Origin of the sequence: Winogradskyella marincola, assembly GCF_029624125.1 — a bacterium.
GTDB lineage: Bacteria > Bacteroidota > Bacteroidia > Flavobacteriales > Flavobacteriaceae > Winogradskyella > Winogradskyella marincola.
On the sequence record NZ_JARSBN010000002.1, the window covers coordinates 230687 to 288357 of the forward strand.

General features: G+C 33.1%; 60 protein-coding genes and 1 tRNA gene (2 of these 61 running past the window's edge). 40 read left to right on the plus strand and 21 right to left on the minus strand.

Annotated features, from left to right (window positions below; translation table 11 throughout):
• The 3 genes from P7122_RS04190 to P7122_RS04200 form a co-directional block, all read left to right on the plus strand.
• Nucleotides 1–60, plus strand: the end of a protein-coding gene (locus P7122_RS04190; protein ID WP_278004525.1) for a carboxymuconolactone decarboxylase family protein. The gene continues 489 nt to the left of window position 1, outside the view; 60 of the gene's 549 nt are visible here — the last part of the coding sequence; the start codon falls outside the window, past its left edge; the stop codon is at nt 58–60.
• A gap of 20 nt (nt 61–80) precedes the next feature.
• Nucleotides 81–470: a cupredoxin domain-containing protein gene (locus tag P7122_RS04195; protein WP_278004526.1), complete on the plus strand. Its 390-nt coding sequence runs from the start codon at nt 81–83 to the stop codon at nt 468–470.
• 69 nt (nt 471–539) lie between these two features.
• Nucleotides 540–1181, plus strand: a complete 642-nt coding sequence (locus P7122_RS04200; RefSeq protein WP_278004527.1) for a hypothetical protein — start codon at nt 540–542, stop codon at nt 1179–1181.
• 60 nt (nt 1182–1241) lie between these two features.
• Here the strand turns inward: P7122_RS04200 and P7122_RS04205 are convergent, their stop codons facing one another.
• Nucleotides 1242–1574: a single-stranded DNA-binding protein gene (locus P7122_RS04205; protein WP_278004528.1), complete on the minus strand. Its 333-nt coding sequence runs from the start codon at nt 1572–1574 to the stop codon at nt 1242–1244.
• A 241-nt stretch (nt 1575–1815) separates the two neighbouring features.
• Between P7122_RS04205 and P7122_RS04210 the strand changes: the two genes are divergently transcribed.
• The 15 genes from P7122_RS04210 to P7122_RS04280 all read left to right on the plus strand — a co-directional run bounded on the left by P7122_RS04210 (nt 1816) and on the right by P7122_RS04280 (nt 13495).
• Nucleotides 1816–2310, plus strand: a complete 495-nt coding sequence (locus tag P7122_RS04210; RefSeq protein ID WP_278004529.1) for a hypothetical protein — start codon at nt 1816–1818, stop codon at nt 2308–2310.
• Between the two features lie 166 nt (nt 2311–2476).
• Nucleotides 2477–3109, plus strand: a complete 633-nt coding sequence (locus tag P7122_RS04215; protein WP_278004530.1) for a hypothetical protein — start codon at nt 2477–2479, stop codon at nt 3107–3109.
• Between the two features lie 140 nt (nt 3110–3249).
• A complete protein-coding gene (locus P7122_RS04220; RefSeq protein ID WP_278004531.1) occupies nt 3250–3678 on the plus strand; it encodes a hypothetical protein in 429 nt (142 codons plus the stop codon).
• Between the two features lie 158 nt (nt 3679–3836).
• Nucleotides 3837–4274, plus strand: a complete 438-nt coding sequence (locus P7122_RS04225) for a GNAT family N-acetyltransferase (RefSeq protein WP_278004532.1) — start codon at nt 3837–3839, stop codon at nt 4272–4274.
• Nucleotides 4275–4352: 78 nt separating this feature from the next.
• On the plus strand, nt 4353–5306 hold the full coding sequence (locus P7122_RS04230; RefSeq protein ID WP_278004533.1) for a hypothetical protein: 954 nt from the start codon (nt 4353–4355) through the stop codon (nt 5304–5306).
• 124 nt (nt 5307–5430) lie between these two features.
• The gene (locus P7122_RS04235; protein WP_278004534.1) at nt 5431–6396 is read left to right on the plus strand and encodes an SRPBCC family protein; all 966 of its coding nucleotides are present in this window, start codon (nt 5431–5433) and stop codon (nt 6394–6396) included.
• Between the two features lie 120 nt (nt 6397–6516).
• The gene (locus P7122_RS04240) at nt 6517–7131 is read left to right on the plus strand and encodes a spermidine synthase (RefSeq protein WP_278004535.1); all 615 of its coding nucleotides are present in this window, start codon (nt 6517–6519) and stop codon (nt 7129–7131) included.
• A gap of 78 nt (nt 7132–7209) precedes the next feature.
• Nucleotides 7210–7671 carry a hypothetical protein gene (locus P7122_RS04245; RefSeq protein ID WP_278004536.1) on the plus strand — a complete coding sequence of 154 codons (462 nt, stop codon included), beginning with the start codon at nt 7210–7212 and terminating at the stop codon, nt 7669–7671.
• A 65-nt stretch (nt 7672–7736) separates the two neighbouring features.
• On the plus strand, nt 7737–8390 hold the full coding sequence (locus P7122_RS04250) for a hypothetical protein (protein ID WP_278004537.1): 654 nt from the start codon (nt 7737–7739) through the stop codon (nt 8388–8390).
• Between the two features lie 272 nt (nt 8391–8662).
• Nucleotides 8663–9199 (plus strand): hypothetical protein, encoded by a 537-nt coding sequence (locus P7122_RS04255; protein ID WP_278004538.1) that lies wholly within the window; start codon nt 8663–8665, stop codon nt 9197–9199.
• A gap of 49 nt (nt 9200–9248) precedes the next feature.
• Nucleotides 9249–9926, plus strand: a complete 678-nt coding sequence (locus tag P7122_RS04260) for a response regulator transcription factor (protein WP_278004539.1) — start codon at nt 9249–9251, stop codon at nt 9924–9926.
• On the plus strand, nt 9923–11209 hold the full coding sequence (locus tag P7122_RS04265; RefSeq protein WP_278004540.1) for a sensor histidine kinase: 1287 nt from the start codon (nt 9923–9925) through the stop codon (nt 11207–11209). The genes P7122_RS04260 and P7122_RS04265 overlap by 4 nt, the downstream gene beginning before the upstream one ends.
• A gap of 77 nt (nt 11210–11286) precedes the next feature.
• Nucleotides 11287–11733, plus strand: a complete 447-nt coding sequence (locus P7122_RS04270; RefSeq protein ID WP_278004541.1) for a PepSY-like domain-containing protein — start codon at nt 11287–11289, stop codon at nt 11731–11733.
• The gene (locus tag P7122_RS04275) at nt 11733–12911 is read left to right on the plus strand and encodes a porin (RefSeq protein WP_278004542.1); all 1179 of its coding nucleotides are present in this window, start codon (nt 11733–11735) and stop codon (nt 12909–12911) included. The genes P7122_RS04270 and P7122_RS04275 overlap by 1 nt, the downstream gene beginning before the upstream one ends.
• A 233-nt stretch (nt 12912–13144) precedes the next feature.
• Nucleotides 13145–13495, plus strand: coding sequence for a hypothetical protein (locus P7122_RS04280; protein WP_278004543.1), 351 nt, complete (start codon nt 13145–13147; stop codon nt 13493–13495).
• Here the strand turns inward: P7122_RS04280 and P7122_RS04285 are convergent.
• Nucleotides 13492–13974 carry a CBS domain-containing protein gene (locus tag P7122_RS04285; RefSeq protein ID WP_278004544.1) on the minus strand — a complete coding sequence of 161 codons (483 nt, stop codon included), beginning with the start codon at nt 13972–13974 and terminating at the stop codon, nt 13492–13494. The two genes, P7122_RS04280 and P7122_RS04285, sit on opposite strands and share 4 nt — an antisense overlap.
• Nucleotides 13975–14087: 113 nt before the next feature.
• On the opposite strand from P7122_RS04285, the gene P7122_RS04290 reads away from it, so the two are divergent.
• Nucleotides 14088–14897: an NAD(P)H-binding protein gene (locus tag P7122_RS04290; protein WP_278004545.1), complete on the plus strand. Its 810-nt coding sequence runs from the start codon at nt 14088–14090 to the stop codon at nt 14895–14897.
• A 70-nt stretch (nt 14898–14967) separates the two neighbouring features.
• Nucleotides 14968–15687, plus strand: coding sequence for a hypothetical protein (locus P7122_RS04295; RefSeq protein ID WP_278004546.1), 720 nt, complete (start codon nt 14968–14970; stop codon nt 15685–15687).
• A gap of 79 nt (nt 15688–15766) precedes the next feature.
• Here the strand turns inward: P7122_RS04295 and P7122_RS04300 are convergent, their stop codons facing one another.
• Nucleotides 15767–17833, minus strand: a complete 2067-nt coding sequence (locus P7122_RS04300) for a M13 family metallopeptidase (RefSeq protein ID WP_278004547.1) — start codon at nt 17831–17833, stop codon at nt 15767–15769.
• A gap of 190 nt (nt 17834–18023) precedes the next feature.
• Nucleotides 18024–18551: a hypothetical protein gene (locus P7122_RS04305; protein WP_278004548.1), complete on the minus strand. Its 528-nt coding sequence runs from the start codon at nt 18549–18551 to the stop codon at nt 18024–18026.
• Between the two features lie 166 nt (nt 18552–18717).
• Here P7122_RS04305 and P7122_RS04310 point away from each other — a divergent pair, with 166 nt between their 5' ends.
• Together P7122_RS04310 and P7122_RS04315 are read left to right on the plus strand one after the other, a co-directional pair.
• A complete protein-coding gene (locus P7122_RS04310; RefSeq protein ID WP_278004549.1) occupies nt 18718–19674 on the plus strand; it encodes an NAD-dependent epimerase/dehydratase family protein in 957 nt (318 codons plus the stop codon).
• 55 nt (nt 19675–19729) lie between these two features.
• Nucleotides 19730–21784, plus strand: a complete 2055-nt coding sequence (locus P7122_RS04315) for an ATP-binding protein (protein WP_278004550.1) — start codon at nt 19730–19732, stop codon at nt 21782–21784.
• Nucleotides 21785–22007: 223 nt separating this feature from the next.
• Here the strand turns inward: P7122_RS04315 and P7122_RS04320 are convergent.
• Both P7122_RS04320 and rseP read right to left on the minus strand, forming a co-directional pair.
• A tRNA-Asn gene (locus P7122_RS04320) sits at nt 22008–22081 on the minus strand.
• A 73-nt stretch (nt 22082–22154) separates the two neighbouring features.
• Nucleotides 22155–23498 (minus strand): RIP metalloprotease RseP, encoded by a 1344-nt coding sequence (rseP, locus tag P7122_RS04325; RefSeq protein WP_278004551.1) that lies wholly within the window; start codon nt 23496–23498, stop codon nt 22155–22157.
• 195 nt (nt 23499–23693) lie between these two features.
• Here rseP and P7122_RS04330 point away from each other — a divergent pair, with 195 nt between their 5' ends.
• From P7122_RS04330 to P7122_RS04350, 4 genes are all read left to right on the plus strand, one after another.
• The gene (locus tag P7122_RS04330) at nt 23694–24368 is read left to right on the plus strand and encodes an SCO family protein (RefSeq protein ID WP_278004552.1); all 675 of its coding nucleotides are present in this window, start codon (nt 23694–23696) and stop codon (nt 24366–24368) included.
• 79 nt (nt 24369–24447) lie between these two features.
• Nucleotides 24448–24675: a FeoA family protein gene (locus P7122_RS04335; RefSeq protein ID WP_278004553.1), complete on the plus strand. Its 228-nt coding sequence runs from the start codon at nt 24448–24450 to the stop codon at nt 24673–24675.
• Nucleotides 24668–26782 carry a ferrous iron transport protein B gene (gene feoB, locus P7122_RS04340; RefSeq protein WP_278004554.1) on the plus strand — a complete coding sequence of 705 codons (2115 nt, stop codon included), beginning with the start codon at nt 24668–24670 and terminating at the stop codon, nt 26780–26782. Before P7122_RS04335 ends, feoB begins: the two co-directional genes overlap by 8 nt.
• A 197-nt stretch (nt 26783–26979) precedes the next feature.
• Entirely contained in the window at nt 26980–27438 is a 459-nt protein-coding gene (locus P7122_RS04350; protein ID WP_278004556.1) for a hypothetical protein, read from the plus strand.
• Between the two features lies 1 nt (nt 27439).
• Here P7122_RS04350 and P7122_RS04355 read toward each other — a convergent pair whose 3' ends face one another.
• Both P7122_RS04355 and P7122_RS04360 read right to left on the minus strand, forming a co-directional pair.
• Nucleotides 27440–28264 carry a hypothetical protein gene (locus P7122_RS04355; protein ID WP_278004557.1) on the minus strand — a complete coding sequence of 275 codons (825 nt, stop codon included), beginning with the start codon at nt 28262–28264 and terminating at the stop codon, nt 27440–27442.
• Nucleotides 28265–28348: 84 nt separating this feature from the next.
• Nucleotides 28349–29005 carry a metal-dependent transcriptional regulator gene (locus P7122_RS04360; RefSeq protein ID WP_278004783.1) on the minus strand — a complete coding sequence of 219 codons (657 nt, stop codon included), beginning with the start codon at nt 29003–29005 and terminating at the stop codon, nt 28349–28351.
• Between the two features lie 99 nt (nt 29006–29104).
• Between P7122_RS04360 and P7122_RS04365 the strand changes: the two genes are divergently transcribed.
• The 6 genes from P7122_RS04365 (at nt 29105) to P7122_RS04390 (ending at nt 35848) form a co-directional block, all read left to right on the plus strand.
• Nucleotides 29105–31360 carry a TonB-dependent receptor gene (locus P7122_RS04365; RefSeq protein WP_278004558.1) on the plus strand — a complete coding sequence of 752 codons (2256 nt, stop codon included), beginning with the start codon at nt 29105–29107 and terminating at the stop codon, nt 31358–31360.
• 38 nt (nt 31361–31398) lie between these two features.
• Complete coding sequence (locus P7122_RS04370) at nt 31399–32310, plus strand: metal ABC transporter solute-binding protein, Zn/Mn family (RefSeq protein WP_278004559.1); 912 nt, start codon at nt 31399–31401, stop codon at nt 32308–32310.
• Nucleotides 32311–33045, plus strand: a complete 735-nt coding sequence (locus P7122_RS04375) for a metal ABC transporter ATP-binding protein (RefSeq protein ID WP_278004560.1) — start codon at nt 32311–32313, stop codon at nt 33043–33045.
• A 63-nt stretch (nt 33046–33108) separates the two neighbouring features.
• Nucleotides 33109–33498 carry a VOC family protein gene (locus tag P7122_RS04380; RefSeq protein WP_278004561.1) on the plus strand — a complete coding sequence of 130 codons (390 nt, stop codon included), beginning with the start codon at nt 33109–33111 and terminating at the stop codon, nt 33496–33498.
• Between the two features lie 69 nt (nt 33499–33567).
• The gene (locus tag P7122_RS04385) at nt 33568–34695 is read left to right on the plus strand and encodes a metal ABC transporter permease (RefSeq protein WP_278004784.1); all 1128 of its coding nucleotides are present in this window, start codon (nt 33568–33570) and stop codon (nt 34693–34695) included.
• Nucleotides 34688–35848, plus strand: coding sequence for a metal ABC transporter permease (locus tag P7122_RS04390; protein WP_278004562.1), 1161 nt, complete (start codon nt 34688–34690; stop codon nt 35846–35848). Before P7122_RS04385 ends, P7122_RS04390 begins: the two co-directional genes overlap by 8 nt.
• Nucleotides 35849–35851: 3 nt before the next feature.
• Here P7122_RS04390 and P7122_RS04395 read toward each other — a convergent pair whose 3' ends face one another.
• The 5 genes from P7122_RS04395 to P7122_RS04415 all read right to left on the minus strand — a co-directional run bounded on the left by P7122_RS04395 (nt 35852) and on the right by P7122_RS04415 (nt 40301).
• Entirely contained in the window at nt 35852–36460 is a 609-nt protein-coding gene (locus P7122_RS04395) for a hypothetical protein (RefSeq protein WP_278004563.1), read from the minus strand.
• An 11-nt stretch (nt 36461–36471) separates the two neighbouring features.
• A complete protein-coding gene (locus P7122_RS04400) occupies nt 36472–38472 on the minus strand; it encodes an energy transducer TonB (protein ID WP_278004564.1) in 2001 nt (666 codons plus the stop codon).
• 12 nt (nt 38473–38484) lie between these two features.
• The gene (locus P7122_RS04405; protein ID WP_278004565.1) at nt 38485–39027 is read right to left on the minus strand and encodes an RNA polymerase sigma factor; all 543 of its coding nucleotides are present in this window, start codon (nt 39025–39027) and stop codon (nt 38485–38487) included.
• Nucleotides 39028–39077: 50 nt separating this feature from the next.
• Entirely contained in the window at nt 39078–39257 is a 180-nt protein-coding gene (locus tag P7122_RS04410) for a hypothetical protein (RefSeq protein ID WP_278004566.1), read from the minus strand.
• 249 nt (nt 39258–39506) lie between these two features.
• Nucleotides 39507–40301 (minus strand): TerB family tellurite resistance protein, encoded by a 795-nt coding sequence (locus P7122_RS04415; RefSeq protein ID WP_278004567.1) that lies wholly within the window; start codon nt 40299–40301, stop codon nt 39507–39509.
• A 119-nt stretch (nt 40302–40420) separates the two neighbouring features.
• Between P7122_RS04415 and P7122_RS04420 the strand changes: the two genes are divergently transcribed.
• The 3 genes from P7122_RS04420 (at nt 40421) to P7122_RS04430 (ending at nt 42304) form a co-directional block, all read left to right on the plus strand.
• Nucleotides 40421–40831, plus strand: coding sequence for a BrxA/BrxB family bacilliredoxin (locus P7122_RS04420; protein ID WP_278004568.1), 411 nt, complete (start codon nt 40421–40423; stop codon nt 40829–40831).
• Nucleotides 40832–40913: 82 nt separating this feature from the next.
• On the plus strand, nt 40914–41648 hold the full coding sequence (locus P7122_RS04425) for a lysophospholipid acyltransferase family protein (protein WP_278004569.1): 735 nt from the start codon (nt 40914–40916) through the stop codon (nt 41646–41648).
• The gene (locus tag P7122_RS04430; RefSeq protein ID WP_278004570.1) at nt 41648–42304 is read left to right on the plus strand and encodes an HD domain-containing protein; all 657 of its coding nucleotides are present in this window, start codon (nt 41648–41650) and stop codon (nt 42302–42304) included. Before P7122_RS04425 ends, P7122_RS04430 begins: the two co-directional genes overlap by 1 nt.
• 7 nt (nt 42305–42311) lie before the next feature.
• On the opposite strand, the gene P7122_RS04435 is transcribed toward P7122_RS04430, so the two are convergent.
• Nucleotides 42312–43184: an AraC family transcriptional regulator gene (locus tag P7122_RS04435; RefSeq protein ID WP_278004571.1), complete on the minus strand. Its 873-nt coding sequence runs from the start codon at nt 43182–43184 to the stop codon at nt 42312–42314.
• Nucleotides 43185–43396: 212 nt separating this feature from the next.
• On the opposite strand from P7122_RS04435, the gene P7122_RS04440 reads away from it, so the two are divergent.
• On the plus strand, nt 43397–43954 hold the full coding sequence (locus tag P7122_RS04440; protein WP_278004572.1) for a T9SS type A sorting domain-containing protein: 558 nt from the start codon (nt 43397–43399) through the stop codon (nt 43952–43954).
• 67 nt (nt 43955–44021) lie between these two features.
• Here P7122_RS04440 and P7122_RS04445 read toward each other — a convergent pair whose 3' ends face one another.
• The 5 genes from P7122_RS04445 to hemH form a co-directional block, all read right to left on the minus strand.
• Nucleotides 44022–45095 carry a PA0069 family radical SAM protein gene (locus tag P7122_RS04445; RefSeq protein WP_278004573.1) on the minus strand — a complete coding sequence of 358 codons (1074 nt, stop codon included), beginning with the start codon at nt 45093–45095 and terminating at the stop codon, nt 44022–44024.
• 140 nt (nt 45096–45235) lie between these two features.
• On the minus strand, nt 45236–46018 hold the full coding sequence (locus P7122_RS04450; RefSeq protein WP_278004574.1) for an enoyl-CoA hydratase/isomerase family protein: 783 nt from the start codon (nt 46016–46018) through the stop codon (nt 45236–45238).
• Nucleotides 46019–46074: 56 nt separating this feature from the next.
• Nucleotides 46075–47526, minus strand: coding sequence for a sensor histidine kinase (locus P7122_RS04455; protein WP_278004575.1), 1452 nt, complete (start codon nt 47524–47526; stop codon nt 46075–46077).
• A gap of 40 nt (nt 47527–47566) precedes the next feature.
• On the minus strand, nt 47567–48112 hold the full coding sequence (locus P7122_RS04460) for a CopD family protein (protein ID WP_278004576.1): 546 nt from the start codon (nt 48110–48112) through the stop codon (nt 47567–47569).
• A gap of 9 nt (nt 48113–48121) precedes the next feature.
• Nucleotides 48122–49165, minus strand: coding sequence for a ferrochelatase (hemH, locus tag P7122_RS04465; protein ID WP_278004577.1), 1044 nt, complete (start codon nt 49163–49165; stop codon nt 48122–48124).
• A 225-nt stretch (nt 49166–49390) separates the two neighbouring features.
• Here hemH and P7122_RS04470 point away from each other — a divergent pair, with 225 nt between their 5' ends.
• Complete coding sequence (locus tag P7122_RS04470) at nt 49391–52921, plus strand: TraB/GumN family protein (protein ID WP_278004578.1); 3531 nt, start codon at nt 49391–49393, stop codon at nt 52919–52921.
• Complete coding sequence (locus tag P7122_RS04475; protein ID WP_278004579.1) at nt 52911–53408, plus strand: hypothetical protein; 498 nt, start codon at nt 52911–52913, stop codon at nt 53406–53408. The genes P7122_RS04470 and P7122_RS04475 overlap by 11 nt, the downstream gene beginning before the upstream one ends.
• A gap of 21 nt (nt 53409–53429) precedes the next feature.
• Here P7122_RS04475 and P7122_RS04480 read toward each other — a convergent pair whose 3' ends face one another.
• The gene (locus P7122_RS04480; RefSeq protein WP_278004580.1) at nt 53430–54008 is read right to left on the minus strand and encodes a tetratricopeptide repeat protein; all 579 of its coding nucleotides are present in this window, start codon (nt 54006–54008) and stop codon (nt 53430–53432) included.
• A 7-nt stretch (nt 54009–54015) separates the two neighbouring features.
• On the minus strand, nt 54016–54915 hold the full coding sequence (locus tag P7122_RS04485) for a helix-turn-helix transcriptional regulator (protein ID WP_278004581.1): 900 nt from the start codon (nt 54913–54915) through the stop codon (nt 54016–54018).
• Between the two features lie 200 nt (nt 54916–55115).
• On the opposite strand from P7122_RS04485, the gene hemA reads away from it, so the two are divergent.
• Together hemA and hemC are read left to right on the plus strand one after the other, a co-directional pair.
• Nucleotides 55116–56369 (plus strand): glutamyl-tRNA reductase, encoded by a 1254-nt coding sequence (gene hemA, locus P7122_RS04490; RefSeq protein ID WP_278004582.1) that lies wholly within the window; start codon nt 55116–55118, stop codon nt 56367–56369.
• A protein-coding gene (hemC, locus tag P7122_RS04495; protein WP_278004583.1) for a hydroxymethylbilane synthase crosses the window boundary here: on the plus strand, nt 56362–57671 show its 5' portion. It continues 283 nt past the right edge of the window; the window shows 1310 of its 1593 coding nt (coding positions 1–1310); its start codon is at nt 56362–56364; the stop codon falls past the right edge of the window. Before hemA ends, hemC begins: the two co-directional genes overlap by 8 nt.

The window sequence follows — 57671 nt, forward strand, 5'->3', positions numbered from 1 at the left end:
ACCACACAAGTACCTGTAGATTTTCCAGAAGCTCAGCCATTAAAAACTGAAACTGTATAACCTTAAAATCTTTATTAAAAATGAAAAAATTAATTTCTATCCTAATTATTGCATTAAGCCTTACACTTACTGGCAATGCACAAGATCATATGATGAACGATACTAAGGCTACAGTAGTAACCTTAGAACAAACAAAAGGCAAGTTTACAAAAGAGAAACTTACATTATCTGAAGGCGATTATGTTTTTAATATTAAAAACAACAATGTTGGTCACGATGTTGGCTTTGTATTGGTAAAGAAAGGTGAAGATGTCAGTAATCCAGACAATCACATAAAGTCTGCATACGTTACTAAAGCTGTTAAAAACAATAGTTCTGAAAAAACAAAAGTTACCACACTGTCAAAAGGTGAGTACATTTATTTTTGTCCTCTTAACCCTACACCTCAGTATAACTTAACGGTAAAGTAAGAAATTATTAGACCATATTTTGTGCGCGACTTTGTTTAAAGTCGCGCTATTTTTTTTTACTTTTCTGCAATGATTAGATACCGAAAAGTAAGAGGCAATAACCGTATAATAAAATCTATTGAAGAATGGAAAACCTATAATCTAGATTTAGACTTAGGGTATCTACAATCTAGCCAAAGAAACTATTGCAAAATATGGGTAAGCCCTTTTGCTGACATATCTATTAGAAACTCTGAAATACCCTCGCCCAAAGGAAAGCATAGGCAAGAAATTATAAAAGGCTTATTAGAAATTTATAACCATTGGGAAACACAACTCAACACCCTAAACAAACCTTATTATTTAGCCATTTGGTTACTAGAGCCACGACTAGAAAAATCTCAGGTAGTTTGTGCTATAGATAGCATGATGGACTTCTATGACATTACATTTTACAAACCAAAAGCGCAGCGCAAATTTCCATCTCAAAACTACGGTAAGCTTACAAATCAATTAGACCAATTTAATTGGACATATGCCTTAGATGAAGACCATTTTTTTCAATCAGATATCGATCTAGAAGAAGATAGGTATGCCTCAAAAAGTGATTACTTAGAGATGCAAAAATGGTACAAAAGAAAATTAAAACAAGGTATAAGAAGTGCGCCTTCTAATGACGACACTTTTTATGCAGTAAGAAAAGGCATAGCCTGGATTGGCACAAAAAATTGACTTACTAATTAAAAAAAGGGTAGTTGTATACTACCCTTTTTATATTGCGTTATTATAATCCTATTTCCCTAGCATCAAAAGCTCATGACACACCACTTCTGTAATGTAGCGTTTAATACCATCTTTATCTTGCCAAGAGCGCGTTGTTAGCTTACCTTCAATGGCAACTTCTTTTCCTTTGCTTACAAATTTCTCAACGATTTGAGCCGTTTTTCCCCAAGCTACAATATTGTGCCATTGTGTATCTGTAACTTTTTCGCCATTGGCATTTTTGTAACTTTCGTTAGTAGCGATAGAAAATTTTGCAAGCATTTTACCAGACTCAAGGTTAATGATTTCTGGATCGTTTCCTAGATTACCAATCAACTGTACTTTGTTTTTTAATGCGTTCATGTGTTTTAATTTTATACGTTAAACAGTTAATACAATTGAACCTTAATGATTCAACACTGCAAAGATGAGGTGGTTAACAAATTTTATTCGGTAATTACCTATTTAATTTCGTTTGTAATTATTTGTAGTCGTTTGTAAACGAATAATGCTTTGCTATTATGGTATTTTGTGGTAGATTTAAGTCTAAATAGTTAAACTGCTTTTATACGGTAGTTGTGTGTAATTTGAGCGAACTTATAAAATGACAAGAACTTTAACTTTAATATTGATTATGGGATTATTTAGTAAACTGTTTGGTCAAACGGAAAAAAAGAATTCTGAACCTTCTGTAAAACAAGAACTACAATTGGAATTCAATGTTATGAAAAATATTTCCTTGGAGAAATGCCAGAAATATGAAAATTCAGAACAATTCAAATTGATTGAAAACGGAATTTATCAAGATTTAAATGACAATGATAACACTAAATACCGAATGACTATTTCATATGACCTTGAGCCTGAAAATGACACAAATAACCAGTATCCATTAGAAGACATTTTGGACAAATATTATTTACACGTATCAGACTTTTTAGAATCTGAAAATAATTCTGACCCTCATAACTTTAAACTTGAATTAGCTGGAGAATTGGATGACTTGAAGAAAAGTCAAGAAATAATAGGAAAAAAAGTCTATAATCAGGAGTTTAAAAGTGACGATGGACAAATAAGAGTGAACTTAATAATCGAATAAAAACTACACACAACAATGGCTATAAGTAATTGCTTGTTCTCGCCTACTTCTGAAAATCCTGGCGGATTTTCAGTTCGGTGTGTACTTGCAAAATTAAGTGCTAAACCACGCAACTACTAATAGCCGAGACCGTTATGTGCAAGCTGAAACAACACTTCGATAATCAATGAAAAACGGAAAATATTTTGACATATTAAATTCTTTACCAGCTTATGGTGAAATGTATGTACCAATTTCCGAGGACAATGTTCCATTTTATTCCGAGGGTTTTGTAATAAGGTTTTATAAATCAGATGGTGAAGATTGGGTTGCGAACTTCCAAACTGGATGGACTGAATTCAATTATGTACACGAATTCGAAACGAACCCAAATATTTTGGTAGTTGCTGGAGGAACTTGTTATTTGATGAACCCAAACAAAAAAGAACCTATCAATGTATTCGGTGTTGGCTTTCAGAATTATTTAAAAACTGAAAGTAACCAAATAGTCTTGCAAGATTTAACGGATTTGACTGTTGTCGAACCAAACGCAGATTATTGGCGGACGGAAAGAATATCTTGGGACGGAATAAAGGACTTAAAACTGAATGGTAAATTTGTAACTGGTTTATCATACGACCCAATGAATAGTAAAGAAGAATGGGTCGAATTCATTGTTGACCTTGAAAATAGAGAAGTTAAAGGCGGAAGTTATAGAAAATATGAGTTTAAGCCAATAGGAGAAAACGTGGAGAGTGTAAAACCGAAAAAAGATAAAAAATCGTGGTGGAATTTCGGAAATGGAAAAGCCAGCACATAACAACGGCTATAGTTCATTACGGCTGAAATTCCTAATCGGAATTTCGAGCCTTTTTGCTAAATTTATGGTTACGGCGGAATGATACTCGCGTACCATTCCGTAACGAAACCATAACCAAAACCGTTGCCCACCATTGGAAAATGACAGACGAAGAATTAAAAAAAATAATTTTTGAACTTGAAAAAAGGAATGAAAAGGAAAAGGCTTTTTTCGGATTTTATGAATATGGTGGTGGACCAGATGAAAGTCATATTAAAGCCAATCGAAAAGGACTTGAATTATTCGCAACTGAACTACTCAAAGTCGGAATTGAATCTGAAAATCGGGAATTTAAAAAAAATGGGACTGAATCAATTGGATTGAACACTGATTGGCTTGATGAAAATGGTGAATTCTTCTTTGATTTTGTAGAATTAACCAAAAAAGATAAGGCGCCAACTGAAAAGACTTTTCCTGAACATAAAGAAACTTGGAAAGACAAAGCTTTTAGAGTTGGTTGTTTTGGAATAGGAATTCTATTGGTTGGACTAATTATTGTCGGACTGATAACAGTTTTAAATTGGATATAATAAAAACGGTGGGCAACAATGCATAACCGCAATTACGGCGGATTCGACTACGTCCGAATCCTCTCGGAATTGCTAAGGCCAGTTCTAAACCGAAAATTATTAACTTTAAATCCGTAACTGACGGTTATACGAGACCGTTGGCTGTAATTAGAGCAAATATGAGTACAATAGATAACATTTATAAAAAGGAATATAAAGAAGTTGTGGAACTTTGGGAAGCTTCGGTAAGAGCAACTCATCATTTTCTAAAAGAAGAAGATATCGAACATTTTAAACCACTAATTTTAAATACATATTTAGATGCAGTTGAATTAAAATGCATTAGAAATAATAGAAAAATAGTTGGTTTTCTTGGAGTTGCTGGCCAAACCCTAGAAATGTTATTTATTCATCCTGATTCTAGAGGAAAAGGAATTGGAAAAACACTCTTGAACTATTCAATTGATAAATTAAAAGTGACAAAAGTTGACGTAAACGAACAGAATGAACAAGCTGTTGGATTTTACAAACACTCTGGATTTGAAGTTATTAAACGTTCAGAGTTGGATTCTTCTGGAAAACCTTATCCAACTTTACATATGGAATTAAAAAAATAACCACAGTTAACAATGTATAACCGTAATTACGGCGGATTAGACTATACTTTGACTACGATCAGTGCTTAACCGAAAAATATGAAAACAACATTATATTTAGTACTAATTTTAATCCTCCTTTCTTGTCAAAAGAAAATATCTGAAAAAACTCAACACAAAGAATTTAACACTAAAACAGAAATTAAAAAATTAGAGCTTAACGACACCATTATTTATTTAAGTGATGATAATGATTTAGCACTAATAAAGCTGACTTTGATTCCAAATGGGACTTTTGATTTTCACATGAGTATTTATCCTGAGACCATGCAAGACTCTGAACCTAAACCTGAGATTATCAAAGCAAATGGAATATGGAATGGAAATAAAAAAACTGTATTACTCAACTTTGAAAAACAAGAAAAAGATTCATTGAATTTAAATAAGATTTTTGACTCTAACTATGCAAAAGAAAATGAATTTAAGGTTAATAATAATACAGTTGAGATTGACTATTCCTTAGATAAATTGAATATTTGGGGAATTAGTTGTTATAAATCAAAAAAAGAAAACAGCGAAATTAGCACAACTGTTTCAACCAATTCAAACTCTAAATTCCCAATTTGGATTGAAAAAATTAACTTAGACATTAATTCCGAATTAGGACAGCATCAAAAAAGAAATATCAAAGAATTTAATAAAATTAATGATTCCCTTTCTATTTGTGTATTTATACTTAATGATGGTGTTTGTTCAAAATATTCTTTGGTTACTTTTCTTAACCAAAATGAAATTGATAATGCCGAAATTGGAATAGAATGTGACCAAGATATGTCAATCCCAGAATACAAATGGAAAGAATTTGAATTCTTATCAACAACGACATTTCAGACAATAGAGTTTTCAGAACATGTTAACGATTCTCTAATTGACAATAATGGCTATATAAAAAAAGGGTATGATTTTATGGAATCTAAAACAACAATTGATTCTATTATTAAGGTTTTCGAAATAGATAAAACTGGAAAAATAACTGGCACAAACAATGAATAATTAATTGCAATTATAATTCTTCTACAAATTTCAATCTTATTCATTATCTTTCGATTACAGCAAAAAATCACAACTACTTTTCCGTTAGCGTTACACACTAACACGTTGTAAGCAATTAGAATACATGAACAAAAAAATTATAAGCACCATAATTGCAATTGGGATTCCGGTTGTTTATGCAACCCTTGTCCGAATGGCATTTGGGATGAGACTAAAGACTTGGGATGATTATTTTCAGGTAATGTCTACAACTTTTTTATTCTTGCTTCCTACAATAATTGGTACTCTAACCGTGTACCTATCAAGCCAGGAAAAAGCAAAAAGTATTACATACAGAATATTTACACCTTGGGTTCCTGTTTTATTATTCTTATTTCTAACATTGGCTTGGGGAATTGAAGGTTGGGCCTGTTGGATAATGATTTTACCTGTCTTTTTATTAGCTGCATCCATTGGCGGATTATTTGGTGGTTATTTAAAAACCTACAAAAAAAATGACCGACTAAACATTTCGCTGTTAGTATTATTACCGTTTTTAGTTGGGCCAATAGAAAGTGTTATTGAAACGATTCCGGCAACCTATAAAGCCTATACCTACATAGATATTGATGCTCCTGCGGAAAAAATTTGGGATAATGTAACACGTGTAAAAGAAATTCCTGTAGAACAAGATAAAGGCTATCTTACAAGAATGCTTGGCTTTCCCAGACCTGTAAAAGCAGAATTGAATTTTGAAGGAGTTGGCGCATACAGAGAAGCTATTTTTACAAAAGGGCTTGTGTTTCATGAAACTGTAACAGAGTACGAAGACAACAAAAAAATGGTGTTTTCTATAAAGGCATATCCACACGAAATACCATCAACCACTTTAGATGAGCACGTAGTTATTGGTGGAGATTATTTTGACGTTTTAGATGGCACCTACGAACTCGAAAAACTACCAAACGGACTGCATCGTTTGCATTTATACAGTCACTTTAAAATGAATACAACTTTTAATTTCTATGCTGGTTGGTGGGGAAAATGGATAATGAAAGATATTCAAAACAACATTTTGCAAGTAGAGAAAAAAAGGTCTGAGATTGAATAATGCCTGCAAATAATAAAAATATAAAACTGCAATTGTACTTTAAAAAACCTAAAGAAATAGTATTCTTATAGCCTTACTTTTAACTTTACCATGAAACGTTTGCTCAGCTACATTTATCCCGTGACCAAAACCATCGAATCCAAATACAGCGGAAAGCTAGAAATCACATGGTATAACGGCAAAAAACACCTTAACTCAGCGAACGCCAACTATAGTTATGGTTCACTACAACGCATTCTAAAGTTTGGGTTAAAAAAGATAGATCTTTCCAAAGTAAATTCAGTTTTAATTTTAGGATTAGGAGGCGGAAGTGTCATTGAAACTTTACGACAAGATTTTAATTATTCTGACCTAATTGAAGCTGTAGAACTTGATCCTGTAATAATAGATATAGCCAAAACAGAATTTGGTATAGAACAGAACGAAACATTAAAAATTCATTGTGCTGATGCCTATGAATTTGTTAAAGACCACTCAAAAACATTCGATCTTATTATTGTTGATCTTTATATAGATTTAGATGTTCCTAATAAATTTCTGGATTTTAAATTTTGGGATCATATTTTGGCACTAAAAAATTCCTCTGGCTCCATAATTTTCAATGCTGCAGTTAAGGTTTCAAAAGCTGATAAAATCATTTCGATTTCAAATTACCTGAAGACAAAAGTATTCAAGGTTGAGCTTTACGACAATGTTAACAATACCAACACCGTCATTATAGCAAAAGGGTTGTAATTATTTAAAAATTAACCTCTTGCCAACAGAACTTATTTATAACCTATAACGCAAAAGCATCAACATAAACCAACCGTTTTGTATTTTAAAAGAATAAAAATAACCGAATTAAGTACCGAAAAAATTGAAAGTAATGTTAGGCTACTTTCCTTAAGGCGGCATACATCTCTTGATTTTAAGTCAGCCTCAACTTACGTAGCAGAACCTAATAAGTTTTTCTTAGGTTATGAAAACGACAGAAAAATTGATTTGCTAAGAATCATAACACCATTTGAAAGATTACTTCCAAAGATAATTGTGACGTTTGACAAAACGAATTTTCAGGAATATAAGTTGAGGTTGAAATTAATCTCAATGGTCAGTTTAATTTTATTGACTATTGGCTTGATTTTTAATTTAGTATATTCAATTCAAAATGGACGCTTAGAAAGTGATTTCGGATCTATCGTAATAGTGAATCTAATTTTTTACTTACTTCTTTTTGTTGAATATAAGTTAGTGAAAAGAAAAATGGATCTAACTTTAAATTGGAAAGAATAAAAATTACAAAATATTGATACTAGCATTCTGTAATTACAATGTAATCAAAATAAAAACCGAAACACTTGAAATTAAAACTTATACCAACCTTACTTCTATTTCTGGCTCTATTAAATTGTAGCGACAAAAGACCACCTCAAACCACAAGCTTTGAGAACTTGTATAAGGTTAGTTCATCTAAAATGAAAATGAACCAATCTACGCTAGAAATTACATTAATGGACGACTCTTACATTTATTTTGAAGACTACAACGAACTAAAATTTGAGGTCTTTTTAAATACCAATTATAATAAGCTAAAAGATTACGAAGCCATAAAACTAACATCCACCCAAATGGGAAGAGATGATATTTACAGCAAAACATTTTCAAAAAGTGACTTAAAAAAAATAAACAACACCTTTAAAAACCAACACTTAAAAAGAAATCTGTATAGTATCGTTAATAGTTTTGATGCAAGTGAATTATGGAATTTTAGATCTACTGTCATTCAGTTTTCAGACTATGCAAAAGATTCAAAAAAGCTAAACTACATAGAACTTGTCACAAGACATTCTGAGTTACAAAACGGAACCCGAAAAGACTCAGTTGCCACACAAAGAATTAAGCTTATTAAAGACTTCTTTGAGGAAGAGGGCATACAAGACGCTTGGGATAAAAATGATAGAAGGATTGATGCTAGTAACTTAGTTTTAAAACTAAACTTAATCTTGCAGTAGCAAAGTATTAATTATTAACTTCACTACCTCAAACGCACATAAAACCAATGAATTTTTTAGAAAAATTACCATCCTTAATCCTCTTTGGTATATTACTTTTCTTTTGGAATAAATATATAGTAACAACATTGGTAAAAAAAGTTGTGCAACTAAATCCAGATAATGATTGGTTGGCAGCAAATCAACATATTTTTATAAAAGGATTTCAAACTTTTTATTGGGCTTCTTATATAATGATAATAATCACATTTTTAGTATCCTAATAAGTACACATGAAAACGTATTACATAAAAAAAGAAGGCATTGATGACTATGTAAACAGGGAAACAAAGAAAAAAATGAGGATTAGTGCAATTGGCTTTTTCATTTTTTTCATTCTAATGTTTGCTTTTACATATTCTTACGGAGTACACAAAATTTTAATGCTACCACTTGCTATCTTTTTTCTAATCATTTTGGGTGTAATCTACACATCGAGTTTGTCTCAAATCAAAAATTTAATAGACCTTACTTGTTTTGTTTTTTCAGAAGAATCAGTATCAAAATTACTAGATAAAGAACAGCTTAATTTAATGAACAAAGTTGGCGTCTCAAGAAACGAGCATAGATATGGTGTAAAGTTTAACCAAACCATTAAGTTTAGTAATATTGAATCTACTGCGATAAAAGCAAATGAAATTGTTATAAAATCTAGAGATTATGATTTTACAACTGGTAATGGTAAAATTTCAATACCCAAAGAAATTGAAGATTACGAGACTATTAAAGCAGAAATTATAAAAAATGCTGACGTGTATAAATTAGTGTAAAACCTAAAAATTCCCATTTCTTTCCAAGATCTTAAAGTAAATTTGTGATGTGAAAATTTTAGTAATAGAAGACGAGCCACAGTTACTCAGTAATGTAAAAGAATCTCTAGAAAAAGAGAAGTTTCTGGTAGAAACAGCTTCAGATTATCATGAGGCAATAGACAAACTCTTTATATATGAGTACGACTGTATATTACTAGATATTATGCTACCTAACGGCAATGGTCTACAGATTCTATCTCAACTCAAGGCGGAAGAAAAAAGTGAAAATGTAATTATAATTTCTGCAAAAGACTCACTAGACGATAAACTCAAAGGGCTAGAACTAGGTGCAGACGACTATCTCACAAAACCATTTCATTTAGCAGAGCTCAATGCTAGAGTTAAAGCTGTTTTAAGAAGACAAAAATTAAATGGCAAAAACACACTCCAAATTGCTAATGCTACACTAGATCTAAGAGAACGAACATTTATTGTAAATAATCAAAAAATTTCTTTGAACAGAAAAGAGTTTGATATTCTTAATTATTTTTCACTCAACCTCAACAGATTAATCACAAAATCTGCGTTAGCAGAGCATGTTTGGGGAGATCATTCTGATAATGCCGATAATTTTGACTTTGTATACTACCAAATTAAAAATTTGCGCAAAAAGCTACAATCTGCTAATGCAGATATAGAAATAGAGTCTGTTTATGGTATTGGATATAAACTGATTAAAAAATGAAATTACTTAACCAGTCTATAAAACACCTCTCTATTTCCATCTTAGCTATTGTAACAATTTGGGCAATAGTTTTTTATTTTAATATGCTAAATGAAATAAAAAGCAGTATTGATGAAGGTCTAGAAAACTACAAACGGTTAATTATACAAAACGCACAACAAGACTCAACCATTTTAACCAAAACATACTTTGACGAAAGTTTTTTTGCTATTCAACAAATTAACAAACAAAAAGCACTCTCAGTAAAAGATGATTATAGCGATACGGTACTTTATATGCAAGACGCAGATGATACAGAACCAGAAGCAGAACCTGTAAGAATGCTAACCACTGCCTTTGAGCTAAATGGCAAATACTACCAACTAAAAGTCGCTAACTCCATGGTAGAAGAAGATGACTTAGTAAAAGAACTTCTTTACGATATTATCTGGCTTTATCTTAGTTTAATTCTTGGCATTATCTTCATTAATAATTTTGTCTTAAAAAAGCTTTGGAAACCTTTTTATGATTTCTTAAGTCAGCTAAAAAAGTACCACCTAGGCAAAACCGAAGACTTGCCTAAAACAAAAACCAAAACAAAGGAATTTAACGACCTACAGAATGTTGTTACCAATTTGCTAGCGCACACTTCACAAATCTACGAACACCAAAAGCAATTTATAGAAAATGCTTCGCACGAGCTACAAACACCTTTAGCTATAGCCACTAATAAATTAGAATTATTAATTGAAAACGGAAAACTTCAAAACAATCAAGCCCAAACAATTGCTGAAGTAATGGGTATTATAGAACGTTTGGTGCGCTTAAATAAATCTTTGTTATTATTAACCAAAATAGAAAACAAACAGTTTTTAAATAATCAAGATGTATTAATAAATACTGTTGTAAAAAAGAATAGCAGCAACTTAGAAGAAATAGCAGCTTTCAAAAAAGTAAAAATTTCTGTGCTAGAAACAGCAAATCTGTCTACAAAAATGGATCCTTCATTAGCCAACGTTATTGTTTCTAACCTATTAAGAAATGCCATATTTCATAACATACCTAACGGAAATGTACACATAGAAATCACAAATGACACCCTTAAAATAAGCAACACAGGAAACAACCTAAAACTTGATAAAAACTCTATTTTCAATAGATTTTACAAACCCAATAACGCTTCAAAAGGAACAGGTCTTGGTTTGGCCATTGTAAAAGCAATATCAGACACTTATGGTTTTAGAGTATCCTATTCTTATATAGACACCTTACATTGTTTTTTAATTAAGTTTCCTGCTAACTAAGTTTGTTCCCAAGTCTTTCCAGATTTGGGTATTTCTTTTGTCTTGTAAATGAATTATTAATCTAAAAAAATTACAAGATGAAGACACAAATTTTAATTATTGGCACTACTCTAGCTGTTTTATCAACACTACAAGCACAAGACATTCCTCAAAACCAAGTTCCATCGGTTATTGTTAATGAGTTTAACAAAGAATTCTCTAAAGCAACAGATATAGAATGGGAAATGGATGGCAACTTATATAGTGTAGACTTTGAAATTGGCTGGAATATAGACCATGAAGTATGGTACAATACCGAAGGAAAAATAGTGAAGCACAAGAAAGATATTTCTAAAAAAGAACTACCAAAGACAGTTAAAAACAGATTAGAAAAAAGTTTTAAAGGCTATACAATAGACGACTTAGAACAAATTACAGACAATAAAGAAACAGTCTATAAAATGGAGCTAAAGTCTCTAACAAAAACAGATTGGGATATTGTTATAGATGCTTCAGGTAATGTTTTAAGCAAAATAGCGGACTAATGTATAAGACGCTTTTAGCTGTATTTTTTATAACCCTTACCCACATTTTACAAGCACAACAGAAAAGAAACAATTTTTCTAATTGGTTTGAGAAAATACATATTGGTGGTTATATGCAAATAAGGTACAATGGGTTGTTAGAAACAAACACAGACTTAAGTTGTGAGCAGTGTGATGAAAATTGGGGAAAGGATAATAATGGAATGTCCTTTAGACGTATACGCTTCAAAATTAAAGGGCAGATTTCACCTCAAATATTTTTCTACTTTCAACCAGATTTTGCTAAATCTATTGGAGAAAACCATCATGTTGGGCGTTTAAAAGACGCCTACATTGATGTGGGTTTAGACAAAAAAAATGAATTTCGCATTAGAATAGGACAAAGCAAAGTTCCTTATGGTTTTGAAAACATGCAATCTAGCAGCAACAGATTACCTTTAGACAGAGACGATGCTCTTAATAGTGCTGTAAAAGACGAGCGAGATCTTGGTGTGTTCTTCTATTGGGCTACCAAAGAAAAGAGAGAGCTTATAAAAAATCTAAGAAAATCTGGTTTAAGTGGTGGAGACTTTGGCTTGTTTGCTTTTGGATTTTACAATGGGCAAACTGCTAATCATTTTGATGAAAACAATGAATTTCACTTGGTGTCTCGATTTTCGTACCCTATAGAACTAAAAAATCAAGTAATAGAATTGGGTATTCAAGCTTATTCAGGAAAATATGTTGTTACAAATCATAGTCAAGATATTAATACAAATATTAAAGGCTACAGAGATCAGCGGATGGCATTATCATTTTTACTTTATCCTCAACCTTTTGGCATTCAAATGGAATACAACTTTGGCGAAGGACCTGAGTTTAATAAAACTACAAACTCTATTTTAGTAAAACCTTTACAAGGAGGATATGCTACATTTTCTTACTATACAGAAAAGTGGAATCAACAATTTTATCCTTTTGTCCGTGTACAATACTACAAAGGAGGAAAAAAACACGAACTAGATGCCAGAAGTTACACCGTAAAAGATGCTGAGATTGGCATAGAATGGCACCCAATTCCTCATTTCGAATTTTTGGCTGAGTATACTTTTTCTGATCGTAGATATGAAGATTTTGAAAATCCTATTAACCATCAAAATGGAGGACTTATGAGAATACAAGCACAATTAAAGTTTTAAAAGAATTTCAAAAAAAATAAAAAAGCACCTCTATATAGAGGTGCTTTGTGTTGGCTACTAATTTTTATGTTCTAAGGATTAGATTAAGATTCCCCTTAATAAATCTTAACATTTCAAAAATAAAAAATAATCCTTAGATATAAGGTAATTTCCTATAAGAAAACACCTATAAATCTTTCATAATCATTTGTTTTCTAGTATTTTGTATTTATTTTATTCAAAATTTTAAGCTTATGCAAAGAAAATGTCCTGAGTGTGGAGATAGAATCATTGGCCGAATTGACAAAAAATTTTGTAGTGATAGCTGTAGAAATGGTCACAACAATCGTATTAACAAAGACTCTAAAAACTTAATACGAAATACCAATAATCGTCTTAGAAAAAACTACAGAATCTTAGAGATGCTCAATCCCAACAAGAAAACAAAATGCTCTAGAGCTAAGCTTATAGAAAAAGGATTTGATTTTAACTATTTTACAAGCATATACACTACAAAAGCAGGAGCTATATACTACTTTGTATACGACCAAGGCTATTTACCATTAGAAAGTGATTATTACGCTCTGGTAAAACGAGATGATTAGCCTTTAGTGGTGCTATTCCAATTTTCGCCTTTAAGTTCTAAAGCTGCCTTAAGAATATCCTTTTGGCTAATTTGACCTACTAACTTACCATTTTCTACAATAGGAAAACGCCTTCGTTTAGAGTTTAAAAACTTATTTGCAGCATCAAAAACATCCATATTACCATCAATAGTCTCAACATCCTTTGCCATACGCTTTTCTACATTATCGTGCTCTAATGGCATGTTGTAATAACGGCTTTCACTAAGTTGCTTAAGACAATCTCCTTCAGAGATAATACCAATCAACTCTTGCCTGTCATTAACTACTGGTCCTCCAGAAATCTTATACTTTATTAAAGACTCTACAACTTCTTGTACCGTTTGCTCTGGTCTAAACGTTATAAGATTGGTAGACATGTAATCTCTTACTTTTAGCGCAGTTGCCTGTGCAGTTGTTTGCTGTTGCTTACGCGCACCTTGAAAACTCTTTATTCCCATAACATTTAAATTTTAGTGTTCATTTAAAGTTACTGAAAATTAATTGGTTAGCAAAATGAAAAAATTCTTACGCAATTGTTACGTATTTTTAGCTCATAAAACTTTATCAAATTTTGAAGAAGAAGATTAGCATTATCGGTTGTGGTTGGTTGGGTTTTCCGCTTGCCAAACACTTTGTCGATAATGGTTACGTAGTTAAAGGATCTACAACCACAAAAGCCAAACTAAAAACACTTAGCAATGCTGGTATTGAAGCGTTTACTATTCAGCTAAACGAAAAAGGAATTACCGGAAATTATCCTGATTTTTTTAAAGAAAGTGACACTGTTATTATCAACATTCCTCCTGGTTTAAGAAAAAATCCTAACAAAAATCATGTTGAAGAAATACAACATTTAATAAAAGCTATCGCAACTCAAAGCATTAAAAACATTATCTACATAAGCTCTACTTCTGTTTTTAATGACGAATCAGATTTTCCGGTTATAAATGATAGTTCTGCCCCAAATGCCACAACTAGAAGCGCCAAACAACTCATTGCCATAGAAGATGCGCTTCAAAAAAATCCTAAATTCAATACTACTATAATTCGTTTTGGTGGTTTGTATGATTCGCAAAGGCATCCTGCTAAATTTTTAGCTGGTAAAACCAACGTATCAAATCCTGAAGCTCCTGTAAATCTTATTCACAAAGAAGACTGCATTAATATTATAAGTCTCGTTCTTAAAAAAAATATTCAAAATGAAATATTAAATGCTGTGCATCCAGATCATCCTTCAAAAAAAGAGTACTATACCAACTATTGCAAAGAGCACCAACTAGAGCTGCCAAAATTTAATATGGAAGAAAAAAGTAAAGGAAAATTAATAGAAAGTATAAAATTGGAACAGCTTTTGAATTACAGCTGGAAACAGGCACTATAGAAATTAATAGTTTATTAAGAGCTATATTCTTAAAATTTTATAGTTTTAGCCATCAAAATTTATATTTATAATGAAACAGATTACAATTGCAGTTGTTATGCTTTTCTCGGTAAGTGTTTTTGCCCAGACTAATGCAGATTTAAAAGCACACTACGAGACTTATTACAAGGAGATGAAAAAGCAAGGTGATGTACAAGGTATTATTAACGCCTTAACGCACCTTAATATATTAGAGCCTTCTGTAGCAAGAAAAGACACCTTAGCATATTTATACCTTTCTGAAGGTAAATATTTGCAGGCCCTAAACACTATTGGTGTAGAAAAAAATGCTTCAGATTCTGATATGAATGTTGAAGTAAAAGCTTTAGCTCTAAAAAATCTTAATCAGCCAAAATTAGCTTTAGAGCACTATGAGGTTTTATTTAAGAGAGAACCAAGCGTTTATTTAGCTTACGAAATGGCAGATATGAAAATTCAAGTAAAAGATTTAGCAGGTGCAAAATCTAATATTGAATATGGTTTAGCCAACGTAAAGGATGATATGAAGCGTGCGTTTTACGAAACACAACAGCCTTACGAAACATCTATGAAAGCTGCGCTTTTATGCTTAAAGGGTTTATTAACCTTTACAGAAAACAGAGCTACAAATGTTGATGCGGCAATTAAGCTTATGAATGATGCTTTAGCCATTGATCCTAATTTTAATCTTGCAAAGGTTAGCAGACAAGGTTTAGAAAGCCAAAAAGCCCAGCAAGCACAAGCTGCTGCAGCTGCCACTAAACAGAACTAGACAGTTCTTTTAAAGATTTCACATAAAAAAAGCTGCCTAAAAAGGCAGCTTTTTTTGTTTTTATATCAATAGTACTAGACTACCATATTCTTACTCGTTGCTCTGGCGCAAGATACATAGCATCTCCTTCCTTAATATCAAATGCTTCATAAAATGCATCTACATTTTTTAAAGGTTGCGTTGCTCTAATATGACCTGGCGAATGCGGATCTGTATTAATTTGAGTTCTTAAAGCTTCATCTCTTATTAATGTTCTCCATACTGTTGCCCAAGACATAAAGAAACGTTGTTCTGGCGTAAAACCATCTATGTTGTCTGGTCTTCCGTTCTCTTCAAAGTATAACTGTAATCCGTCATAAGCACCAAGAACACCACCTAAATCTCCAATATTTTCACCTAAAGTAAAAGGTCCGTTTACATAAACACTGTCTAAAACCTCTAGCGCAGAGTATTGGTCTGCCAGTGCTTTTCCTCGCTTTTCAAACTCTTCTAAATCTGCTGGTGTCCACCAGTTATTTACATTACCATTAGCATCAAAACGAGCACCAGAATCATCAAAAGCATGAGAAATTTCATGACCAATAACAGCTCCTATTCCTCCATAATTTACAGCCTCATCTGCTGTGTAGTTATAAAAAGGTGGCTGTAATATTGCTGCCGGAAAAACAATCTCGTTATTAAGTGGATTAAAATATGCATTCACAGTTTGTGGTGCCATTCCCCATCTTGTCTTGTCTACTGGTTCGTTAATTTCACTTAAATTTTTCTTTTGAGACCAAGCACCTATTGCTAGCATGTTATCTGCATAAGAGTTTCCTTCTTTAACTTGTAACTCAGAATAATCTTCCCACTCGTCTGGGTAAGCTATTTTTACAGTAAACTTATCTAGCTTTTCTATGGCTTTCTTTTTAGTTTCTTCGCTCATCCAATCTAAATTGGTAATTCTATTCTGAAATGCTTTAATAACATTAGCTATCATTTTTTCAGCTTTCTCCTTAGCTTCTGGAGGAAATTTTGCTTGTACATAAAGCTGTCCTACAGCTTCACCAACACTACCATCTACAGTACCAAGCGCACGCTCGTCTGCTGGGCGCATTACCTTAGACCCATTTAGAGTTTTATCATAAAACTCCCAATTGGCTTTTTCTATTTCTGTTGTTAAGTATCCTGAAGCACCATTTAATGTACTCCAATCCATCAATGTTTTTATATCTTCTATCGATGTAGATTTTAAAAATGCATCCATAGCCATCATATACTTTGGCTGCATTACCAAAAGCGTATCTACTTTCTTTTCAATACCCATATCATCCATAAACTTTTGCCAATTAATAGATGGTGCCATCTTTTGTAAATCTGCAACAGATGTTGGGTTGTTAAAGTTTCTAATATCTCTGCTTGCCACCTTATCTAAGCGAGGCTCTGCAAGTTGAGTTTCCATTTCAAGAATTCTTTCTGCAGCTGCTTTTGCATCTGCTTCTGTATAGTTAATATACTGAAGCATTCTTGCAACGTGTGCTACATACTTATCTCTTATTTCTTTGGTTTTCGCGTCTTGGTCTAAATAATAATCGCGCTGTAACCCTAAGCCTGCAGGATATAACCAAGCCATGTTCATGCTACTATCGTTAAGTCCTGGATTAGCTCCAATACCAGCAAATGGTGCACCTACACCTAATGTCGATGCATATACTGTTTGCATATCGTTTAGGTTATTTATACCATCTATCTTATCTAACAATGACTGTATTGGCTTAATGCCTTGCGCATTACGCGCTACTGTATCTAGCTCTGATTCAAAAATTAATAGTGCTTTTTGTTGGTCCGAGCCTTCTTTATAGGTTCCTAATTCTTTGGATGTATTTAATATTTCTAATACATCTTTTCTGGTAGACTTGCGTAACACACCAAATCCTCCCCAACGAGTTTCATCATCTGGAATAGTATTGGTTTCTAGCCATTTTCCATTAACGTACTTGTAAAAATCTTCTTTTGGACTTACACTTGTGTCCATGTTTTCCAAAATAATACCTGGAATTTTCTCTTCTGCCATAGCAGCGTCTTTCTTGGCTTCTTCTTTACAACCTAATACTGTAAAAAAAGCCAAACCTGATATCGCTAGAACGCGATTAAGATTGGTTTTCATGTGTTTTAATTGTTTGATTAATTATGGTCACATGCAATTCGCTATTGATCATTCTATAAAACGATTATATTAAGAATATGCTCGTGTCATAATTTGGTTTTAGTTAAATTAGAATTAAATGTAGTTAGTAATAAGACCTGTAAAACAAGAAAATGTTACATCTTAACAAAATTTTAAGACAAACAAAATTCTAATACTCAGACTTTATTTTCTCATAAAAATCGCGTTCTAACTTTTTATTTATTTGATAATTAAGGTTAGCAAACGCAACTAGCACTTCTTTTACACTTTCAAGTTTAAGCTGGTTATCAATATTATCTAGTGTTAAATTTTCGTTCAATCTTAAGATTGACGTTTCAATAATTGCTGTTCTAGATATTACCGGATTAGACCTGAGAATGCTAGGTGTTTTTAGCTTTAAAGTATCTATAAACCCTTTTAAAAGAGCTTTATCTCCATTAAAAAAAGACAAATCTGCCTTTTTTAGGTAATTAACCTGTATGGCTAATTCCTGATATTTATCCCAATCTGCAACCGCGTTTTCACCTCTAGAGCTCAGCACATAATCTGTGTACTTAAACCCTTCAATAGTCTTTGCCGTAATTACTTGCTGTGTATTAGCACTTTCTTCTGCATTTTGTTCTGAAGATGGCTTACCATCTTTACAGTTGATAAATAGAAGAAAACACGCATTAAGAAGCAAAAATCCTGTTCTCATATTGTACTTTATTTGCTGTAAATATACTTAAACTATTATTTTCATTTCATAGTATATTCTTAAGATATAGATTATCAACTTTTTACTGTAAGGCTATTTTTTTTGAAAATTTTAATTTTTGAACACCTAAATTCTTCATATTTTTGAGAATACTTTAATTACACTTATGTCTTCTAAAATTTTAATCATAGGTGCCTGCGGACAAATAGGCACAGAGCTCACTGCCAGACTTAGAGAAATTCATGGTACAGAGAATGTTATAGCCAGCGATATTAACACCAGAAAGCTAGAATTAGTAAATTCTGGTCCTTTTGAAATTATCGACGCCAAAAATTTTAATGCCATAAAAGACTGTTGTGTTAACTATAATGTAGACACCGTTTATCTTATGGCTGCACTTTTGAGTGCTACAGGAGAAAAATATCCTATGGAAGCATGGGATCTAAATATGAACTCACTTTTTCATGTTTTAAATTTAGCTAAAACAGGAATTATTAAAAAAGTATATTGGCCAAGTAGTATTGCTGTTTTCGGCCCAACAACACCTAGAGACAACACTCCTCAACATACTATTTGCGAGCCAACAACTGTGTATGGTATAACCAAACAAGTTGGTGAGCGTTGGTGCGAATACTACTATAATAAATATAATGTTGATGTAAGAAGTATCCGTTATCCTGGAATTATAAGCCATAAAGCAATGCCTGGTGGAGGGACAACAGATTATGCTGTTGAAATATATCATGAAGCTATTAAAAATGGTAACTATGAGTGCTTTTTATCAGAAAACACAAGCTTACCTATGATGTTTATGGACGATGCCATAAAAGCTACAGTAGATTTAATGGAAGCTCCTGCAGATCACTTAACCATAAGATCTTCATACAACCTTTCTGCAATTTCGTTTACTCCAAAAGAGATTTTTGAAAGTATAAAACGTCGTATACCAGAATTTGAAATAAGCTACAATCCAGATTTTAGACAAGCCATTGCAGATAGTTGGCCTTCGTCTATTGATGATTCTGTAGCACGAAAAGACTGGAATTGGCAACATAGCTTTGATTTAGACGCAATGACAGACGTTATGCTAAACGAATTAAAGAAGAAATACACTCATTCTTAGACAAAAAGCGTCTAATTTGTATTTTTTATTATATTTGAGCCCTTAGTCCCCTTAAATGTATGCAAAAGTCAGAAAAAGAGAGGTTTTAATCCCTTTCTTCTCTTTTTTATTTCTTAACCTATTGGTCCTATTTCTATGGGACAAGTCTATTACTGCCCAAAAGTTAGCACTACAAGAAAGAGTACACAACTCTGGCGAGTTACTTTCTCAAAAATTTCTATCAATTGTAAAGAGCGATATTCAAAGCTTAGAAAATTTAAAACATAGATTTGAAATTACTGATGGAGATTATTTTAATTTCTGGGAACACGATGCTGAGTTAATATTGCAACAAAACGCTTCTTTTAAGTTTATAGAGTGGATTGATAATTTTATGATAATCCGTAAAATAAGCCCTTCAGAAGGTAACGAAGCTGCAATTGGTCTGGATATTTCTAAGGTAGATTATCGACGAGATGAATGGGTAAAGCATAGTATTGATGGCTCTATGAATATTACTCCTTGGTCTAAAATGACGCAAGGTGGACATGCTTTCTTAGTTGATGTGCCTGTTTATTTTAACGGAGAATTTAAAGGCACCATAACAGCTGGTATGGATTTTAAAGAAAATCTTGATGCCTTTGCGGAAAATTTACCAGATTATAGCATAGAAATTAAGGATGAAAATAATAGCGTTTTTTATACTCAAAATCAATCAGAAATTGCAAGTAAGGATTTTATGTACACCAACGTCCTTAAGATTGATAGCTTAGACAATCAAAACTGGTCTATTAAAGTTTCGCCTGCATCAGCAAGCTTTTTAAGCGAGAAAAGCTCTTCTACTAACAACATGCTTATTTTAGGTATAGCACTGTCTACCCTAATGAGTTTACTTATATATTTTTACCTAAGATCTAGGCTAGAAACCCAAAGAGCAATTAGAGCTAATAAAAAACTAAAAATAACTAACAAAAAATTAAGTACACAAAGAAACAGAGCCGAAAAAGCATCTAGAGCAAAAACAGAATTTCTCTCTAACATGAGCCATGAGATTAGAACACCACTTAATGGCATTTTAGGCTTAATTCAGCTTGTTAAAAAATCTGACAAAACAGATAACTACGACCACTACATAGATTTAATGGATCAATCGTCTAAAAACCTACTCGATTTAGTTAACGATGTTTTAGAGATTGATAAAATAGAATCTGGTAAAGTAAGCCTAAAAGAAACTGTTTATAACCCAAGCAAGGCTATAACAACTCTAGTAAGTCAGTTTAAAGATGAATTTGAATCTAAAAGTCTTTATCTAGATCTAAAATCTCAATCTACAACTAACTTTTCTGTTATTGGTGATGAAGGTAAGTTTAATCAGGTTATTATTAACCTCTTAAAAAATGCATTAAAATTTACGTCTTCTGGTGGTGCCACAGTAATATATGAAGAATCTTTAGTAAACAATGTTGTAACAGTTAATATTAAAGTATCTGACACAGGTATTGGCATACCACAACATACACTTTCAAAAATTTTCAAAAGGTTTACACAGGTAGATCAAGGCATTAAAAAGAAACACGAAGGCAGTGGGCTTGGCTTGGCTATTTGCGAAAATTTAATCTTGTTAATGGGTGGTAAAATTTCGGTTGAAAGCCAACTTGATGTTGGCAGTACATTTCAAGTTAACGTACCTTTTAAAATCTCAGATAAACAATTAAAAGACGTTAACAGTCTCAACGATGATATCTCACATCTTGATTTTTCTGATCTAAAAGTTTTAGTTGTAGATGATAATAATATAAATGTACTTGTCTTAACGAAACTTCTGGAAAAACTTGGCGTAAAACCAGACTACACTAACGATGGTATATCTGCTGTAAAAATGGCAAATGAAAAAGATTATCAGTTAGTTTTCATGGATATACACATGCCTCACATGGATGGTTATGAAGCTACACGCCTTATTAAAGAAAATAAGCCTGAAGTAATTGTTATTGGCTTATCTGCCGATGTAACCTCACAAAGCATTAATAAATCTATCACTTTTGGCATGAAAGATTATTTATCAAAACCTTTGTGCCCAGAAAAATTACACAAACTGCTAATTAAATATTTTTCTGCAGTTACTAACTAAGAATACCTTTTTCTCAGTTTCGATTTTTAAAGCTGTTATACACCGCAAAAGCAAAAACATCGAAAACCCTAAACGTATAAAACAAACAACATTAGACGCTCTTATAAGCTGTTTTATTCATTGTTTACAAGACAGTAAAACGGAAACATAATTTTTATGTAAAAGAGGCCAAAAAAATTATATAAAAACAAAAAAGCCTGATAATTTTATCAGGCTTTTTTTGCTCCTCAGGTTGGGCTCGAACCAACGACCCTCTGATTAACAGTCAGATGCTCTAACCAACTGAGCTACTGAGGAAGGTATTTTTTCGCTTTAGCGAGCGCAAATATAAATTATTTTTTAATCTCTGCAATACCAAATCGCATTTTTTTTATTGAGTTATTGCTTTAAAGATATCATTTCCGTTTGCAAATAGCACTAATGCTATTAAAATAAAGAATCCTACAACTTGTGCTCGTTCTAAGAATTTTTCACTTGGCTTGCGTCCAGATATCATTTCGTATAGCAAAAACATTACATGACCACCATCTAAGGCAGGTATTGGCAACAAATTAAGAATAGCTAGCATTATAGATAAAAACGCTGTTAATCCCCAAAAATAAGGCCAGCTCCAAACTGGCGAAAACTGATCGTAAATAGCCTTAAATCCACCTAAGCCTTTATATGCTCCTGTACTTGGGTTAAAAATAGCCATTAATTGATCTCCATAATTACTTATGGTTTTGGTAAATTTTCGCCAACCAGCACCAAAACTTTCACCAAAACTATACTCTTTTCTAAAGATATCATAGTACCCTAATTCTTCAAATCGCTTAGGGTTATTATATGGTCTTATACCAAACTTACCATCCTTATCAAGCTGAAGTTCCATTGTAGATTTTGAATTATCTTCATGCAAAATTTCAGCCGTTACACTTGTGTTCTTTAAATCTTTTATGACTTCATTTAACTGATCGTAATACTTTAAAGGTGTTCCGTTAATACTAGAAATAACATCTCCTTGCTTTAAGCCTTTTCCTTTATTAAGAGAAGAATCTGCAACAGCACCTACCATAAAAGGTATGCGGTATTCAAAATTAGATTTTACACCACTCGCAGAATATTGGCCTAAAAAGTCTTCTGGTAAGTTAATAGTTTGCGTTTTACCATCTCTACTTATTGTAATCGATTGAGCTTTTATTAAGTTAAATCCAATGTCTGAATCATTAACGATTGGCTCATCATTAATAGCTAAAACCTTATCTCCGGTTTTAAAACCAAGATCACTTAGCAATGGATTTTCTATAGAATAACCGTCTTTTAAACTATCTACCTTTACATCTGAATCACCGTAAGTAAACGATACAGCAACATAAATAACATAGGCTAAAATAAAGTTTACCGTAACACCACCTAGCATTATAATAAGGCGTTGCCATGCTGGCTTAGATCTAAATTCCCATGGTTTTGGCGGTTGTGCCATTTGCTCCTTATCCATGCTTTCATCTATCATTCCGGCTATTTTTACATAACCTCCTAGAGGCAACCAGCCAATACCATAAACGGTATCTCCTATTTTCTTTTTGAAAAGAGAATACTTTACATCAAAGAAGAGGTAAAATTTTTCAACCTTAGTTTTAAAAAGTTTTGCTGGTATAAAGTGACCCAACTCGTGCAACACGATAAGAAGGGATAAACTCAATAAGAATTGGGATATCTTAATTACAAATTCCATGTAGTCATTTTCAAATTTCGATTGACAAAAGTAATGTTTTCAAGGCATTTAGAAAACAAATGTATTTTTAATGAGAATATTTTTAACAATGAATTATAAATCATTGCATTAAAGCTCTATATTTCTGTTAAAAAAATTCAAGAAGATTCACCTTAATCGTACCTTTGCATTTCACTATTTTTAGAAGCCAAAGCTATGTCTTTCCTCTCTTTTTTTAAAGAATATAAAAAATTCGGAATTTTCTTTTCAGTACTATCCGTTATCATTCTAATTGTTATTTATAACATCCTTAATGTTCCGCAGCCACTTCCTATTTATCAGCCTGCAATGGTTAGCGAAGAACTTGTAGACAGCACTATTCAGCATCAAATAAAATATCATAAGATTGCTGATTTTAGCCTCTTAAATCAAAATGGAGAAACCATAACTCAAGACACCTACAAAGACAAGATATATGTAGCAGATTTCTTTTTTACAACCTGCCAAACCATTTGTCCTATTATGACAAATCACATGTATCAAATTCAAAAAGAAATTATAAGCGACGACGACGTAATGTTGTTATCGCATTCTGTAACACCTAAAATTGATAGTGTAGCTCAATTAAAAAAATATGCTAAAGAAAAAGGAGTTATAGACCGCAAATGGAACTTAGTTACCGGAGATAAAAAGCAAATCTATGAGCTGGCTAGAAAAAGTTACTTAGCTGTAAAAACAGATGGTAATGGAGATGTATATGACATGATACATACCGAAAATTTTATGCTCATTGACAAAAACCGTCAAATAAGAGGTTTTTACGACGGAACTAACCCAGAAGACATAAAAAAATTACTAGAAGACATAGAAAACCTTAAGAACGAATCTTAAAATCTTTATAAAAGGGTTTTAGCTAAATAACTTTTTAGCGTATTTTTGCTTCTTTAAAATCAATCTAAATAAGAACAGCTTGACACTTGCAGACTTAAAACGTGGCGAACAAGGCATCATTAAAGATGTGTCCTCAATTCATATTCCATTAAAACTTCTAGAAATGGGTTGTTTACCTGGTAATGTGGTAGAGCTTGTGCAAGTAGCACCTTTTGCAGATCCTATGTATTTAAATATTAACGGATCTCATCTTGCCATTAGAAAAGAAACAGCAGTTCATATTTTAATAGAAATTGTAAATGAGTAAACAGATTAATGTTGCGTTAATAGGTAACCCAAACACTGGTAAAACCTCCGTATTTAATGCTTTAACAGGCTTAAACCAAAAAGTTGGTAATTATCCTGGCATTACTGTTGAAAAAAAAGAAGGTGTGTGCAAACTGCCTCGTGGTGTAAAAGCACATATTCTAGACCTACCAGGTACCTACAGTCTTAATGCTTCTTCATTAGATGAAAATGTAGTTATAGAACTACTTCTTAATAAAGAACATAAAGATTTTCCGGATGTTGCTGTTATTGTTTGTGATGTTGAAAACCTAAAACGTAATCTTTTACTTTTTACTCAAATAAAAAATCTTGAAATTCCTACCATTCTTGCCATCAACATGTCTGACAGAATGGAGTACAAAGGTATTTCACTAGACATACCGTACTTAGAAGAGCAACTCAACACAAAAATTGCACTCATAAGTACACGAAAAAACAAAGGTATTGACCAGCTAAAAACAATAATATCAGATTACAAAACGCTTTCTACAGAGCCTTGTATGGATGCCTCTGACATTGATGCTGCATATTTTGAAAACTTAAAAGAAGTATTTCCTAATCAGCAACTTTACAAACTTTGGTTAGTCATTACCCAAGATGTCAATTTTGGCAATTTAGACAGACACACCATTGATGGTGTTGAAGATTTTAAAACAAAGTCTAAAACAGATCTAAAACGTCTTCAGCAAAAGGAGACCATAAAGCGTTATCAATTTATCAATAACGTGCTCAAAAAAGGGCAAACCATAGATTTAGCCACAGCAAAAGACCTTAGAATTAAACTGGACAGAATCTTAACGCACAAAGTTTGGGGCTATGTTATTTTTGGACTTATCCTCTTGCTTATTTTTCAGGCCATTTATGATTGGACAGGAGTTCCTATGGACTTTATTGACGCTTCATTTGGCTCGCTAAGCGAATGGGCAAAATCAGTATTACCTGCTGGTGTTTTTACAGATTTACTCACCGAAGGTATTATACCTGGAATTGGAGGTGTTGTTATTTTTATACCGCAAATTGCTTTTCTGTTTTTATTTATATCAGTACTAGAAGAAATAGGCTATATGAGCCGTGTTGTGTTTTTAATGGATCGTATAATGCGACGTTTTGGACTCAGCGGAAAAAGTGTTGTGCCACTTATTTCTGGTACAGCTTGCGCAATTCCGGCAGTAATGGCAACCCGTAATATTGAAAGTTGGAAAGAACGTCTCATCACAATTTTGGTAACACCATTTACAACCTGTGCAGCACGTTTGCCAGTATACCTTATTCTTATCGCATTAGTAATTCCTGATGGAAGAATACTAGGTTTAAGCTACCAAGCGCTAACTTTAATGCTTTTGTATTTAATTGGTTTTGGCACAGCTGTAGGCTCTGCATGGCTACTAAACAAGGTCTTAAAAATAAAGAGCAAATCCTTTTTTGTGGTAGAAATGCCTAATTACAAATTACCGCTTGCAAAAAATATTGGCATCACGGTTTTAGAAAAAACCAAGTCTTTTGTTTTTGAAGCTGGTAAGATCATCCTAGCCATTTCAATTGTATTATGGTTTTTGGCTTCTTATGGTCCTGGAGACCAATTTAATAATGCTGAAGAGATTGTAACAAAAGAATATCCTACACTTTCAGAAGAAGACCTAAACGATAAAATTGCTGAACAAAAACTAGAATATTCTTATATAGGTATTATTGGCAAAACCATAGAACCTGTAATAAAACCTCTTGGCTATGATTGGAAAATAGGCATAGGACTTGTAACATCGTTTGCTGCAAGAGAAGTTTTTGTTGGTACGCTAGCTACCATTTACAGCATAGGAAGCGCTAACGATATTGAAGACGAAGACAAAGCCAGAGATACTATAAAAAGTAAAATGGCAGCAGAAACACACAGTAATGGTACCATGGTGTTTACCTTTGCTTCTGGTATTTCACTGTTGTTGTTTTATGCCTTTGCAATGCAATGTATGAGCACGTTGGCCATTGTAAAACGCGAAACCAACTCGTGGAAATGGCCTATGTATCAACTTGCTGTTATGAGCGCAATTGCTTACATTGCTGCTTTAGTAGCTTTTCAATTTTTGAAGTAAACCTGAAAGTCTAAAAAGAAAAACTCGACTAAACATAAGATGAACGTAATTATTCAAAATATACTTGCCTTTTCTACGCTGATTTTAGCACTTGGTTTTTTAGTCCGAAAATTTATTTGGACACCTAAAAAAGCTTCAAGCAAATCTTGTGGTTCTGATGCTTGTGGGTGTAGCTAAACTTCAAATTATAGTATTGAATGAAAAACCTAATCTTATATTCTTTCATTCTCTTTTTATTTATTGGATGCTCAAAGCCAAAACCTCAATCTTTAAATAAAAAGATTAAAGAATTTCAAGTTTCAGAATGTCAGACTAATTGTGGTTTAGACTCAATTGGCGTAAAAACTGCCAAGGTCGACAACAATTTAAATGTAAGGATAGGTTATATATTAAATTGCTCGTGGAGCAGAGCATTTTTCAAAAACATTTCTGAAGTAAATGACACTCTAATTGTTGAACTTGATTTGCCAAATATAAATGGAGAATATCCTATCACAGAATGCGATTGCTTCTTCTATTTCAACTTTAAAATTGTTAACTACAACAAAACACCAAAAGCTATACGAATAATTGACATTTTCGAAAATGGTAAATTTTTAGATGAATTAAAGATTCCAGAAATTGAAGAAACGCCAATTATTGATACTTTAGAGTAATCTATTTTTCTACAAACCCTTCAGGAATAGCAAAGGTTGAAGCATCCACATCAACAAATTCAACATTACTCAAGTTTGCAAAACCTATTTCTTTACCAAGACCTTTTTCTTTAGTCCATTCGTAGTATTTCCAACTGTGTGGTACAGGAATTCCATCTATGGATTTATAATCTTCGTAACCAATAGCGTGTGGATCTGCTTCTGCAGCTTCCAAAGATTTATTAGCCGTTACTATGTAACCTGCGTAATCAATTAAGTTTGTTTCAGTATTGCTGTAAATGACATACCAATCATCTGGCGCATCACCAATATTGCCCTTAAATGATAAGTGCTGTGCATTGTAAGCCACATCATTCATTTGCAATTGACCTAAATCCTTTAAAACAGCTCCATCATCTCCTATTTTTGAAGGGAATAATAAGAAATACATCCAGGTATAAGCATCAAAACGTGCTGCTTTTTCATTTTTTAAGTCTGGCGAATGAAAGACTTTTGCGCCATCAAAATAAATAGCAGTACCATCTTTTAATTCAATTTTTCCTTTGGTTGAATTGGTTAAAAAAGTCATTCTACCATTCAGCCGCTCGTTTCCACCAAAGTTAATCACCATATCAAGCGCAATAGCATCGTGCGACAATAATTCAGATTTCTTGTGTGCTTTTTCAGTTTGCTCTAACCAAGTAAGCTCTTCTTTTACTTCGGTTTGTTCTTTTGTAATATTTGATTCTTCTTCAACTTGTTTTGACGATTTTGCATCATTACAATTACATAAAAAAACAAAAGTTAAAACACTTAAAAAAGCTGGTCTGAAACGAAAATTCATCATTGTGGTTTTAGAATTAAAGTCAAATTTATTTCACAGAAAGCGAACCCAAACCACAACTTCCAATATTTATGAAAATTTTAAGCTTTATATCTTTTTGAGATACAAGTTTTTGGCCACACTCTGAGACACTACAATTTCAGAATCTTTAAGCTGAATTTTTACAGAGTTATCATAAGGCTCTTTGTGCATCACAGTGATCATAGTACCAAGCGCAATACCATTACTATCTAAATACTGAAGAAATGCTGTTGAAGTATCATCTACACCAACACATTTATAAGCAACACCAATGTTAGCCTTTGCTAATACAATTTTGTCTATATGCTGAAAATTACCATCCTTGTCTGGTATTGGATCTCCATGAGGATCGTGTGTTGGGTGTTCTAAAAACGCATCGAGTTCATCAATGAGTTTATCAGACTTTATATGTTCTAGATGTTCTGCAACTTCATGCACTTCATCCCAAGTAAAATTTAGTTTTTCAACCAAAAACACTTCCCAAAGCCTATGCTTTCTAATAATATTTACAGCAACGCGTTTCCCCTTCTCTGTCAGCGTAACACCTTGATACTTTTTGTAATCTGCATAATTTTTTTCAGACAACTTTTTTATCATATCTGTTGCAGAAGATGCTTTGGTGCTCATAGCCTCTGCAATTGCATTAGTATTTACGTTTTCTGTACCATTGTTACTTAAATGGTATATGGCTTTAATATAATTTTCTTCGGTAAGTGTTATCATCATTTTTTCGCTATACACAAATATAGTAAAGTTATTATTCTTAAATAATTTTTAGACTTATCTAAATTTGTTTTTATATTTGCTAAAAATATAATTTACGTGAGGCGATTAATAGTTTTTTTTCTATTCTCTTTTCTGCAAGTTCTTGCAGCACAGAACACCTACTCTATTTCCGGAAAAGTAACGAGCGAAAATCTGCCGCTACCTTATGCCAATATTATTTTAGATGGTACTACTAAAGGTGCTATTACAGATGAAAATGGAAAATTTATTATCACAAATGTTTCTCAAGGCACATATAACATTGTCGTTTCGTTCACAGGATTTACAACTCAGAAAAAGAAAATAACGATTTCTAATAGTGATGTTGTCATTAATTTTGAACTTAACCAAAGTGACGCACTAGATGAAGTAATTGTTACAGGAACACTAAAAGCAGTATCACGTTTAGAAAGTCCTGTACCTGTTGAAGTTTATTCACCAACATTTTTAAAAAAGAATCCCACACCAAATATTTTTGAAGCATTACAAAATGTTAACGGAGTAAGACCTCAACTAAATTGTAATGTTTGCAATACAGGCGACATTCATATTAATGGTTTAGAAGGACCTTACACGTTGGTAATGATAGACGGAATGCCTATTGTCAGTGGTCTATCAACCGTTTACGGCTTGTCTGGCATTCCTAACTCGTTAATCGAACAAGTTGAAATTGTTAAAGGTCCTGCTTCTTCACTTTACGGTAGCGAAGCTGTTGGTGGACTCATTAACATCATCACCAAACTTCCCGAAAATGCACCACGCTTTTTTGCCGATGGCTTTGTAACAGGTTGGGGAGAAGCCAATCTAGATGTTGGTTTTAAGTCTAAAGTTGGCGAAAAAGCCACAGTTCTTTTTGGTGCCAACTATTTTAACTACAGCAATCCCATAGATAACAACAATGATAATTTTACGGATGTTACCTTGCAAGATCGTATTTCAATTTTTCAAAAATGGGACTTTGAGCGCGCAAACAACCGAAAGTTCTCATTAGCAGGTCGCTATTTTTACGAGGATCGTTGGGGCGGAGAAATGCAATGGAGTCCTAGCTACAGAGGTGGAGACGAAGTTTATGGAGAAAGCATCTACACCTCTCGCTTTGAGTTTTTAGGAAACTACCAACTTCCAATAAAAGAAAAGGTAAACTTTCAATTCTCATACTCAGACCACGACCAAAATTCGGTATATGGTAACACACCTTATTTAGCACAACAACGTATTGGTTTTGGTCAGTTTATTTGGGACAAAAAAGTAAGCAAACACGATTTACTTATTGGTACTGCCCTACGCTACAACTATTATAATGATAATACCACAGCTACCGTAAATGCAGATGAAGTTACCATACCTTCTCTATTTATTCAAGATGAGATAAATTTTACCAAAAAGCAAAGCGTATTACTAGGAATGCGATATGATTATGACAGTAGGCACGGAAATATTTTTACACCTCGAATTGCTTACCGCTTTAAGCCTACAGAAGATGATATTATTAGGCTGAATGCTGGCACAGGCTTTAGAGTTGTCAACTTATTTACAGAAGATCATGCTGCATTAACAGGCTCAAGAGAAGTTGTTATAGAAGAGGCTTTGAAGCCCGAAGAATCCTATAACATTAACCTCAATTATCTAAAAAAACTCTACCTCAACAACGGAATGATGTTTACGTTTGACACATCTGTTTGGTACACCTATTTTACCAATGCTATTTTACCGGATTACGATACCAACCCAAACCAAATAATCTATGATAATCTTGATGGTCATTCCACTTCAAAAGGGATAAGTTTTAATGCTGACGCTGTATTTGGAAATGGTATTAAAGCGTCTCTTGGCGCTACCTACCAAGATGTATCACAAACCGAAAATGGTACAACAACAAGGCAAATCCTTACAGAACGATTTACTGGAGTTTGGTCGTTTTCATATAAACACTATCCAACAAATCTAACCTTAGATTACACAGGAAATATATATGGATCAATGCGATTGCCATTGCTTGGCGAGCTAGATCCAAGACAAGAATATTCGCCAATATGGAGCATTCAAAACATTCAACTGACTTATGATGGTTTTGATAATTTTGAAATTTATGGAGGTGTTAAGAACTTACTCAACTGGACACCAAACAAAGGAAATCCGTTTATAATTGCAAGAGCAGACGATCCATTTGACGAAAATGTACAGTTTGATAATAACGGGAATGCTGTACCTACTGCTGATAATCCGTATGCCTTAACTTTTGACCCTTCGTATGTATATGGCCCTAACCAAGGTATAAGAGCATTTGTTGGGCTAAGATATAAACTAAATTAATAAATGAATTTTAGTACTTTCACATTAAATTTTAAACCATGAAAAAAGCATACTATCTTTTATTACTTATTGCAACCGTTTTTAGCTGTAAAAATGACACCAAAACTAACGGTAAGCTAAATGTTGTTACTACAACAACAATGATTACCGATTTGGTAAAAAATATTGGTGGAGATGCTATAAATGTTCAAGGTTTAATGGGTAGTGGAGTCGATCCACATCTATACAAAGCCAGCGAAGGAGATGTATCTAAACTAACCAATGCAGACGTCATCTTTTTCAATGGTTTACATCTTGAAGGGAAGCTAGTTGATGTATTTGAAAAAATGGAAGGTCTCGGCATAACAACTGTTGCTTTAGCAGAAAAAATACATAAAAATGGCTTAATTGGTTCAGAAAATTTTGCTTCTAATTACGACCCTCATGTTTGGTTTAATATTGAATATTTTAAAGAATTCACAAAACAAGTTACCAATACACTTTCTGAACAAGATCCTAAAAACAAAGCACTTTACGAAGCCAATGAAAAAGCCTATTTATCAAAACTAGATAAACTTGAAGAAGATATTAAAGGCACCGTAAATGCACTGTCAGAAGAAAAAAGAATATTAGTTACTGCCCACGATGCCTTTAATTATTTCGGCAGAGCTTATGGATTTAAAGTTGTTGGTTTACAAGGCTTATCTACTGTTACCGAAGCTGGTGTGCAAGACGTGCAAAAATTAGCTTCATTTATAATAGACCATAAAGTCAAAGCTATTTTTGTAGAAAGCTCTGTTCCTAAACGTACTATTGAAGCTCTTCAAAAAGCTGTAAAATCCAAAGATTATGAAGTCATTATTGGAGGTACACTTTATTCTGACGCTTTAGGAAATGCCGGAACTCCTGAAGGTACTTATCTTGGGATGTACAGATATAATATTAAAACGATTGTAAAAGCTCTACTTTAAATGAAAACATTAGCCGTAAAAGTAGATGACCTCACTGTAGCTTACAACTACAAGCCAGTACTTTGGGATATCGATTTAGAAATTCCGGAAGGTGTGCTTATGGCTATTGTTGGCCCAAATGGTGCAGGAAAATCGACTCTTATAAAATCTATTTTAGGGATTCTTAAGCCTATTGCTGGTAGTGTTAGCATTTACGAAAAACCTTATGAAAAACAACGCAAACTTGTAGCTTACGTGCCTCAAAAAGGTAGTGTAGACTGGGATTTTCCTACTACAGCTTTAGACGTTGTAATGATGGGAACTTATGGCAGTCTAGGCTGGATAAAACGACCAGGACAGAAAGAAAAAAAAGCAGCGCTTGAAGCCTTAGAAAAAGTTGGAATGCTTCCTTTTAAAAACCGACAAATTAGTCAGCTTTCTGGTGGACAACAACAACGTATTTTCTTGGCCAGAGCTTTGGTGCAAAACGCATCTATCTATTTTATGGATGAACCGTTTCAAGGTGTGGATGCTTCAACCGAAATAGCAATTATTAATATTCTAAAAGCCTTACGAAAAGCAGGAAAAACCGTTATTGTAGTACATCACGATTTACAAACTGTACCAGAATATTTTGATTGGGTTACTTTTTTAAACGTGAAAAAAATTGCCACAGGACCAGTTAAAGACATCTTTAATGATGATAACCTCACTAAAACTTATGGTATTAATTATAAAGTGAGTATACAGGAATAGTGATTAGTAGGTAGTGGTTAGTGGTAATTACCGTGAAGGCAGAAATTCTAAATTAATTTAAATATGAAATACGCATATACGATTCTTTATGTTGACAATGTAGAACAGACCATATCGTTTTACAACAAAGCTTTTGGTTTTAAAAAGAAATTTTTGTCACCTGATAGTGATTATGGTGAACTTATTTCTGGACAAACAACCATTGCTTTTGCTTCTAATGATTTAGGTGATTCAAATTTTAAAAATGGATTTAAAAAATTAGAGTCTAACGGCAAACCTTTTGGAATTGAAATGGCTTTTTCAACCGAAAACATCGAAGCTGATTTCGAAAACGCTTTAAAAGCAGGTGCCACTGAATACGAACCAATAAAAGAAAAACCTTGGGGACAAAAAGTAGGTTATCTAAGAGACATCAATGGATTCTTGATAGAAATTTGCACACCTATGGACTAAGAAAATATGAAATCTGCACAAACCTTTCGATAGGCTAAGTGTGACATTTCAGATTGAAAAAAGAGAATTATAGACTTAATAGAATACATAGAACTCGTCTTTACAGACTACACACTAAGAACCATAACACTTGGTACTGCTATCCTTGGCGCAGTAACAGGAATGTTGGGAAGTTTTGCTGTGCTTAGAAAACAAAGTTTGCTTGGCGACGCTATTTCTCATGCGGCTTTGCCTGGTATTGCAATTGCATTTTTAATTACTGGCGCAAAAGACACAAACACCTTATTGCTTGGTGCTTTAGTCAGTGGTCTTATCGGTACATTTTGGATTAGAAGCATCGTTACCAAAACACATTTAAAATCAGACACAGCCTTAGGTCTAATTCTATCCGTCTTTTTTGGCTTTGGAATGTTGCTACTTACGTTTATTCAAAAGCAACCCAATGCCAACCAAGCTGGTTTGGATAAATACCTTTTTGGTCAGGCGGCAACTTTGGTAGAAAGCGATGTTTGGATGATGGCTATCGTCACAGGAATTTGTCTTATTGTAATGCTAACCTTTTGGAAAGAATTTAAAATATTACTTTTTGATGCTGACTACACCAAAACTCTGGGTTTTAACACTAAAACCATAGATATTCTAATTACTAGTTTTATTGTATTGGCTATTGTACTTGGGCTTCAAACCGTTGGCGTGGTTTTAATGAGCGCTATGCTTTTAGCACCTGCTGCTGCTGCAAGACAATGGACCAACAGCTTGTCTAAGATGGTATTACTAGCTGCTATTTTTGGCGCATTTTCGGGTGTGTTTGGCACAGCTGTTAGCGCAAGCCAAAACAATTTATCAACTGGTCCTGTAATTGTTATTGTTGCAGGTATTTTTGTATTGTTTTCTTTTGTTTTTTCGCCTAAAAGAGGGCTCTTATTCAAGCAAATAAGATTTGTGAAAAATCGTCGAGATTTAGAACTTCACAAAACCTTGGCGTTTATGTATCACATTGCCGAAACACACGATAATATTTCGCATCCGCACACCATAAAAATATTGAATAACTTTCAAGGATATACAAAAGGGACACTTCAAAAATTAGTGGATAGAGGTTTTGTAGAACTCGATGGCAATATGTGGCATCTTACGGAAGAAGGTTTTAAAACCGCTTCAAATTTATACAACCAACAAAACGCATCTGATGAATAACGCTCAGTTAGAAATACAATTAATTGCAAGTTTGGTTGCCATTGCCTGTGCCATTCCTGGTACATTTTTAGTACTTAGAAAAATGGCTATGATAAGCGATGCTATTAGTCATTCCATCTTACCTGGAATAGTTATTGGCTTCTTTATTTCGCACGACTTAAATTCGCCTTTACTCATTCTATTTGCTGCTTTAACTGGTATTATTACGGTTGTGATTGTTGAGTATATTCAAAAAACAGGATTGGTAAAAGAAGACACTGCCATTGGTTTGGTGTTTCCTATTCTCTTTAGTATTGGTGTTATATTAATTGCTAAAAACGCCAATGATGTGCATATAGACACTGATGCTGTTTTGCTTGGCGAACTCGCTTTTGCACCCTTTGACAGGTTGATTGTTGGAGGAACCGATATTGGTCCAAAATCACTTTGGATAATTGGCACTATTCTTCTTGTTACTGTCACGCTTCTTATTACCTTTTTTAAAGAACTAAAACTTAGCACTTTTGACAAAGGCCTTGCCGCTTCACTCGGGTTTTCGCCTGCCATTATTCACTATGGCTTAATGTCTGTATCTTCTGTAACTACAGTTGGTGCTTTTGATGCTGTTGGTGCTATTTTGGTTGTTGCCCTAATGATTGCACCTGCTGCTGCGGCTTATCTATTAACTACAGATTTAAAAAAGATGTTGGCCTTGGCTATAGGTTTTGGTGTTTTGAGTGCTGTTTTAGGCTATTGGGTTGCGCATTTGTTAGATGCCTCAATTGCTGGCTCAATAACTACCGTTTTAGGCTTAGTTTTTCTTATGGTATATCTTTTTGCGCCTTCAAAAGGTATTATTGCTGTGATGTATAGAGAAAAGCAACAACGCACAGAGGTTTCTTTGCTTACATTTTTGTTGCATTTAAAAAATCACGATGACCTTTCTGAGCGCCACGTAAAACACCTCAACGAGCATATTAATTGGCAAAAAGTACGTTCTAAAACAGTGTTGGATTTGGCTCAAAAAAACAATATGATTGTTATAAAAGACAATATTGTTTCACTTACCGAAAAAGGCGACGCTTTTACCTCTAAAGCCATTGATTACATCATCACAAACGAAGATGCTCAAATTGAGGATATGAAAGATGATTTCTTTTTGTTTAGAGGTTAAGTGTTATTCAAACTGCATTTCAAAAATAATGTAATGTTCAAGGTTGAATTTATCTCCCCATTCTTCTGGCGGAATACCTTCTTTTGTTAACTCACAATAAAATAAATAGCCAGGATATTTAGGGTCTTTATAAGGCAAAGTATAAACCAATAACGGAAATGATTTTCCTAATTGAAAATTCGTTTCATTTCCATTAGATAAATCTCTTGCAGAATAGCTATTAGTCTCTGTCGTTTTATATTTTCTATTAATGCTTAAAAGCCCTTTAAATTTAACAAACAACTGCAAACTATCATTACTCACTTTTTCAGTTATAATATTGAAGGAAAGTGTATCTGACTCTATTCTTCTTGGATGATTTTTTAGATTAATAATAGTATCTATTTTTGTTAATTTTTTATTCCAGTATTCTTTTGAAACAAGTGTAAAGGTTTTTCCTTTTAGATTTTTGTTTGAAATATTCACTTTATAAAAATCAATATTCTTCATAAGCAAATAATCTTGGAATTCTTCAGATGCTACTCCGTAATCGATCTTTAGTTTTAGTGAGTCTTGATTTTGAGAAAAGCAAACCGTAAAACTCAATAAGCTTAATAAAAACAATGCTTTCATAGTATATTTTTTTAGAAATTAGAATTAAGTTTTATGAGCTCCTTTTTCAGTTCGCTTAAAGACACCTCCTTAAAACCAATATCCTGTTCTTCTGAAGTCGCTTTAATTCTTAACTCTTTAAGACCTAAAAATATTTTATCACCCTTTTTCTTTATAGCTAGTAGAATAACCTCTTCGTTAACAGGCACTAAACCAAAATCGTAAAATCCGTTTGATGTTCTACTTGGCAGAATTGAGCTTATCGACTTAAAAATCAGCTTAACATTGGCATCTTCAGCATTACTAATGTTAATGTTATATTTAATCTTATTTTTTTTGCTGTTTATAAAACGGTCGCAATTAATCCAACCTAGTTGTGTTGTTGAAAGTGTATAACGCTCAAGGTCTGATTTGCTAACTTCTGAAATAGGCTTTTCTTCAATCTCTTTCTGAACTTCTTTTTTGTTTCCAATGATTAATGCAGAATCTTGTTGAACAATCATTCTAGATGTTCTAGTGACAGGTGTTGAGTTTTCACTACCCAATATTCTATAAACTATTGGAAAACGGTATTTAACAGTAACATACCTGCTATTTTTTTTACCAGGAACTACTTTTGGAAACAACTCTAAAACTCTTATTACTTCTGCAGCAAGCGCATCATACTTAGATCTAGCTTCTATTTTACCGATGTTTCCTCTTCTATCAATTTCAAAAGAAACGTATATATTTTCTTTGGTTGTTAGGTTTAGCCTCTCTCCTATTTCATAATTAAATTTTCTAGCTACAAACTTTGTTATTTCTTCATTAAAACATTGCTTTAATTGTTCATTATCTCCTGGCTCGCAATTAGGATGTCTAGGCATTACATCTAAAAGCTCAAAGTTTGAATAGCTGTCAGTATTCTCATAGTATTCACTAGACAAACTAACTTCTTGTGATGTACTTTTAAATTGACCTGTGATAATCTCTGTAGATTCTGGCAAAATCCAATTCATCACTCCATTAGCTTTATCTCCATTAAAAAGCTGCATATCCTTCCTCCCCTTATTGTTAAACACAATCTCTAATTCTTTGCCTGGTTTTAATTTTAAATTAGAATTGTCCTTTTTGTCTTCTATATACAACATGCCTCCTGTTTCTAGAATTTGATCATCAGATTTTGTGCTTAAATCCGCCAATAACATATCTGAAAGTTTATAATACTCCGTAACTTCTAAACTAACTTTTCCTGTCACCTCTTTTTGAGTTTTAGAATTGATAAAGGCATTGGCAGGTATTGAAATTTCGGTGCCTTCTTTTAAGGTGACCTGATAATCTTCACTAGCATTAAAAGATATTACTTGTGCCTCCTTTTTAGTTGAATTGAAAAAAGATTCCGTGTTTTTGGAAACTAGTTTGACTACTTGATCAGCCTTACTTTCTTTCTGGACTTTTTGCTGTGCTTTTTCTATCTCTTTTAAAAGATTTGGATTGATAAAAATGGTATCGTTTTCCTTTTTAAAATCATCATTTTCTGGAAATGCTAATTTGAATTCTTCAATTGTATAAGGGCCAAACATTTCTTTAATTATTGTGTCTTTCATCGTTTCCACACCTCCATACCTACTAGTTAATTCTTCATCTAGAATGTATTCTAAGTGATATTTAACTGCAATATATTTTGGGATAGAATCTACTAAAGTTTCATTTACAACTGAGTCCTTTACAACCTCAAAAGAAGTGTTGTTATCGCTTTGCTTTTCTTCGCTTTGGGCACTAAAAAACAAACTGTATGCTACTATTAAAATTACAACCAATAGAGCAAATCCTCCAATATATTTTAGCCATTTGCTTAAGAGGTAGTTATTCTTCGAGGTTTTTATTTCTTCAAGTAATTCAACGCGCTCAATCCCTTTTATAATTGTCTGGTGTTCTTCAAAAACCTCATAGAATGTTGCGTCTGTTTTAAGTCTGCTTTCAAAAGCCAATCTTTCGGTTTCAGAAAGGCTATTATTTAAATATGCGTTGATTAAATCAATATCTTTTTCCATAGTATTTCCGAATTAAGATTGAACAGTTTTTGTTTGAGTTCTGTAGATGTCTTTTGCCTTTTGTAGGCATTTGTACTTTTGGTTTTTTGCGACTTTTTCGCTTTTAAATCGCATTTGCTCTGCAATAACCTTAAAGGTCATTTTCTTTACATAAAACCATTGTAGTAACTGTTGACATCTTTCTCCTAATTCGCGAAACGCTTTTTCTGCCGACTTGTATTTTTGTTCCTCTAAAACAGCATCAAATATTGAAACTTCTTCACTCTGTAAATTATGTAGTTCTTGTTTGGTGAATTTTCTTTGCGTGTCTTTCCAAACAAATCGAGATACTGAGTAGAGATAGGTGTAAAATGAAGATGTGAGTTTAAAATCTGATTTTTCCAGATTTCTGTTTAGAATGATTAACGCTTCCTGAAAAACATCATTAGCATCTGATTTTGTTCCATTGTTGGACAGAATGAGTTTTTCGATACGTGGATAGAGTTTGTACAACTCCTTAAACGCTTTTTCGCGTTTTCCATTTTTAAACAATGCCATTATTTTGTCGTCGCTCATAAGAGTGGTTTATTTATTAATGGCGTTTTGTTTAAAAGGTCACCTGAAAATTATTTTTTATTCGATAAAGAGTCGTTATCCACCATCTCAATATCTGGCTTTTTATAAGTACTTGGATGCTCTAATATTCCTAAGTTAGAATCTGGATTTTCTTTAGTATTAATAGTCAGCTTTATAATTACATAAGCTAACACAAAAACAAATATTATACTACCGACAAACCAATACATTGCTTAATTTTTGGGTTATTCGTCATCTCTGTTACTTTTTATTTTATTGTAAGTTCTTTCAATAAATAGAAAAGCAATTAAAACAATAACAGTGACAAAAGTTAATACTACGAGCTTACTCGAATTTATTAAACCTTCATTTTTTAAATCTTCATAAATAGATAAGCCACAAAAGAGTACATATGAAATAAGACCTATTTGAACAGATACATATTTTTTAATGAAACCCACAACTCGCACTTAATTAGACTACTTAAATCCTCTCTCTTTCTGAATGTGCTCGTAAGCCTCTTGCACTTGTCTAAATTTTTCTTCGGCACCTTCCTGGTGTTCTTTCCCTAAGTGACCTACACGATCTGGATGGTATTTTTTAGCCATTTTTCGGTATGCTCTTTTAACCTCTTCATCAGAAACCGACTTGTCAACTTCTAAAATTTTGTAAGCATTATTTGTCATGTCATAGAACATAGCTTTGATACTTTCAAAATCTTTTCTGCTAATGCCTAAATAACCAGACATGGTATAGATTTGTTTTACCTCTACCTCTGCTACATGACCATCTGCCTTTGCGATACCAAATAAAAAATGAAGCAATTGTAAACGCGAAGCATGATCCATCATTTGTTTAATCTGCATACATACTTGACGCATAGATATGTTTTGTTTAGAAACACGCTTAAACAACTCAAAAGCATGATTAGCTCTATCAGTACCATACATGTTTTTAAATTGCTGACGCACAAAATCTAGTTCTCTTTGATCTTGTTTTCCATCTGCTTTTATAATGATTGATGCTAAAATCAATAAACTAACCTCAAAATCTCCAGATTGTGTTTGTGGTTTTTGATCTCTGCGTGTTTGTTTTGGTCGCTGACGATATGGATCGCGATTTCGGTTTCTACTTGTTTGTCGTTCTCCTATTAGAGGTGTTCCGTTGTCAGATAAATTATCTACAAAACTACCTAAAGCCAGTCCTATGATAGCACCTATTGGCCCACCAAAAGACCAACCTATTGCTCCTCCAATCCACTTTGCAAAACTCATATATTAACTATAGATTTTATGAATGCATAAATATACTATTAGTTAGTGTATTACTTCTATTAATTGTTACACATTTGGTATCTTTGCACTTTAAAATTGATAATTAAAAAGAATAAGATATGTATCCAGCAGAATTAGTAAAACCAATGCGTGAAGATTTAACAAACGTAGGTTTTGAAGAATTACATACAACAGAAGCTGTAGACCAAGCCATAGCAAAAGAAGGAACAACATTAGTGGTTGTTAATTCGGTTTGTGGATGTGCTGCTGCTAACGCAAGACCAGGCGCTCGTATGAGCTTAGAAAATGCAAAACGTCCTGATAATTTAGTGACTGTTTTTGCTGGTGTTGATAAAGAAGCAACTAACAAAGCTAGAGAGTACATGATACCTTTTCCTCCAAGCTCACCAAGCATGGCTTTATTTAAAGATGGCGAATTGGTACACATGCTAGAGCGTCACCATATTGAAGGTAGACCTGCGCAATTAATTGCAGAAAACCTTATGGATGCTTACAATGAGCATTGCTAAAAACAAAAACACTTAATAACAAAAACCACGAATACTTTCGTGGTTTTTTTGTGCTTAATAGGCATTGATTTACTTTTGTATCATGCAAAAAATTTTGGCTTACCCTCTTACTGTTTTATATTTTATTTGCTTTGGGCTAACCTTGGTAATATTTCATCCTATACAATGGTTTTGTAATACGGTATTTGGATACCAGGCGCATAAAACCAGTGTAGATTGGTTTCAGTTTTTTATAATGAGAAGCTTAAATGTGCTTGGCACTACATTTTCTTTTACCAATCCTTATTCCATAGAAAAAGACACTCCACTAATTATAGTTACCAACCATCAAAGCATGTATGATATACCTCCTTTAATCTGGTATTTTAGAAAGCATCATGTAAAATTTGTTAGCAAAAAAGAATTAGGCAAAGGCATACCTAGTGTATCTTATAATTTGCGTCATGGAGGTTCTGTACTAATAGATAGAAAGGATGCCTTAGGCTCTATAAAAGCCATTGAAAATTTTGCAAAACGAATTGAAAAAAACAAATGGGCTGCTGTTATTTTTCCTGAAGGCACAAGAAGTAGAGACGGAAAACCAAAACAGTTTAAAACTAAAGGATTACTAACTATGATAAAGCATGCGCCAAATGCTTTAGTTGTTCCTGTAACCATTAACAATTCCTGGAAAACACTTAAATATGGTAAATTCCCTATGGGTTTAGGAGCTCGTATTTCTTTTTTAGTTCATAAGCCTATTAAAGCCAATTTGTACGAAGACAAGCTTGAATTAATTAACATTGTTGAAGCGCAAATTAAATGCAGTATTGAATAATGAATCACGACAACTTAATAGCATCTACTAAGACCTTTGTACAAACCGAACTTAAAAATGCCGAAGGCGGACACGATTGGTTTCACATCTTAAGAGTGTATAACAATGCTAAGTTAATTTCAAAAAATGAAAATGTTGACAATCTGGTAGTAGAGCTGGCAGCATTACTTCATGATATAGCTGACCCTAAATTTAATAATGGAGATGAATCCATTGGTCCAAGAAAAGCAAGCGAATTTCTATTAAGTGAAAACGTAGATAGTGTTGTTATTGAGCATGTAACCCAAATTATAGAAAACATGTCTTTTAAAAATTCGTTTGATTTAGACACTTCATTTACCTCTAAAGAAATGGAAGTCGTACAAGATGCAGATAGGTTAGACGCCATTGGAGCTATAGGTATTGCACGCTGTTTTAATTATGGAGGCTTTAAGAACAGAGCTTTATACAATCCTGATATTGCTCCAAATCTTAATATGACTAAGGCTGAATACAAAGCATCGGAAGCACCAACAATAAATCACTTTTACGAAAAATTACTACTTCTTAAAGACCAGATGAATACTAAAACCGGAAAACGTATTGCCTTAAATAGACATAAGTTTATGGAAGACTACCTAAAACAGTTTTATGCTGAGTGGGAAGGAGATAAATAAAAAACACTTACTGAACCATTAACTTCACTTCGCTTCTATACTTTGAAGCGCTTTTACCAGTAAACTCTTTAAAAAGTTTATTAAAATGAGAGAAGTTGTTGAAACCACATTCAAAACTAATATCTGTAATACTCATTTGGCTCTCTGTAAGTAATTTAGTAGCATGTACCACTCTATATTCATTTACAAGTTTTGTAAATGTTTTTCCTGTTACTTTTTTAAAATATCTACAAAATGCAGGAACCGTCATACTTACCTTATCTGCAATTTCATCTAGACTTATGTGCTCTTTAAAATTCTCATTTACATGCTTAAAAATGGTATCTATCTTGGCACTATCTTGTGGTTCTGCTTCAAACGTATAACCATCTGCATTTAGTATTGTATAATCTTCAGCCTTAGCAAGGCTATGTAATATTTCTAACAAGACCAGTATCTTTTTAAAACCCTCTTTTTCAGATAGCTTTTCAATTTTCTTTCCGAGCTTTTGTTTTGTTGGTATGCCAAAAAGTATTCCGCTTTTAGCTCGCTCAAATAGATTATTAATTTTTTCCATTTCTGGAATATTAAAAAACTGCTCGCCCAAAAACTCTGGCTTAAACTGTACTATAGTCTCTGTACCATTAATAGTAAGTCGATCTGTAAATCCGTTATGTGGAAGATTAGAACCTAAAAGTAAAAGTTGACTGTTATTAAAGTAAGACAAATGGTTTCCTATGTGTCGCTTTCCTTTTCCTTTATTAACATACACCAATTCTATCTCTGGATGAAAGTGCCAAAATGGTTTTTTTTCGCCTATATAAGCACCATGTTTTACAACACGCATAGAGCTTCCAAATTCTGGACTTATTTTTTCTAGTATAGGTTTTCTTGTATTCACAACTAAAAAATTTAATGCAAAGTTAGGTCATTACAAAAATCAAATATATGCATAATTATCATTATTATACACTATTTTAACCTTACATCTGCGCCGAAGCTCTTTTAGGGTTAATTATGCATATAAATATGCCAAAATCGTTGTTTTCAACTATGCACCACCACTATACCTTTGTAGTGTTAATTCAGTTTAACCTTAAAAAAAGGAAAAAGATGAAAACACTAATTAAAAGTATTATGGTAGTAGCAGTGATGTTGGGAACATACACAAGCTACGCAAGCGAGACGTTAAAAGATTTATCTACATTTAAATTTGTAAGTGAAGGACATAATCTTTCTGTGACAGATGATTCAGGAAAAGTAATTTTTAGTGGACGCATTAAGCACAATGGAAATTTAGTAAGGCTTTTTGATTTTAGCCAACTCAACAACGGAACATACACTGTAGAAATTAGCAAAGATTTTGAAATTGAAGTTGTTGAACTACAGGTAGAAAACAAAGAGGTTAAAATATTAGACAATACACAGACTAAAATTTATAAGCCTGTTATAAGATCTGAAGAAGGTTTACTTATCGTTTCAAAAATTGGTTTAGACACTAATGAAATGAAAGTTGAACTTTACTTTGAAGACGAATTAATTCATACTGAAAATGTTGAAGGAAAGGATGTCTTAAACAGAGTTTATAAATTAGATAAATCTGTTACTGGTGACTACACAGCAGTTATTAGATCTAATGGCAGAGTGTACACTAAGAATTTCAGCATATAAATTTTGATTGTTTATATATTAGTTATTTTTTTACTTCGGAAGTGGGCTTTATGCCCACTTTTGTTTTTCAGAATAGTTTCATTTGACCATCCTTATACTGCTCGTGCAAACTCGTGTTGAGCTTAGGCATAGTCTTTCCTCTAAAGTATTTTAACCTTGCCAAAGCCATAAGATCATTAATTTGTTTTGCGATTTGCCCTTCGCCTCGCATTCGTACTCCATACCTACTCTCGTTTAATGTTCCGCCATGGCAATTTTCAATTTGATGCAAAACCTTATCTGCTCTATCTGGCAAAGTTTTTTTTATCCAATCTGAAAAAATTTCACCTATAGCGCCATTTAGCCTCACAACAGTATGGGCAATACCTAAAGCACCAGCCTCAGACACTGCCTTTGCCATTGGTAAAATTTCGTGACTATTGATAGAAGGTATTATTGGAGCTAACATTACATTTACCGGAATGCCGTTATCGCTAAGCTCTTTTACGGTTTGAAGTCTCCGTTTTATAGTCGCAGTTCTTGGCTCTAAAATGCGTCTTGTATCTTCTGACAAGGATGTTATGGATATGTTTACTGAAATTAGATTGTCCTCTGCTAAGGCTTTTAAAATTTCAATATCTCTTAAGATTAACGCGTTTTTTGTAATTATTGCCACAGGATGCTTGTACTTTAAAAACAGCTCTAAACACTTCCTGGTCAATTGAAATTTCTGTTCTGCTGGCTGATAACAATCCGTATTACCAGACATGACTATGGTATGTGCTTTCCAGCTTTTCTTTTTTAGGAGATCTTCCAAGAGTTTTGGTGCGTCTTTTTTTACTAAAATTTTACGTTCAAAATCTAAACCAGCACTAAAACCCCAAAACTCATGACTGTTTCTTGCATAGCAATAAATACAACCATGTTCGCACCCTTGATACATATCCATTGAATATGCCATACCAACATCTGGACTCTTTACTTTATTTACAATAGTCTTGGGAAATACATTAAGATATTGTGTTTTATTTTTATCTACAACCTCACCTTCTTTATGGCAATATTCTAAAAAATCATCGCGCATTTCGTGAGACAACTCAAAAAAACGGTTATGAATATTGCGTTGGGCACCTCGTCCCTTAATGATAGATTTAGAGCTCATAATAGATAATTAAAAACGTAAAACTTGAAAAAGTAGAACATTAAAATTACCTATTTATAACTCTTTTGGTTGTTGAAAAGTGATTTGATTATTCACAAATTTTGTAGGAAGAATATTGTTAGATTGAGAATAAATGGTATTTATTTCCCTGGAAAATCCGCTTTACGCTTTTCTAAAAATGCTGTAGTTCCTTCTGTAAAATCCTCTGTACCAAAGCAGTCACCAAAGGCTTTAATTTCTACTTCATAACCGTTAACACCATCTTTATAATTAGCATTTACAGCTTTAATGGCTTCTGAAATAGCGACTGAAGAATTGCGCATTATTTTACCTGCAATACTTTCGCAAAACTCTAATAGTCCTTCTTGCTCCACAACATGATTTACTAAGCCATAACTCAATGCTTGGTTAGCATCTATCATACCTGCTGTCATAATCATTTCCATAGCTCTACCCTTACCTACTATTTGAGATAAACGCTGTGTACCACCATAACCTGGAATTACACCCAAAGAGGTTTCTGGTAAACCCATTCTTGCATTGGTACTTGTTACTCTAAAGTGACAAGCCATTGCTAATTCTAAGCCACCTCCCAAAGCAAAACCATTTACCGCAGCAATAACTGGTGTGCTTAAATTTTCTACAAAATCGAATAATAGCTTTTGACCTTGAGCAGCCAGCTTACCACCTTCTTCTACATTAAAATGTGCAAATTCACTAATATCTGCTCCTGCCACAAAAGCTTTCTCTCCGCTTCCGGTAACGATAATTACCTTAGTGTTTTTGTCTTTATCAGCTTCATCAAAAGCTTCATGAAGTTCTTGTATTGTTTCCTTGTTTAAAGCATTTAGCTTTTTAGGTCTGTTTATGGTAATGGTTGTTATTCCGTTTTGATAGTCTGAAAGTATATTGTTATAAGACATAATAATGTGTTGATTTAATATATAAAACCCTGAATACGATACAGGATAAAAAGTCTTTATTTAGGAAAAGCTACAGTAAACGTTGTGCCTTTTCCTTCTTGAGAGGTAAAGGTAATACTTCCTTTGAAGGTTTCCACAATATTTTTTACCATTGCCAGTCCTAAGCCCATACCACTTGATTTTGTGGTAAACTTTGGCTCAAATATTTTTGATTTTGTATCTTCTGCAATACCATTACCATTATCTTCTACAGTGATTTTCACGTCATCACCTACAGAAAATACTGCAACTTTTATACGTGGATTTTCCTTTTCTTCAGGTATAGCTTGTATTGAATTTTTCACCAAATTGGTTACAACTCTAATGAGCTGAGTACGATCGAACTTGGCAATTATTTCTTCCTTTTCAGCTTCAAAAGAAATATATTCTTCATTAAAAATATCTAAGGCCAGTTTTACAATGTGTACTACATTAAGGTTTTCAGATTTTTGAGCTGGCATTTTAGCAAAGTTAGAAAAAGCAGAAGCTATAGAACTCATGGTGTCTATCTGCTGAATTAACGTGTTGCTGTATTCATCTACTTTTTGGTGTATATTTTCATCACTTGGATCAAACTTACGCTGAAAACTCTGCACACTCAATCGCATTGGAGTTAATGGATTTTTAATCTCGTGTGCGACTTGTTTTGCCATTTCTCTCCAAGCTTGCTCACGCTCACTAGTTGCTAGTTTTACTGCACTTGCCTCGAGCTCATCAATCATACTGTTATAAGAATTTACGAGTGTTTCTATTTCTTCACTTGTAGATTCTACCTGTATTTTTTTGTTGCGCTTTTCTAACCTGGTTTCGTTCATTTTATCACTAATCGTTTTTAGCGACTTGGTAATATATGTTGATATAAAATATGCAAACACTATGGCTACAAAAATCATAGCCAAATAGGCATAACCCAAACGCATTAAAAACTCATTAAGTTCTCTGTTTAAAAAATCATCATTTTCTAAATAAGGCAGGTTGAGTATAGCTAAATTTTTAAACTTACCATCTGTAATGTAAGAGTACGAGGATTGAAATATTTGGCCGTTTTTTTCTTTTTTAAGGACATAACGATGTTCTGCTGTGTTAGATAAAGCATTGAGAACATCTGCATCTAAACATTGCTCTGTGGTATCTCTTTGTATGGTGCGCTTAGAACTTTTGAGTAATTGACCATCTAAATCGTATAAATTTACCTGCAAGCTGTGTATGGCATCAATATCAAAGATAGCATCCTTAAAAATTAAAGGTATATTTTCTGTTGTTACAGGATAAGTGGTTTCTTGTACAATGAACTCTATACTCTTTCTAATGGCTTTTTCTTTGCGCTCTAATCGCTCTCTGTGGTAATCTCTAGCCTCTTCGTTGTACTGATATATGGTAACTGCCGCAATTAATATAGATGCCAATAATACCAGAAGTATCATGGCAATAAATATTCTAGATCGTAATGACAGTTTTTTTATTTTCATCAGCTTATTAATGGACTAAATATAGCAATAATCAAGCCAACTAGGCATCAGGATTTTTTTCGCGTATGCGTTTGTAAAGTTTAAATCCTAACATTAACAAAATTCCGAGTATAACAATTCCGATAACACCAAAGATCCAATTAATACTGCTTTTTAAGATTACTAAAAAGACTACAGCAAAAAGTATAAAAGTTGCACCTTCGTTCCAAATCCGCATAAAATTTGATGTTACATTTACCTCATCATTTTGCAACTGCTTAAAATACACGTGGGTTTTATAATGGTACAAAAACAATAGAACTACGAAGGTTAGCTTTACATGCATCCAGCTTTGCTGAAGCCAGCTTGGCATTAAAATTATTAGCCACACAGCAAACAGTGTTGCTAAGATGGCAGAAGGCCATGTAATAATATACCATAAACGCTTTGCCATAAGCTTTAGTTGCTTTCCTAAAATCTCTTTCTCTGGCGATGGCTTATGAAATGCTTCTATTTGATATACAAACAATCTCGGAATGTAAAACAAACCTGCAAACCAAGTAATAACAAAAATGAGATGTAACGATTTTATGTAATTGTATTCCATTTTTAGTGTTTAATGGCTGGCTATAGTATTTTTTATAGTTGCCCATTCTTCAATCATGTTTGTAAGCACCTGAGCAAAGTCATCTCTGTCGTTTAAACATGGAATTACCGTAAATTCTTTTCCACCTACTTCATGGAAGATTTCTTCTCCTTCCATCGCTATTTCTTCCAGAGTTTCTAAACAATCACTAACAAAAGCTGGAGTTACAATCGCCATTTTCTTAACACCTTCTTTTCCCATACGTTCTATGGTTCTGTCTGTGTAAGGCTTTAACCATGGATCAAAACCAAGTCTGGACTGAAATGTTGTAGAATAGGTTCCGTTTTTAAGTTTCAGTTTTTTAGCAATATTTACAGTAGTGATTTCGCATTGATGACGGTAGCAAAACTCATGTTGCTTGCTACCCATTTTAAAACAACATTTACCATTCATTTTGCAATTGCCATTGGTAATGTCGCTTTTTCTAATATGGCGTTCTGGCACACCATGATAACTAAATAAAATGTGCTCGTAATCTAAGCCATCTAGCTTTTCGGCAATGCTTTGTGCTAAGGCTTCTTTGTAATCTTCTCTGTGATAAAAAGCAGGAGTAGTAGTAATTTTTAGTTGCGGAAAGTGCTCAGCAACCAACTCATCTACCTTTACATCAATCGTTTCGGTAGTTGCCATTGCAAACTGAGGATAAAGTGGTATTGTTTTAACCTCTGTACAACCCTTGTCTACCAACTCTTGCAATCCTTTTTTTATGCTCATGCTTCCATAACGCATAGCTAAGGCTACAGGATAATCTACTTTTTTCTGAACTTTTTCTTGTAATCTTTCTGATAGTACAATTAGTGGAGAGCCTTCTTCCCACCAAATTTTCTGGTATGCTTTGGCAGACGCTTTTGGTCTTGTATTTAATATAATACCTCTTACCAAAAGAGTTCTTGCCCATAATGGAAGATCTATAACTCGCTCATCCATTAAAAATTCATCCAAATACTTTTTTACATCCTTTGGGCTTGGACTATCTGGAGAACCTAAATTGACTAATAAAATTCCTTTTGACATATTTTCTTTTTCCTAAAACAAAAATACAACCCTTTTTCAATACTGTACAATTGCACATATTGGTTTTATTAATAATGCTATGTTAAATACTGTTTCTAACTATTTTGAGTTATAAGGTACAGAAAGAAATATCTATAATATTAGTTTTTAAACGAGTTTTAATAATTAATCATGGCTATTTCAATGATTTAAATATCTTTACAAGTCATGATTATAATGTACAAAATGAAAAAAATTCTTACAGCCCTAATATTTACAATTTCAATTACTGCCTTTTCACAACAACAATATCAGAGTTTACTTTGGGAAATCTCTGGAAACGGTTTAGAAAAAACGTCATATCTATATGGCACCATGCATGTAAGTAAAAAAGTGGCTTTTAGATTAGATGATGTTTTCTACAAAGCGCTTAATGAAAGTGAATGCGTTGCTTTAGAATCTGACCCTATTACATGGCCAGGTTTTAATTACGACATGATGATTGATGAAATGGCTTTCTATAACAACTACAGACAAGGTTTTTACACCAACCTTTTTAAGCTAACTCATCCTGAAGAAATGGCTGTAAGAGCTTCGGTTAGGATGGACAATGGCGCTGTAAATGCTTATTTGTACAGGAAAAATAATGCTGCAGATAATTTTGAAGAAGAAACATACCTAGACATGTTTATCTATCAGGCAGGAAAGAAAAATGGTAAAGAAATTTATGGCTTAGAAGATTTGGCAGAGTCTCGTTATCTAACCACCAAAGCAGCTTATAACACCAACAAAAAAGATATTGATCCTTGGTTGCAAAAATTATACGCTAAAGAAAACCCTTACCTTATACAAGAAAATCTTTATCGCGATAGAAATTTAGACCTTTTAGACTCTATTGGCGCAGGTTCTAACACCGAATTTTACAGAGAAAACATGCTCTTTATCAGAAATGAGAATATGGTAAATTCTCTTGTAGAGTTAATGCCTAAAAAGTCTGTATTTGCAGGTGTTGGCGCAGCACATTTACCAGGAGACAAAGGTATGATTAACATGCTTCGCGAAAGAGGCTATACCGTTAAAGCCTTAACCTCTGAGCAAACCGATTTTAGTAAAACAGAAAAAACAAAACTCGATAGTCTTTTTGTTGAACCAATTCTTAAAAACCATATCACACCAGATGATTTTTTAAGCCTTAATACTTATGATGAATTACGCGAATTCTCTTATGGTGGACAGAAGTATTATTTAGATCCAGACATGACCAATGGTGCTTACTTAACTGTAAACAGAATTAGCCGTTTCACCTATCTTCCTAACGAGAAAGAAAACATGACACTTAAGGAAATAGATGATTTATTGTATGAAGATATTCCTGGAGACATTGTTAAAAAAGAAGAGTTAAAAGAACCTTATCCTGGTTTGAGCATTGTTAACAAAACAAAGAAAGGCGAATTTCAGAAGTATCATATCTACCAAACGCCTTTAGAAATTATAATTATAAAATATGCTGGTCGCAGTGATTTTGTGCTTAAACACGAAGCTAAAATATTTAATTCAATAGATATAAAAACACCTACAGATTCAATTATATTATTTAGCTCTCCTACTAAAAAGTTTCAAGTGAATTTTCCTGAATATTACGTTACAAGTAACATGAACAACAAAGGGAAAAAACTACTAGAAGGCTACAGAAACAATGCTTATTATTTTGTTGAAGAATCCACGCTTCACGATTTAAGCTACATTGAAGAAGATAGTTTTGAGGCTAAGTACTTCCATCATGCGCTTTATTTAAACTATAAGCTTACTGAAGCTGAAGGAGGTTTTAAAAGAGGCGATTACAAAACTTATGAATCCAGAGCCGTTTTAGACTCTACAACAGGGAAAAATCTTCACCTTAAAACAGTTGTTAAAGATGGTAGTTACTACCTTTTAGGATACGTTGGCACTAATGATGAAGAGAAAACAGATTTTTTCAAATCTTTCAAATTCAATAAAACAAATTATTCTGGTTTTGAAAAAGTAGCAGACACCTCACTTCATTTTACGGTAAACACAGTTGCTAAATCTCCATTACCAAATCCATATGGTTATGGCTATTACGGCTCTAACAAAGACGACAAAGATTACGAAGAAAAAACGAAATCTACCACATATTCTACAAAGGCTAATGAACAAATAGAAATTACAAGAACTAAGTTTCATGATTTGCAAATGTTTCATAACATTGATAGTCTTTGGCTAGACGTAGAACGCAAAGCAAATGGTGCTACACGTTACTACACACCACAAAAGAAATTTAGAATTTTCAATAGATCTAAGTCTAAAAAAGACAATATCTATTCCTATTCGTTTAAGTACACAGATAGCAACAGCGCTAAGCAGGTTATGGTAAAAAACATTCTAAAAGAAGGTGTTCTTTTTGAACTAAAAACCATGGTAGATTCTATAAGCGGACCATCAAAATTTGTAACCGAATTTTATGATTCATTCACACCTGTTGACACCTTAATGGGTAAAAATGTATTAGAAGATAAAACCAAACAGTTTTTTGAAGCACTAAAAGAAAACGACAGTATTATTTTAGAATCTTACAGCCTTATAAAGTTTAAAAAACACAACAGTAAGGATATTGTATCTGTCCTAAAAGATTTTGAGTTTGACAAAGAACGTTTAAATATAAAATCGCACTTAGTTGGCCAACTTGTTGAAATAGACCTTAAAAACAATCTGGATTTTATAAAACAATTATACTACGATAGCTACTCAGACCCTCAAACTCAATCTGCAATATTAGAAGGCTTATTTGATTCTAAGAAGAAAGAAAACTTTGAGCTGGCTATGGATTTAATGGAGCGCGACTTACCGCTTGGTGGTATAGGCGGAATATTTTATAACTACTACAGAAAAGATTCTCTAGAGTTAAAGGCGTCTATGTTTCCTAAAATTTTACAATACAGCACTATTAGCGAGTACAAGCAACCTCTTTACGATTTATTAGCGCGAGTTAAAGACTCTGGTTTAATAAAGACTAAGGCGTATAAAAAATATAAAAACCAAATCATAAACGATGGTAAAATCGAGGTAAAACGTAGCCTAAGTAACTCTGGCTATGGTTATGGCTACAACTCTTATTCAGACGACCTTTCTACTTATGTTAACTTAATTTTCCCATACAGAAAAGAGCGTTCTGCTAAAGACTTTTTTGAAAAAATGCTGAATGTAGACGACACTTCTGCATTGGTAAGATATTACGTTTTACTGGCTAAAAACAAAGAACAAATCCCTTCAGAATTAAAAGAAAAACTAGAAGACGATGAAGAGAATCAATACAGACTTGTAGAAGAGCTTGATGAAGCCAAAATGTACAGCACCATAAAGTCGCTTAACATAAGTCAGCAACAATTTGCAAAATCTATGCTTTTAGATAATGCAGAGTATGAAAAAGAAAAGGACTCTCTTGTCTTTTTAATGAAACGCGATTTTAAAACCGACAAAGGCAATAAAGATGCTGTAATGTATTTCTTTAAAATAGATAAAGATGATGACTATTCTGGTAAATCTCAGGAACTGCATTACATCTCTTTTGTAAAACCTAAAGACAGTAAAAAACTAGTTGTAGACTATTATGACACAAGCAACAGCTACGGAACTACTGTTGATGAAACCAAAGAACTAGACGAACAAATTGAAGAAATCATTAACCTTGCTATTTACAAAGACCGAAAACGGGTAACACCAACCTCGCGTGGCTATAATGGGTATTATGATTATTAGGCTTAATAAAACCCTCATCATTGCTGTTCTTTTATTATTGCTATCTGGACTCAGTTTTTCTCAAAACTTAGATAGCTTACAACTAAAAAAGTTTCTAAAGGAAATAGACGCCATTGAATATTCGTCTGATGATTTTAATAAATTAAAACAACACATCAACTCTAATAGTCAAGCATTAAAGTTAATTACTGATAAAGCAAATAACGGAAGCAAAAGTCACATTGAGTTACTTGAAATTCTAGAACTTTCATTTGATGAAGCTAAGGTTAAGTATGGTGAAAAGAATGTAAAAAGTCTGATTTTTTCATATTACAAATCCAACGACATATTAGAAAGATTCAAAAAGTTAGACTCAAGTTTTCAAGCTCAAAACAATAGAATAAAATTAGAACAAGATTCTATTTCTAAAAAAGTAGAGTTTAGTGATGAAATAAAAAAAGAGCTTGAAAATTACAAGAAACGATTAGATAGTATTAAAGGGAATTAATACTACTTATTATAACATTTATTATTTCATATAATTCCTCAACTGATTTACCATCTCCCAATGGTTATAATTATTAAACTCCTGAAGAACTTTACGGTATATAGAATCATTAGGCCTTCTTTCTATATATGATTTTAGTAATGTTTTACTTCTAACGCTATCTCCTATCGTCATAAGCATTGTAGCCATACTCAACGTGTCTGTTTTAGACCAATACTCTTGCTCCTTTTTAGAAAATACTTTTCTAGCCTTTTCATAATACACTTCCGACTCTTCTTTTTTGTCAAAAAGCATCAACAAAAATGCTGTATTCGAATAGTACTTATAAGATTCGGGATCTAGTTCTATTAGTTTTTTATTCAATCTTAAGGATTCTTCAAAATTTCCTGTCTGAAAAGTTAACTCTGAAAGAACCTTATATGCATCTATGTTTGAGTTATCAATTGAGATTATTTTTTCGCAATCTTTTATTGCATCACTTTTATTTCCAGAAATTCTATTAGCAGTTACTTTATCAAATAATGTAGCTATTTCTTTTTCTTTACTAAGATTACAACTAAAAAGCACGAAGATTAATATCAAGTATACAATTTGTCTCATATTATTGTTAGCTACTAGCCGTAATATACTTCTTAGGAGTCGTTCCAAATTTCTTTTTAAAAGCTGCAATAAAATGACTGGCTGTACTGTAACCTACCTTTAGCCCAACCTCATTAACGTTATGGTCGCCAGACTCTAAAAGTTTGCGAGCCACTTCCATTTTATAGTCTAGCAAAAAGCCATAAACCGTATCTCCATAAATTTGCTTAAATCCTTCTTTTAGTTTCTTTAAACTTAGGCCAATAGTTTCCGAAAGTTCTTGTAAACTTGGCGGCTCAGCTATATTAGCAATAATAATATCTTTTGCTTTTTTAAGCTTTGCCACATTAACCTCATCTACTAAAAATGGACATTGCTCAACATCTGCATCTTCATTTCTGTTAAAATACAAACTCAACAACTCATAAACCTTACCTTTAAAATACAGTGGCTTTATCGTTTGATTAAGGTTAAAACTTATCATCTGATTTAGCACCACTGCCATAGATGGGTTTATAGAGCCATCTGTATAGTACTTTTTGTTTTTATTCTCATCTGACAAAAAGGTAACGTAGTTAGCATCTTGAGAAAAGAGGCTATGAAATTTATTTATAGACATTACAAAAGATACCAACCAAGAGTGTGGTTGTAACTCTAAATGTATTGGCAAATCGCGTTGAGGATTATACAATAGTAAAGATGTTTCCTCTTTAATATTTAGCGTATATGTTCCATTATTAAATACAAAATCAGCTGAGCCTTTGGTGCAAAAATGAAATTGTATATACGTGCTATCAATCTCACGTTCAAGAATTTCAACAGCACTCGCTTCATTTTTGTGTGTTAATACAAAAAAGCCATCTTCAATAAAGGTTTCATCAAAAGTACCTCTAGCGACACTTTTTGAAGGCGTATTTTCTAATTTCATTTTCTCCTTATTTAGATTCGTTCTAAACAAAAGGCTGTAAAACCCTTGATTTTACTGTAAAAATATGACAAAAATCATGTTTCGTAAAAAAACGACGCTAAAAAACCAGAAACGACACTTTATGTTCTTTTAGCGTTATTTTTTTTATAACAACACTTATAAATTTGCGATGTTAATTTCCAAGTCAGGTAAACGAGCGAATGCAACAACACAAAAACACATATTTCTACGCTATAGGTCTCAGCTATCAAAAAGCTGATGCCGAAGTACGTGGTCATTTTAGCCTAAGTGATACTGCTAAACAAAACCTATTAACAGAAGCCAAACAAAACGGCATAGAAAGCCTTATTGTAATTTCTACTTGTAACCGAACAGAGTTATACGGTTTTGCTGAGCATCCATACCAACTTATACATCTGCTTTGCGAAAACACAAAAGGCACTGTAGAAGAGTTTCAAGATGTAGCTTACGTACACAAAGGCAAAAGTGCCATACATCACATGTTTAGAGTTGGCTCTGGTTTAGACAGTCAAATCTTAGGTGATTTTGAAATTATAAGCCAACTAAAATTCGCTGCAAGAGCTTCAAAAAAAGAAAGCTTACTTAACTCGTTTACAGAGCGTCTTGTAAATTCTGTAATTCAGGCAAGCAAACGCATAAAGAACGAAACAGAATTATCCTCTGGAGCAACATCAGTGTCTTTCGCTTCTGTTCAGTATATTATGAATAATGTAGAACACATTTCAGAAAAAAACATTCTACTTTTTGGTACTGGTAAAATAGGACGAAACACTTGCGAAAACCTAGTAAAGCACACTAAAAACTCGCACATTACCCTTATTAACAGAACAAAAACTAAAGCTGAAGAAGTTGCAGGAAAATTCAATCTTATTGTAAAAGATTATGAAAATCTTGAAACAGAAATTAACAACTCTGATATTGTTATTGTAGCTACAGGTGCTCAGAATCCAACGGTTTTTAAAGATTTAATTACCACAAAAAAACCACTATTAGTTTTAGATTTATCCATCCCAAAAAATGTAAACGAAGATATAACAGAGTTAAAAAATGTATCTTTAGTACACATGGATGATTTGGCTAAAATTACGGATGACACTCTAGAAAAGCGCAAAGCTTTTATACCAAAAGCCGAAGCTATTATAGAGGAAGTTATGGCCGATTTTAATACTTGGCTAAACACCTTAAAGTTTGTACCTACAATACAAGCCTTAAAACATAAACTTACCGATTTTAAAAATTCGGAATTAAATACACAGCGCAAAAAATTAGCCGATTTTAATGAAGATCAGGCAGAACTGATTACCAACAACATTATTCAAAAAATAACCAATCAGTTTGCGCACCACTTTAGAGAAGACAACGATACGTCTGATGAGAGTTTAGAACTCATCAAAAAAATATTTCAGCTAGAAGAAACTTCACAGAATGTCTAAAATTATTCGCATTGGCACACGCGATAGCCAATTAGCACTATGGCAAGCTAAAACTGTACAATCACAGTTAGAACGCTTAGGCCACAAAACCGTATTAGTACCTGTAAAATCAACAGGAGATATTGTACTTGACAAACCGTTATACGAATTAGGTATCACAGGTATTTTCACCAAGACTTTAGATATTGCTATGCTCAATGAAAGCATTGATATTGCAGTACACTCACTAAAAGATGTTCCTACAGTTTTACCAAAAGGTATTGTACAAGCTGCTGTTATAAAACGCGGCAATGTTAACGATACCTTGGTGTTTAAAAACAATGAAGAGTTCTTATCTGCCAGAGACGCTGTTATAGCTACAGGTAGTCTTCGCAGACGTGCACAATGGCTTAACCGCTACCCAACACACAAGGTTGAAAACATACGTGGCAACGTTAATTCAAGATTGCAAAAACTTGAGGATAACGAGCATTGGAATGGTGCTATTTTCGCTGCAGCTGGTATTGGCAGATTAAACATAAGACCAGAAAACGCTATCAATTTGCATTGGATGATTCCTGCTCCTGCGCAAGGCGCCATTATGGTTACTGCTTTAGAAAAGGATGAAGAGATCCTAGAGATTTGCCAGGAAATTAATCATGAAGAAACTCAAATTTGCACAGCAATTGAGCGCGAATTCTTAAACCGATTAGAAGGTGGTTGTACAGCACCAATTGGAGCCTTAGCCTTTATTAAAAATGAAGAAGTCAACTTTAAAGGCATTCTTCTAAGTAAAGATGGTACCAAAAAAATTGAAGTTGCTAAAGTTGTGCCTTTAGGAAAGCATAACGATTTAGCAGAATTTTGCGCTAACTATATTATTGGTAAAGGTGGTAAAACACTTATCGACCAGCTTCATAGAAGCAAGCAAGAAACCAATATCTATTCAACAAAAAAATTAACAGACGACCAATTGTTATTGTTTCATAATGACGTTGTTGCAGATAGTAATGATGCGATTAAAATCAGTCTTAATCGCATTCCAAAAACGGTCGTTCGTAATGAAATTAAAAATGTAATTATTACCAGCAAAAATGCGGTTGAAGCTTTGCTTCATAATTTTTCGGCAATAGAGTTACAATTCAAAAATATTTATTGTGTTGGCAGACGCACAAAGCGTTTGGTTGAAAAACGAATAGGCAAAGTCACGCACACAGAATCTAACGCTAAAAAATTAGCCAACTATTTAGTTGAATATATAGAAGGCACAGAGGTCACCTACTTTTGTAGTGACTTGCGATTAGATGATTTACCAAACATATT

Coding starts and splice junctions, on each gene's coding strand:
- P7122_RS04310 (WP_278004549.1), top strand. CDS start 18,718: ATGTCTTCTAAAATTTTAATCATAGGTGCCTGCGGACAAATAGGCACA.
- P7122_RS04460 (WP_278004576.1), bottom strand. CDS start 48,112: ATGGAATACAATTACATAAAATCGTTACATCTCATTTTTGTTATTACT.
- P7122_RS04380 (WP_278004561.1), top strand. CDS start 33,109: ATGAAATACGCATATACGATTCTTTATGTTGACAATGTAGAACAGACC.
- P7122_RS04355 (WP_278004557.1), bottom strand. CDS start 28,264: ATGATGAATTTTCGTTTCAGACCAGCTTTTTTAAGTGTTTTAACTTTT.
- P7122_RS04205 (WP_278004528.1), bottom strand. CDS start 1,574: ATGAACGCATTAAAAAACAAAGTACAGTTGATTGGTAATCTAGGAAAC.
- P7122_RS04390 (WP_278004562.1), top strand. CDS start 34,688: ATGAATAACGCTCAGTTAGAAATACAATTAATTGCAAGTTTGGTTGCC.
- P7122_RS04220 (WP_278004531.1), top strand. CDS start 3,250: ATGACAGACGAAGAATTAAAAAAAATAATTTTTGAACTTGAAAAAAGG.
- P7122_RS04480 (WP_278004580.1), bottom strand. CDS start 54,008: ATGAGACAAATTGTATACTTGATATTAATCTTCGTGCTTTTTAGTTGT.
- P7122_RS04415 (WP_278004567.1), bottom strand. CDS start 40,301: ATGAGTTTTGCAAAGTGGATTGGAGGAGCAATAGGTTGGTCTTTTGGT.
- feoB (WP_278004554.1), top strand. CDS start 24,668: ATGAGTAAACAGATTAATGTTGCGTTAATAGGTAACCCAAACACTGGT.
- P7122_RS04485 (WP_278004581.1), bottom strand. CDS start 54,915: ATGAAATTAGAAAATACGCCTTCAAAAAGTGTCGCTAGAGGTACTTTT.
- P7122_RS04405 (WP_278004565.1), bottom strand. CDS start 39,027: ATGAGCGACGACAAAATAATGGCATTGTTTAAAAATGGAAAACGCGAA.
- P7122_RS04410 (WP_278004566.1), bottom strand. CDS start 39,257: ATGTATTGGTTTGTCGGTAGTATAATATTTGTTTTTGTGTTAGCTTAT.
- P7122_RS04350 (WP_278004556.1), top strand. CDS start 26,980: ATGAAAAACCTAATCTTATATTCTTTCATTCTCTTTTTATTTATTGGA.
- hemH (WP_278004577.1), bottom strand. CDS start 49,165: ATGTCAAAAGGAATTTTATTAGTCAATTTAGGTTCTCCAGATAGTCCA.
- P7122_RS04195 (WP_278004526.1), top strand. CDS start 81: ATGAAAAAATTAATTTCTATCCTAATTATTGCATTAAGCCTTACACTT.
- P7122_RS04445 (WP_278004573.1), bottom strand. CDS start 45,095: ATGAGCTCTAAATCTATCATTAAGGGACGAGGTGCCCAACGCAATATT.
- P7122_RS04360 (WP_278004783.1), bottom strand. CDS start 29,005: ATGATAACACTTACCGAAGAAAATTATATTAAAGCCATATACCATTTA.
- P7122_RS04400 (WP_278004564.1), bottom strand. CDS start 38,472: ATGGAAAAAGATATTGATTTAATCAACGCATATTTAAATAATAGCCTT.
- hemA (WP_278004582.1), top strand. CDS start 55,116: ATGCAACAACACAAAAACACATATTTCTACGCTATAGGTCTCAGCTAT.
- P7122_RS04300 (WP_278004547.1), bottom strand. CDS start 17,833: ATGAAAACCAATCTTAATCGCGTTCTAGCGATATCAGGTTTGGCTTTT.
- P7122_RS04285 (WP_278004544.1), bottom strand. CDS start 13,974: ATGGGAATAAAGAGTTTTCAAGGTGCGCGTAAGCAACAGCAAACAACT.
- P7122_RS04370 (WP_278004559.1), top strand. CDS start 31,399: ATGAAAAAAGCATACTATCTTTTATTACTTATTGCAACCGTTTTTAGC.
- P7122_RS04230 (WP_278004533.1), top strand. CDS start 4,353: ATGAAAACAACATTATATTTAGTACTAATTTTAATCCTCCTTTCTTGT.
- rseP (WP_278004551.1), bottom strand. CDS start 23,498: ATGGAATTTGTAATTAAGATATCCCAATTCTTATTGAGTTTATCCCTT.
- P7122_RS04330 (WP_278004552.1), top strand. CDS start 23,694: ATGTCTTTCCTCTCTTTTTTTAAAGAATATAAAAAATTCGGAATTTTC.
- P7122_RS04315 (WP_278004550.1), top strand. CDS start 19,730: ATGTATGCAAAAGTCAGAAAAAGAGAGGTTTTAATCCCTTTCTTCTCT.
- P7122_RS04395 (WP_278004563.1), bottom strand. CDS start 36,460: ATGAAAGCATTGTTTTTATTAAGCTTATTGAGTTTTACGGTTTGCTTT.
- P7122_RS04470 (WP_278004578.1), top strand. CDS start 49,391: ATGAAAAAAATTCTTACAGCCCTAATATTTACAATTTCAATTACTGCC.
- P7122_RS04275 (WP_278004542.1), top strand. CDS start 11,733: ATGTATAAGACGCTTTTAGCTGTATTTTTTATAACCCTTACCCACATT.
- P7122_RS04215 (WP_278004530.1), top strand. CDS start 2,477: ATGAAAAACGGAAAATATTTTGACATATTAAATTCTTTACCAGCTTAT.
- P7122_RS04375 (WP_278004560.1), top strand. CDS start 32,311: ATGAAAACATTAGCCGTAAAAGTAGATGACCTCACTGTAGCTTACAAC.
- P7122_RS04280 (WP_278004543.1), top strand. CDS start 13,145: ATGCAAAGAAAATGTCCTGAGTGTGGAGATAGAATCATTGGCCGAATT.
- P7122_RS04210 (WP_278004529.1), top strand. CDS start 1,816: ATGACAAGAACTTTAACTTTAATATTGATTATGGGATTATTTAGTAAA.
- P7122_RS04295 (WP_278004546.1), top strand. CDS start 14,968: ATGAAACAGATTACAATTGCAGTTGTTATGCTTTTCTCGGTAAGTGTT.
- P7122_RS04450 (WP_278004574.1), bottom strand. CDS start 46,018: ATGTCTTATAACAATATACTTTCAGACTATCAAAACGGAATAACAACC.
- P7122_RS04475 (WP_278004579.1), top strand. CDS start 52,911: ATGATTATTAGGCTTAATAAAACCCTCATCATTGCTGTTCTTTTATTA.
- P7122_RS04265 (WP_278004540.1), top strand. CDS start 9,923: ATGAAATTACTTAACCAGTCTATAAAACACCTCTCTATTTCCATCTTA.
- P7122_RS04425 (WP_278004569.1), top strand. CDS start 40,914: ATGCAAAAAATTTTGGCTTACCCTCTTACTGTTTTATATTTTATTTGC.
- P7122_RS04235 (WP_278004534.1), top strand. CDS start 5,431: ATGAACAAAAAAATTATAAGCACCATAATTGCAATTGGGATTCCGGTT.
- P7122_RS04430 (WP_278004570.1), top strand. CDS start 41,648: ATGAATCACGACAACTTAATAGCATCTACTAAGACCTTTGTACAAACC.
- P7122_RS04270 (WP_278004541.1), top strand. CDS start 11,287: ATGAAGACACAAATTTTAATTATTGGCACTACTCTAGCTGTTTTATCA.
- P7122_RS04255 (WP_278004538.1), top strand. CDS start 8,663: ATGAAAACGTATTACATAAAAAAAGAAGGCATTGATGACTATGTAAAC.
- P7122_RS04305 (WP_278004548.1), bottom strand. CDS start 18,551: ATGAGAACAGGATTTTTGCTTCTTAATGCGTGTTTTCTTCTATTTATC.
- P7122_RS04455 (WP_278004575.1), bottom strand. CDS start 47,526: ATGAAAATAAAAAAACTGTCATTACGATCTAGAATATTTATTGCCATG.
- P7122_RS04420 (WP_278004568.1), top strand. CDS start 40,421: ATGTATCCAGCAGAATTAGTAAAACCAATGCGTGAAGATTTAACAAAC.
- P7122_RS04440 (WP_278004572.1), top strand. CDS start 43,397: ATGAAAACACTAATTAAAAGTATTATGGTAGTAGCAGTGATGTTGGGA.
- P7122_RS04225 (WP_278004532.1), top strand. CDS start 3,837: ATGAGTACAATAGATAACATTTATAAAAAGGAATATAAAGAAGTTGTG.
- P7122_RS04200 (WP_278004527.1), top strand. CDS start 540: ATGATTAGATACCGAAAAGTAAGAGGCAATAACCGTATAATAAAATCT.